The following is a 57671-nucleotide window of genomic DNA, read 5'->3' as shown; positions in this document are numbered from 1 at the left end:
GCTCGGAGGCAAGGCCGCGGTCGCACAGAATCTCAAGCAATCCTGGCGTCATTCGCCACTGGCCGGGGAGCATTCGCGCTACAGAATGCTCGACCTGGTTTGCGACGACCCGATCCCTGCACTGTCGGCGGATTTCTCTCATGTGCGTGATCTGTATGTCCGGGGTCGAAGCGTCACTGACGCCAATGTCGATGCGTTGTTGGCGAATTTTCCCAAGCTCAGAAGGTTGCGGATCAATGGCACAGGCAACGATTTCACCACCGTGCCCCAAGTATTGAGCAGTATGCCGGACCTCACGGGGTTGAGCCTGTATTCAGCTGCGCGCTTCGCCGCAGACATGCCGTCGAGACTGGGTGCGTTGACGACGCTCGAGGAACTCAGCCTGTGTTCAACCTGGGGCGTTCCGGTGGCGTTGGACGTCAGCCGGCTACGCAATCTGCGCCTGCTCGAGGTGATTGCCCCGTCAATGGATCAGTGGCCAATCGGGGTTCTGCAACTGCCCCGTCTTGAGCGCCTGAATCTCACCGGCACAGGCATCAGAACGCTACCTGAAGGTATTTTCGAAGGGCATGAAAAACTCTGGTCCGGATTGTCGCTGGACTGGTCGAACGTCCTGCGTAAAAACTTCAAGCCGGCGTATGAGTATCTCAAGCGTCAGCCGCAGCACCTTGTTGACCTGGAAGAAATGGTCAGGGATTACTGCAAGGGCGAGTTGAAACGTCTGGGTGAAGGCATCAATGACCCTTCCGCGGGAATGTTTGATCAGTTTGTCGAACAGTGGCCAGACGCAGGGGCGAGATTCGACGCCGTCGAAGCATTGAGTGAACAGCATCATCAGCTCAACCAGCACCTCAATGACTGGTCCCAGCGCGCGCTACAAATGCCTGGAGCGGCCCACGAGATCATGGGGCGTACATGGACGGCAAATGCCCTGAGAACCAGCTGGCGCAACGGCGCATTCAAACGCTACGGCTCGACGGCCAATGCCTCTGTACTTGATTTGCCGAATCTGGTTCTGAGTGAGTTTCCCGAATTGCCGGACGGCGCCTTCCCCGAAGTACGAACCTTGTATTTGAAGGGCAATGGAGCTCCCGTCCAACAGATCCGCAGTTTTGTACGCGGGTTCCCTGCGCTGGAAAAACTCGATGTGAGTGGCAGCGATCTGACCGAAGTGCCCTTTGTGCCCGGTGATCTTGGAAAACTGACTGAGCTGGATCTTTCCAATAACCGAATCGTTGGCGATGCCGGGATTCAGCAAGCTTTTGATGGGTTGCAGGCGCTGCAACGCCTGGACTTGAGCAACAACCCGTTGAACACCCTGGATGTCAGTGCAATGACTCGTCTCAAGGCCTTGAATCTGAGCGGCACAGCACTGCATGAATGGCCGACCGGGGCACAAGCGCTGCCAGAGTTGTATTGGCTGGATTTGCGCGACAGCAGGGTCAACGCGTTGCCGGAGTCGCTTGCGGATGAAGCGCTGCTCAAGACCGACCTCACGGGCACACCCTTAACCCCTCAAGCCGTCGCCGCACGCAATGCGGCCCGGCATCGAATGGAAATGGCCAAAGGGCTGCCGGCCGGCGCTCTGGAACGGTTCGACCTGGAACAGGTGCCACTGGATTTCCCGCCGCTCGAGAGCGCAAGTTCGATCGCACGTCACTTACTGCCGCTGCCGGAAGTGCCAGCGGGAGAAGGGAATGCGGTTTTAACAAAGCGCCTGCAACGCCTGAAACCGGCACTCGCCGATGATGACGCCTTGCAAATGATCGAACAGATGCAGGGGGGCGAAGCTGCAAGCGTGAAAATTGCCGAATGGGAGCAAGCCTTTGAAACGCTCACGCGCCAATTGAATGGCTGGCTGTTTACCCGGGGATCTCGTGGTAGCGGCTGGATGACGTCCTCCATCATTCGCAGGCAGGCCGCCTTGCGCATCCTCGAATGCTGGCGCACAGGTCTGAGCGGCAACGGCGCCGTGACGGATGCGGTGCTGGATCTCAACGGTCTGCAACTGGGTGATCTGCCTGAGGTGCCAGCAATGTTCGAGCATGTCGGCACGTTGAAACTGACGAGTGTAAAACTGACCCGGCGAGGTTCCGACGGGTTCCTGAAGGCCTTTACCCGCCTGAAAACCCTGGACCTCAATGGCAATGGGCTGGATGGCATTCCAGAACCGGTCCGTTCCATGGACGGCCTCGAGCGTCTGGAAATGTCCTCGAACCGGATAACCGATGCCGAGCAGCTGTATGCCGCTTTGGACAATCTGGACGGTTTGCGCTGGCTGGACTTGAGCTACAACGAACTGGATGCCTTTGATATTGGCAATTTCGAGCGATTGGAGACGCTGGATCTGCGTAACAACAATTTGACCGAATGGCCGGACGGGGTGTTCGACAGCCCATATCTGGGCACGCTCAATCTCAGTGGCAACGACATCACGTCGATCCCCGTGCAGGCCCTCAATGGCGACCATGAGGTGCTGATGGCCGGTACGGATTTGAGCGACAACTACAACCTTTCCCTTGAGAGCCTTGAACAACTCAGGGATTACCGTGAAGCGGGTTTCCACGACGCGGTGCTGGGAATCTCGCGGAGCGATCTTGACGAGTTGATCGATGACACCCACGCCTATGGCGGCGACAGCAGCGAAGCCATCGATACGGATGAAGATCTGCCTGAGATCGAGCCCGATCCCGAGCAAAAAACACCGTGGTTAACCCATCTTCCTGCCGAGGAAGTGGCCGGCAAAACCGGTATATGGAATCAACTCGCGGCGGAACCGGACAATGCGGCGTTCTTTCATCTGCTTTCGCGATTGCAGGATACGCAGGAGTTCCGGGTGGCGAACGCCGATCTGACGCGGCGGGTCTGGACGGTCATTGAAGCCGCCGCCAGCAATTCCGAACTGCGGGAGATCCTGTTTGCCAGCTCCAGCACCCACGGTACTTGTGTCGATGGTCGAATCCTGACGTTCAGTGGGCTGGAGAGCAAAGTTTTCACCCACAATGCCTTGCTTGATATTCCCGTCGGGCGCCCGGCTGTGAAGGGGCAAGCGCTGCTGAACTTGTCCCGGCAGTTGTTTCGACTGGGCAAGGTCGACGATCTCGCGAGGAAAGTCGCCATTCGAACCGGTCAGGATGAGGCCGAGGTACGTTTGGGCTATCGAATCGGCCTGACGCAAGGCTGGGCGGACGGCCTGGAGTTGCCAGGGCAATCGAAACACATGACCTATGGCTCGGGAGTGACCGCTCAGCAACTGGCGGACGCGCGCATCGAGATCACCAACGCAGAGCAATCCGATGGTTTTTTCGAAGACTTGATCCAGCGCGACTATTGGGTGAGTTATCTCAAGGAAAAATACCCTGACGCGTTCAGGGCGCTCGATGAGCTGGATGTTCAGGAGGAGGTTGATAGCGCTGACGAGGGGGCGTTCCTGAGTCAGCTGTTCGAGCAGACGGCGGCGCGTAACGCGAAGATGATCGAGTTGTCCCGCCAGGAGGTTTCGCAGCTGGCGGCTGCTTCAAACAGGTAAATCACCTGTGGGAGCGAGCAAGCTCGTTCCCACAGGGTTTATTTCAGTTGAACACTCAGTTGTCGTAACCGAGGTTCGGTGCCAGCCACCGTTCAGTCACACTCAGCTCCTGACCTTTACGCGACGTGTAGCTCTGCACCTGGTCCTTGTCGATCTTGCCCACGGCAAAGTACTGCGCTTGCGGGTGGGCAAAGTACCAGCCGCTGACCGCCGCCGCCGGGAACATCGCGTAGTGCTCGGTGAGGAACACACCGCTGCGGCCGGCCTGCATTTCGCGGGCCTCGGGGTCGAGCAGGGCAAACAGCGTGGCTTTCTCGGTGTGATCCGGGCAGGCCGGGTAGCCCGGGGCAGGGCGGATACCGGTGTATTGCTCCTTGATCAACGCCTCGTTGTCGAGGGTTTCGTCCTTGGCATAGCCCCAGTGTTCTTTTCGCACCTGCTGGTGCAGCCATTCGGCACAGGCCTCGGCCAAACGGTCGGCCAGGGCCTTGACCATGATCGAGTTGTAGTCGTCGCCAGCGTCCTGATACGCCTTGGCCACTTCTTCGGCACCGATACCCGCGGTGGTGATGAAACCACCCACGTAGTCGGTGATTTCGCTGTCTTTCGGTGCGACGAAGTCGGCCAGGGAGAAATTCGGCTTGCCGTCGGTCTTGATGATCTGCTGACGCAGGTGATGCAACTTGGCCAGGGGCTTGCCGTCGTCGCCGTAGACTTCGATGTCATCGTCGCGCACCTGATTGGCCGGCCAGAAACCGAACACCGCACGGGCGCTGATCAGTTTCTCGTCGATCAGTTTGGCGAGCATTTCCTGGGCATCGGCGTACAGCGCGGTGGCGGCTTCACCGACCACTTCGTCCTGGAGGATGCGCGGGAACTTCCCGGCCAGGTCCCAGGAGATGAAGAACGGCGTCCAGTCGATGTACTCGGCCAGCACTTTGAGGTCGATGTTATCCAGCACCTTGGTGCCGGTGAACGTTGGCTTGACTGGCTCGTAGGTGCTCCAGTCGAACTGCGGTTTTTTCGCAATCGACGCGGCGTAGCTCAGGCGTTCGGTGCGGGCGCTGCGGTTGGCGGTGCGCTCGCGGACTTCGATGTATTCCTCGCGGGTTTTCTCGACGAAACCGGCCTTCAGTTCCTTGGACAGCAACTGTGTGGCGACGCCGACGGCGCGGGAGGCGTCGGTGACGTACACCACGGCGTCGTTGCTGTATTTGGGCTCGATCTTCACCGCCGTGTGCGCTTTGGAGGTGGTCGCGCCACCGATCATCAATGGCAGATGGAAGTCCTGGCGCTGCATCTCGCGAGCGACATGGACCATTTCATCCAGCGACGGGGTGATCAGGCCGGACAGGCCGATGATGTCGCACTTTTCGTCCTTGGCGACCTGGAGGATCTTCTCCGCCGGCACCATCACGCCGAGGTCGACGATGTCGTAGCCGTTACAGCCCAGTACCACGCCGACGATGTTCTTGCCGATGTCGTGCACGTCGCCTTTCACCGTGGCCATCAGGATCTTGCCCTTGGCTTCCGGTTTGTCGCCCTTTTCCAGCTCGATGAACGGGATCAAGTGGGCCACCGCCTGTTTCATCACACGGGCGGATTTCACCACTTGCGGCAGGAACATTTTGCCGGCGCCGAACAGGTCGCCAACGATGTTCATGCCGGACATCAGCGGACCTTCGATCACTTCGATCGGGCGGGCGAACGATTGACGGGACTCTTCGGTGTCTTCAACGATGTGGGTGGTGATGCCCTTGACCAGTGCATGTTCCAGACGCTTGTTGACGCCCCAGCTGCGCCACTCTTCGGTCTCGGCTTCCTTGACGCTGCCGTCGCCCTTGTACTTGTCGGCGATGGCGAGGAGGGCGTCGGTGCCTTCCGGGGTGCGGTTGAGGATCACGTCTTCAACGGCATCGCGCAGCTCCACCGGGATCTGGTCGTAGATCTCCAGCTGGCCGGCGTTGACGATACCCATGGTCAGGCCGGCGCGGATCGCGTACAGCAGGAACACCGAGTGAATCGCCTCGCGCACCGGGTTGTTGCCACGGAACGAGAACGACACGTTGGACACGCCGCCCGAAGTCAGCGCATACGGCAGCTCGTCGCGGATGTAGGCACAGGCGTTGATGAAGTCCACAGCGTAGTTGTTGTGTTCTTCGATGCCGGTGGCCACGGCGAAGATGTTCGGGTCAAAGATGATGTCTTCCGGCGGGAAGCCGACTTCGTTGACCAGAATGTCATAGGAGCGTTTGCAGATTTCTTTCTTGCGCGCTTCGGTATCGGCCTGACCGGCTTCGTCGAAGGCCATCACGACCACCGCGGCGCCATAGCGCTTGCACAGCTTGGCGTGATGAATGAACTGCTCGACACCTTCCTTCATGCTGATGGAGTTGACGATGCCCTTGCCCTGGATGCACTTGAGGCCGGCTTCGATCACTTCCCACTTGGAGGAGTCGATCATGATCGGTACGCGGGAGATGTCCGGTTCGCCGGCAATCAGATTGAGGAAGGTCACCATGGCCTTCTTCGAATCGAGCATCCCTTCGTCCATGTTGATGTCGATCACCTGGGCGCCGGCCTCGACTTGCTGCAGGGCGACTTCCAGGGCTTCGGTGTAGTTGTCTTCGCGGATCAGGCGGGCGAATTTGGCCGAACCGGTGATGTTGGTGCGCTCGCCGACGTTGACGAACAGCGAGTTGCGATCGATGGTGAACGGCTCCAGGCCCGACAGGCGACAAGCCTTGGGGATTTCCGGAATCTCGCGCGGCGCATAACCGGCCACGGCCTTGGCAATCGCTTCGATGTGGCCCGGCGTGGTGCCGCAGCAGCCGCCAACGATGTTCAGGAAGCCGCTTTGGGCAAACTCTTCGATGACCTTGGCGGTTTGCGCCGGCAATTCATCGTACTCGCCGAATTCGTTTGGCAGACCGGCGTTCGGGTGCGCCGAGACGTGGGTGCTGGCCTTGTTCGACAGCTCCTCCAGGTACGGGCGCAGCTCGCTGGCGCCGAGGGCGCAGTTCAGACCGACCGAAATCGGCTTGGCGTGGGCCACGGAGTTCCAGAAGGCCTCGGTGGTCTGGCCGGACAGGGTACGACCGGAGGCATCGGTGATGGTGCCGGAGATCATGATCGGCAATTCGATGCCCAGTTCTTCGAACACGCCTTGTACGGCAAAGATCGCAGCCTTGGCGTTGAGGGTGTCGAAAATGGTTTCGATCAGGATCAGGTCGGCGCCGCCTTCGATCAGGCCTTTGGTGGACTCGGTGTAGTTCTCCACCAGTTCATCGAAAGTCACGTTGCGGTAGCCGGGGTTGTTCACGTCTGGCGACAGCGAGCACGTGCGGCTGGTCGGGCCGAGCACGCCGGCGACGAAGCGCGGCTTGTCAGGGGTTTCCAGGGTCTTCGCGTCAGCGACCTTGCGCGCCAACCGTGCACCTTCTACGTTTAATTCGTATGCCAGGCCCTGCATGCCGTAGTCGGCCAGAGAAATCTGAGTGGCGTTGAAGGTGTTGGTTTCGAGAATGTCGGCACCGGCATCCAGGTAAGCTTTTTCGATTCCGCCAATCACATCCGGGCGCGTCAGCACCAGAAGGTCGTTGTTGCCTTTGACATCGCTCGGCCAGTCGGCGAAGCGTTTGCCACGGTAATCCTGCTCCTCGAGCTTATAGCTCTGGATCATCGTGCCCATACCACCATCGAGAATCAGAATGCGCTCTTTGAGGGCGTGCTTGAGAGCTTGAAGGCGAACGCTGCGATCGGACATTTGGACTACTCGGTAAGGCCATGACGAAGGGCCGGGATGATAGCAAACCTGTGCGCTATTGGAGCATGTGCGGATTTAACGTGAATATCGCTCATGATGATGTGATGGCCGGACCGGTAGAATCGCGGCGTTTTTTTAAAGATTGGGACCAGGGACATGTCGTATCGCGTCGTCATCAGCATTGCGTTGTTGCTGTTTAGCTGGGGCGCCGTCGCGCAAAGTCCCGCTGTATCTAACGGCATTTCCTACACGCGCGACATTCAACCGATCTTCACTGAAAAATGTGTGGCCTGCCACGCTTGCTACGACTCCGCCTGTCAGCTCAACCTGGGCAGTGGCGAAGGCGCGGCACGCGGCGCCAGCAAAATCCCGGTCTATGACGGTGATCGCAGTCAGGCAGCCGCGCCGACCCGGTTGTTTTATGACGCCTTCGGCAAGCGTGCCTGGCAGCAAAAGGGCTTCTATTCAGTGCTCGACGCCCAGGGCAGTCAGGCCGCGCTGATGGCGCGGATGCTCGAGTTGGGCCATAAGGCGCCAATGCAGCCCAATGCCAAGCTGCCCGAAGACATTGTCCTGGGTCTGAATCGGGAAAACACGTGCGCCATGCCGGCGGAGTTCGATGCCTATGCCGGTTCCCACCCGAAGGAGGGCATGCCGTTGGCGGTGACGGGGCTGACCGATCAGCAATACCAGACGTTGCAGCGCTGGCTGGCCTCTGGCGCGCCCATCGATGAGCAAGGCCTGGCGCCCAGTGCGAAAGAAGCCTTGGAGGTGGTGCAGTGGGAGAACCTGCTGAATGCGCCGGGTGCGCGACAAAGTCTGGTGGGACGCTGGTTGTTCGAGCACTGGTTTCTTGCGCACATCTATTTCAAGGATGGCGAACCCGGGCATTTCTTCCAGTGGGTGCGTTCGCGCACGCCGAGCGGCCAGCCTATCGATCTGATCAACACCCGCCGGCCCAATGACGATCCCGGCACTCAGATCTATTACCGCCTGTGGCCGGTACAAGGCGTGATCGTGCACAAGACCCACATCACCTATCCGCTGAGCGCGGCGAAGATGGCGCGGATCAAAAGCCTGTTCTACAACGGCAACTGGCAGGTCAACGCGCTGCCGGGCTATGGGCCGGAACGCCGGGCCAATCCGTTTACCACCTTCGAAGCCATCCCGGCCCAGGCGCGTTATCAGTTCATGCTCGATAACGCCGAATATTTCGTACGCACCTTTATTCGCGGCCCGGTCTGCCGGGGTCAGATTGCCACAGACGTGATTCGCGATAATTTCTGGGCGCTGTTCCAGGCCCCGGAACATGACCTCTATATCACCGACCCGAACTACCGCGGCCAAGCGACTCCATTGTTGGCAATGCCGGGGCAGAACGATGACGTGGGCAGTGTCCTGAGCCTGTGGCATGACTACCGCGACAAGCGCAACGCGTATGAAGCCCTGCGCCGCGACAGCTACGCGGACTTGCGGCCGCCGAGCTGGTCGAGCCTGTGGGCAGGCAATGACAACGCCTTGTTGAGTATCTTTCGACATTTCGACAGCGCCTCGGTGACCAAGGGCCTGATCGGCGACGTGCCGCAAACCATCTGGCTGTTCGACTTCCCGTTGCTGGAGCGCACTTACTATCAGTTGGCGGTGAATTTCGATGTGTTCGGCAACGTCTCGCATCAAGCCCAGACGCGCTTGTATTTCGACCTGATCCGCAACGGCGCGGAGCAGAACTTCCTGCGCCTGATGCCGGCCAACTCCCGCGACGATTACCTGGACGACTGGTACCAGAGCAGTGGCAAATTCAAGATGTGGCTAGACTACGAATCGATTGACAACGACACGCCGACGGCGCTGAAACTCGATCCGAAGGACCCCAAGCGTGATTTCGCCATGCAGTTGCTGGCGCGCTATGGCGAGCTCGACGCCAATCCGGATCCGATCAATCGCTGCGACGGTGCCTATTGCTCGCGACCCAACATCGATCCGGACCTGCAGGACGCCGAACAAGCCCTGAGTCGTCTGACTTCGCGCCCGGCGGCCGGACTCAAGGTCATCGACCAGTTGCCTGAATCGACCATGCTGCGCGTCGAGACTGCGAGTGGCCAACGTGTGGTCTACAGCCTGTTGCGCAACCGCGCACACAGCAACGTGGCGTTCCTGATTGGCGAGTCGCTGCGGTATGAGCCAGGGCTCGACACGCTCACCATTTATCCGGGGGTCATGAGCAGCTACCCGAACTTCATGTTCAACATTCCCGCCGAACAAGTCCCGGCCTTTGTCGACGCCATGGAAAACGCCAAAGACGCCGGCAGCTTCGAGAGGATTGTCGATCGCTGGGGGGTAAGGCGCAGCCATCCGCAGTTCTGGCAGTACTTCCATGACCTGAGCCGCTATATCCATGAGACCGATCCAGTTGAAGAGGGCGTGCTGGACATGAATCGCTACCAGAATCTTTGATCGATTTTTGCAAGGCGCCTGATGTCCTGATCTGTGTAGCGACCATCGGATCAGGATCGTTGGAAAGCCGCGATTGGGTGGTCAACTGCAGCTATCGGTGGTTTAAAGTCTCGATTGACGGCGAATAGCCGGGTGAGGCTGCTCCTGTTCTTTCCTGACAAAAATACTGGGACTTTGTGCGGCGCGATGATTGGCGTAAACTGCGCCCAAGCCTGCGAGGAGTTTCCATGACCGCTATAACCATCACCGACGCCGCCCACGATTATCTGGCTGATCTGCTCTCCAAGCAGAACACCCCGGGCATTGGCATCCGCGTCTTTATCACCCAGCCTGGCACCCAGTACGCCGAAACCTGCATTGCCTACTGCAAGCCGGGCGAAGAAAAACCCGAAGACACGGCGCTGGGGCTTAAAAGCTTTACCGCTTACATCGATTCGTTCAGCGAAGCTTTCCTGGACGACGCGGTTGTCGACTACGCCACCGACCGTATGGGCGGCCAACTGACCATCAAGGCGCCAAACGCCAAAGTCCCGATGGTCAACGCCGACAGCCCGATCAACGAGCGCATCAACTATTACCTGCAAACCGAAATCAACCCTGGGCTGGCCAGCCATGGTGGTCAGGTCAGCCTGATCGACGTGGTTGAAGACGGCATCGCCGTTCTCCAGTTCGGCGGTGGTTGCCAGGGCTGCGGCCAGGCAGACGTCACCCTGAAGGAAGGCATCGAGCGCACCTTGCTCGAGCGTATCCCCGAGCTCAAGGGTGTTCGTGACGTGACTGACCACACGCAGAAAGAAAACGCCTACTACTAAGGCGTTCGCTGCGAAATTAAAAAACGGCGCCCGTGAGCGCCGTTTTTTATGGGTGTTCGATAACCTGTGGCGATCCGACAAGCCCCCTCGCCACAGGATTCAGCAGGGTTCAAGGTCGATAGAGATGCGCATGCCCCGCGCGATACAGTGATGACTCACTGAAATGGTCACTGCCCAGCACCCGTCCCACCAGGATCAATGCCGTGCGCCGAAACCCCTTGGCCTGAACCTTCCCGGCAATGTCTTCCAGCGTACCCACCACCCAATCCTGATCCGGCCAGGTCGCCCGGTGAATCACCGCGATCGGGCAATCCGCGCCGTAATGCGGCAACAATTCGGCGAGAATCTTTTCCAGATGATTGACCCCCAGGTGAATTGCCATGGTCGCTCCATGCTGCGCCAGGCTGCCTAATTCTTCGCCGGCCGGCATCACGGTTTTGTCGGCGTATCGGGTCAGGATCACACTCTGTGAGACGTCGGGCAGGGTCAGCTCCGCCCCCAAAAGCGCTGCGCAGGCGGCCGTAGCGGTGACCCCGGGAATGATTTCAAAGGCAATGCCGAGTTCGCGCAGGTAGCGAATCTGCTCGCCGATGGCGCCATACAGGCTCGGGTCGCCAGAATGCACGCGAGCCACGTCCTGGCCCTTGGCGTCGGCGGTCTTGATCAGGTCGATAATCTGTTCCAGATGCAGTTCGGCGCTGTTGACCACCTGCTCGGCGCAATGCCCCTGCAGTACTGCGGCGGGCACCAGCGAACCGGCATAGATGATCACCGGGCAGCTGCGAATCAGCCGCTGGCCTTTGACGGTGATCAGCTCGGGGTCGCCAGGACCTGCGCCTATGAAGTAGACGGTCATCGTCGATTCCTGTGGGAAAAAGGGGCTGGGCAAGGCAGCAGATGAAGATTGCTCATGATCGAAAGCGCGGATTATCGAGGATTTTACGTCGAACAGGCCAATGCGAAGGTGGCCTGGGCATATTTTTGCCGCTTAATCAGTAGTTTGGCCGGCGAATGGGTTAACTGTTCGGTCAGGGCCAGGGCGGCACTTTCCGCGATGCCGTAGCAGCCGGTTCGCTCGAAGGCGATCTGCGAATGATGGCTGAGTTGTGGCTCATAGCCGGCCAACTGTTCGCTGCTGAAATACGTCAGTGGCAGCGCGAGTTGCTCGGCCAGTTCGACAAGGGCCGGCTCATCTCGCTTCAAATCGATACTGGCCAGGGCCTTGATCTGATGCAGTTCGATCTGGTGCGCTTGCAACGCCTGATCGATCAACGCCCGTAACGTGGTGACGGGGCAGCCCCGTTGGCAGCCCAGGCCGACCACCAGGGTCGGCGCTGTGCCGGTATCGGTCATGCGTGGTATTGGCCATCGCTCTTGCGGCGGAACAGCCAGGCGCTGATCAGGCCCAGGGCCAGCCAGAACGCGACGTTGGTCAGCTGCGAAGCGATTTTGAATTGGGTTTCCAGTGCTTGCGGTGCCAGCATCGAGTGCACGTCCGGCTGCGGCGCGCCAATCACATGGGGGACGGCAATGATGGCTGCACCGAGGACTTTCATCAGCCAGTGCCGGCTGAACGCGATCAGCGCGATGCCGACTGCGGTTGAAGCGGCGGTGCCAATCCACCAGGTCTGCCGTTGCGCCAGATCGGCAGCGGCGGTGCCTGGCAGTTCCGGTGGCAGGCCAAGGGTCGGCGCGAGCACGAAGGTCGCGTAACCGGCCAGGCCCCAGAGCAATCCCTGAGAGGTTTTGGTCGGCGCGCGCAAGGTGTACAGACCGGCGAGCATCAGGGCGAAACCGACAGCCACCACCAGATTGCCGCCGGTGGTCGACAACACGCGCTGCCAGCCGTTTTCCGGCTCCCAGGCTTCGGCATCGTGGGTGTGAGCGGCGACGCCAGCGGCATGTTCATGGACTTCAACAGCAGCGGGTTCGGATTTTTCGTAGGTTTCGGCCTGCAAAATCAACGGAGCGACCCAGAAGCTTTGCAGCAGGGTCAGCAGCAGGGCGGCCAACAGCCCCGTGAACCCCGCGGTTTGCGCGATACGCTTGATCATGTCGACAGGTCTCAATGGCACGGGAAGGCAGCGCTGTGACGGGTATCGTGAGCAGCGTTGTGAACGGCTTCGATGTGCGAGAAACCGGCGAAATACACCAGGCACGCGCCGAGGATCGACGCACACACGGCGGCGGTCAGGCGTTGAGTCAGGGTTGTGGTGCTGCTGGTAGTGGTGCTGTGGCCGGTGCTGCTGATGATCGACATGGCGCATCCCTCAGTTCTGTCAGCGGGGAATGGGAGCGCATGCAAATCCCTGCACGAGCGAGCGCGCAGAGGTTCGAACAGCGCCCGCCCACCGCGGGTTTGTCATTCAGTGATAGTAAGGTTCACTTTGTGTTGCGGGCCGGTCTCCGGGCTCACGAGGGGTGCTGGCTATCGCCTGACCTGCAAGCATCACCTTCCCATGCCGCACTGGCACAGTGGATCTGACGCTTCGCTCGCTTACCGTTGCGGGGGCAGCACCGGACTGACATGGCTTTAGAGTAAAGCACATGATTCACCGGTTTCCCGTTTCACCCTGTGAAGGGCACCCGTAACAAGGGGTGTAGGAGAGCATGGGCAGAGGTGGGGCGTCAATTGGCAAGTGTTCTCAACACGGGGCCGAGTTGCTTCAATCGCGAGCAAGCTCGCCCCCACATTTGACCGCATTTTTCTCAGAGAGCCCGATCCCTGCGGGAGCGAGCTTGCTCGCGATGACGGCGTTCAGGTGCTGTAGAACTCAGCATGAACATTGACCCGCCCCAAGACGATGCGTAGCCTTGCGCTTTCGAGGTTCTTCGGCGTTTGCCGAAGCTAAGAAGGGAACGCGGTCGATGCCGCGGCTGCCCCCGCAACTGTGAACGGTGATGTTCGCTGCCACGCCACTGCACGCTCAGGTCCTGAGCCCGCGGGAAGGCGCAGCCAACGCCAGTCAAGCGACTGGCACGCCGTCAGCCAGGAGACCTGCCTCGAACAAATTCTCACTACAACCGGGCGGGGTGATCCGGTGGCGAACGCATCCGGCGCACAAGCGTTGCCGGTACTCGTCCCGTATGCCCGCCACCTTGCCAAAGGGCATCCGATGAAAACACTGGCCAAACTCCCCGTCACCATCGTTACCGGCTTCCTCGGCTCGGGCAAAACCACCTTGCTGCGGCACATGCTCGACAACGCTCAAGGGCGTCGCATCGCGGTGATCGTCAACGAGTTCGGCGAGCTGGGCATCGACGGTGAAATCCTCAAGCAGTGCTCCATCGGCTGTACCGAAGAGGAAGCCAATGGTCGCGTCTACGAACTGGCCAACGGCTGCCTGTGTTGCACCGTTCAGGAAGAGTTCTTCCCGGTGATGCGCGAACTGGTGGCCCGTCGCGGCGATCTCGACCATATCCTCATCGAAACCTCCGGCCTGGCGCTGCCAAAGCCGCTGGTCCAGGCCTTCCAGTGGCCGGAAATCCGCAGCGCCTGCACCGTTGACGCGGTGATCACCGTGGTCGATAGCCCGGCCGTGGCCGCCGGCACCTTCGCCGCGTTCCCGGATCAGGTAGACGCCCAGCGCAAACTTGACCCGAACCTGGACCACGAATCGCCGCTGCACGAGCTGTTCGCCGATCAGTTGTCCAGCGCCGACCTGGTGATCCTCAACAAGGCTGACCTGATCAGCCCGGAAGACCTGGCCCGCGTGCGCCTGGAAGTCGCTGAAGAGTTGCCGCCCGCGGTGAAAGTCATTGAAGCCAGCAGCGGTCGCCTGCCACTGGACGTTCTGATCGGCCTGGGCGCCGGTTCCGAAGAACATATCGATAGCCGCCACAGCCATCACGATCATCACCACGACGATGATGATCACGACGACCACGATCACGACGCTTTCGACTCCATCTCCATCGAACTGCCAGCCTCTGACGAGAGCTTGCTGATGGACGCGCTGACGCAACTGGTGGTCGAGCACAGCATCCTGCGGGTCAAGGGCTTCGCGGCAATCCCGAACAAACCGATGCGCCTTTTGATCCAGGGCGTGGGCACTCGTTTTGACAAACACTTCGACCGTCAGTGGGGTAGCGATGAAGCGCGCACCACACGTCTGGTGTTGATCGGCCAGGCGCTGGACGCCGCGCTGCTCGAAACACAATTGCGCGCCGCGCTCAGCGTATAAGTCATGCACCTGCTCAGGACCCAGCCCGGCGGTTTCGTGTCGGACGACAACATTGCCGACCTTGGACAAACTCCCGCCGAGCTGGTGATTCTGTGCAGCGGCGATTCCAGCCTGGCGCTGCTCGCCGAAGCGGCCCAGCAGTTGCCTGACGATTACCCGAGCGTGCGCCTGGCCAACCCGATGCAGGTGCAGAATCACGCTTCGGTCGATTTGTACGTCGACGAAGTGCTGCGCCACGCCAAGGTCATTCTGATCTCGCTGCACGGCGGCATTGCCTATTGGCGTTATGGCGTCGAGCGGCTGGTGGAGCTTTCCCAACGTGGGGTGCAGTTGATTCTGGTGCCGGGCGATGACCGTCCCGACCCGGAGCTGAGCGACCTCAGCACGGTGAATGCGCAAGAACGCGACCGGCTCTGGCACTTCCTGCGTCAGGGTGGCATGGGCAATGCGCTGGACCTGTTTCGCTGCCTGGCCAATCGCTGGCTGGGCCGTGATTACGCCTGGTCCGAGCCGCAAGCCTTGCCACGCACCGCGATCTATCACCCGCACAAAAGTCCCGCGCAACTGAGTGATTGGCAAGCCGAATGGCGGGCCGGTCAACCCGTGGCGGCGGTGCTGTTCTACCGCTCGCACTTGCAGGCGGCGAACACCGCGTTCATCGATGTCTTCTGCCAGCGGTTGCAGGCGGCGGGATTGAACCCGTTGCCCATCGCACTGGCCAGTCTAAAAGAGCCCGGCTGCCTTTCGGTGGTCGAGGACTGGCTGGACGAGGTCTGCGCCTCGGTGATTCTCAATACCACCGGTTTCGCACAATCGAGCCCTGAAGCTCCGCATTTGCGTCCTTTTCGCCGCAACATCCCGGTGATCCAGGCAATTTGCGCCCAGGATAACGAGCCGGGATGGCGAGCAAGCGAGCAAGGGCTCGGCCCGCGTGATCTGGCGATGCATATCGCACTGCCGGAACTGGACGGGCGGATCATCAGCCGACCGATCAGCTTCAAGGATCTGGCCTGGCGCAGTGAGCGCAGTCAGTCCGATGTGGTCTGCTACCGCGCGCAACCGGAACGCATGGACTTTGTCGCCGAACTGGCGCGGCGCTGGATTGATCTGGCGCGGCTGCCGAATGCCGAAAAACGCATAGCGCTGATTCTCGCCAATTACCCGACCCGCGACGGGCGTATCGGCAATGGCGTCGGTCTGGATACGCCGGCCGCGGCACTGAATATCCTCCGTGCATTGCAGGCCGAAGGTTATCCATTGCCGGCGCCGTTGCCGGACAGCGGCACGGCGTTGATCCAGCAACTGCTCGGCGGCGTCAGCAACGATCTCGATACCCTCGACCAGCGCCCGTGCCAGCAAAGCCTGGCCATGGACGACTACCTGCAGATGTTCAACGCGCTGCCCGAAGCCAACCGCCAGGCAGTGCTACAACGCTGGAGTGCACCCGAGAGCGATCCGATGTGCCGCGCCGGGCGGATGATGATTGCCGGGTTGCGTTTCGGCCTGACGTTCGTCGGCATTCAACCGGCGCGGGGCTATCAGGTGGACCCGAGCGCGGTGTATCACGACCCGGACCTGGTGCCGCCCCATGGTTATCTCGCGTTTTACTTCTGGTTGCGCAACACCTACGGCGCCCACGGCGTGATCCACGTCGGCAAGCATGGCAACCTCGAATGGCTGCCGGGCAAGGGTGTCGGGCTCTCCGAACACTGTTGGCCGGACGCGCTGCTCGGGCCGTTGCCGAATGTCTATCCGTTCATCGTCAACGATCCGGGCGAGGGCGCCCAGGCCAAACGACGCACGCAAGCGGTGATCATCGATCACTTGATGCCGCCGCTGACCCGCGCCGAAACCTACGGACCGCTGCGCAATCTCGAACTGTTGGCGGATGAGTACTACGAAGCGCAACTGCTCGATCCTCGGCGTGCCCGCGAGTTGCAGCGCGACATCCTGCAGCTGGTGCGCGACACGCACATCGACCGCGAACTGCAACTGGACGAGCCACTCGACAGCGATGCCGACGCGGCGATCTGGTTGCCGCGTCTGGACACCTACCTGTGCGATTTGAAAGAGTCGCAGATCCGCGATGGCCTGCACGTTTTCGGCGAGTCACCGACCGGGCGCCTGCGCATCGACACCTTGCTCGCACTGCTGCGCATTCCCCGTGGCGATGGGCGTGGCGCGCAATCAAGCCTGCTCAGGGCGCTGGCGAAAGCGTTTGAACTGGGGTTCGATCCGCTGGATTGTGCACTGGCCGAGCCGTGGAACGGGCCGCGTCCGCATGCGTTGTTGTCGATCAGCGATGAACCCTGGCGCATTACCGGCGACACCCGCGAACGCCTGGAACTGTTTGCCACACAACTGATCTTGCAGGCGCTGGATGCCCCTTGTAGGAGCGAGCCTGCTCGCGAGGGTGTGTCAGTTGACATCAAGGTGGCTGACACACCCTCGCGAGCAGGCTCGCTCCTACAGGAGGCCGGTTGGACCGAGGTACAAGCCATTCTCGACAACCTGCGCGAAGTGGTCGCACCACGCCTGGACGCCTGTGGCCCGGCCGAAATGCGCGGCCTGCTCGATGCCCTGAGCGGGCGCTTCGTTCCGGCCGGCCCCAGCGGTGCACCGAGTCGCGGGCGCCTGGATGTGTTGCCGACCGGGCGCAACTTCTATTCAGTGGACGTGCGCAACCTGCCGACCACCACGGCATGGCGCATCGGTTTCCAGTCAGCCAACCTGATCCTTGAGCGTCACCTGCAAGACCATGGCGATCACTTGCGCCAGCTCGGTCTGTCGGTGTGGGGCACCGCGACCATGCGTACCGGTGGCGACGACATCGCCCAGGCCATGGCGCTGATGGGCGTGCGTCCGGTGTGGGCGACCGGTAGCCAGCGGGTCGACGACTTCGAAATCCTGCCGCTGAGTTTGCTCGACCGCCCCCGCGTCGACGTGACGTTGCGCGTCTCGGGTTTCTTCCGCGATGCCTTCGCCAATCTGATCCGCCTGTTCGACGCCGCCGTGCAAGCGGTTGCCGCACTGGACGAGCCGGATGATCTCAATCCGCTGGCGGCCAAGGTTCGCGCCGAGCGTGAAGCATTGTTGCAATCGGGACTGGACGAAGACGCGGCCAGACGCCAGGCGGGTTGGCGCATCTTCGGTGCCAAGCCCGGCGCGTATGGCGCGGGCGTGCAGGGTGCCATTGACGGTCGCCTGTGGCAGAGTCGCGAGGATCTGGCCGAGGTGTATCTGAACTGGGGTGGCTACGCCTACGGCGGTTCCGACGAAGGCACCGCTGCCCGCGAGCAGTTCGCCCAGCGCCTGAGCCAGGTGCAAGCGGTGCTGCAAAACCAGGACAACCGCGAGCACGATCTGCTCGACTCTAACGACTATTACCAGTTCCAGGGTGGCATGTTGGCCGCCGTGGAAAGCCTCAGTGGTGCAACGGCGGCCAGTTATCACGGCGACCATAGCCAGCCGGACCTGCCCAGAATCCGCACGCTCAAGGAAGAACTGAACCGGGTCATCCGCTCCCGGGCGGCCAATCCGAAGTGGCTCGAAGGCGTCAAACGTCACGGCTACAAAGGCGCGTTCGAAATGGCCGCGACGGTCGACAATCTGTTCGCCTTCGACGCCACCACCCAGTTGATCGACGATCATCAATACGCGCTGCTGGCGGATGCGTATTTGCTCGACGCCAATACCCGTGACTTCGTCCGCGAGCACAATCCCCATGCCTTGCGCGACATGACCGAACGCATGCTCGAAGCACAACAGCGGGGCATGTGGAAAGAGCCGGGCGCGTATCGCGAGGCGCTGGAGAATCTGTTGCTGGATATAGAAGAAGACAGTTAATACACCGCCGACCCTGTGGGAGCGAGCTTGCTCGCGATGGCGCGTCAGTCACATCAATAGCCACTGACACAGCGCTTTCGCGAGAAGGCTCGCTCCCACAGGGATCAAGATGTTTGTGAAATCACCGACCATGACCGAGATTGAACAATGACCGATACCCCCCATTTCCCGCTCTCCGCCGTGGTCGGCGCCGACGATTTGAAACTCGCGCTATGCCTGACCGCCATCGACCCGAAGATCGGCGGTGTGTTGATTGAAGGTCCGCGCGGCATGGCCAAGTCGACCCTGGCCCGAGGCCTGGCGGACCTGTTGGCCAGCGGTCAATTCGTCACCTTGCCTTTGGGCGCCACTGAAGAGCGCCTGGTGGGCACGCTCGATCTCGACGCCGCATTGAGCGAAGGTCGCGCGCAATTTTCCCCGGGCGTGCTGGCCAAGGCCGACGGTGGCGTGCTCTACGTCGATGAAGTGAATCTGCTGCCCGATCACCTCGTCGATCTGCTGCTCGACGTGGCCGCCAGCGGCACCAACCTGGTCGAGCGCGACGGGATTTCCCACCGGCATTCGGCGAAGTTCGTGTTGATCGGCACCATGAACCCGGAAGAGGGCGAGCTGCGCCCACAACTGCTCGATCGTTTTGGCTTGAACGTTGCCCTCGGTGGCCATACTGTGCCGGCCGAGCGCGGGCAAATCATCCGGCGGCGCCTGGACTTCGACACCGATCCGCACGGCTTCTGTGCCCAGTGGGAGAGCCGGCAGCAGTCCCTGCGCGAGCGTTGCCAGCAGGCGCGCAGCACATTGGCCAGCATTGCCCTCGACGATGACGCCTTGGCGCAGATTACCGAGCGTTGTTTTGCCGCCGGCGTCGACGGGTTGCGCGCCGACCTGGTCTGGTTGCGGGCGGCGCGGGCCCATGCTGCCTGGCGCGGGGCGCGTGCCATCGCTGTGGAAGATATCGATGCGGTCGCCGAATTCGCGTTGCGCCATCGCCGTCGCGAGCAAGTGCCACCGGCACCCCAACAGCAACAGTCCCACGCCGGTCAACAGCCAAACGCCGGCGAAGGCCAGGGGCAGTGGGGCGAAATGCCCGCTCAGGCGCTGCCGGTCGGGGCTCGTCGTGAAGTGCCGAGCTGGCCAAAAAAGCCCTAGGCATTCGCCCTCGCTCTGACGCGGGGGCGAATGCCAGACCCCTCGCAGGGCGCCTCGATCACGGCAAACAGGGCAAGCGTCACGCCGCGCGCGACGGATCGATCAATTGGCCCGGCACGTTGCTGAACGGCCGGCCACGTCAGCGCGATGACCTGTTGTTCCACCTGCGTACCCGTTCAGCCCATGAGCTGTGGCTGGTGATCGTCGATGCGTCGGCATCCACGCGTCGCCATCACGCCTTGAGTGATGCCAAGGGCTTGCTGGCGCAGCTGTTCGACGATGCTTACCGCCAACGCGCGCGCCTGGCCTTGCTGACCGCCAGCGGAACGCAGCCGAAGTGGCAGGTGCAAGGGTTGAAGGCGTCCAGCGGTTTGCGTCACTGGCTCGATGGGCTCGGTGCCGGCGGAGGCACGCCGTTGCTGGCGGCGTTGAGTGAAGCGGGGCGCTGGCTGGGAGCGCGGCACAAGCGCTTCCCGGCAGAGCAACAACGGTTTCTGGTGGTGACCGATGGCCGCTTGAAGGACTGGCCGACGTTGCCCTCGCTCGATTGTCCGGGACTGGTGATCGACATCGAGCGCGGGCCGATTCGCCTCGGGCGCAGCAGGGTCCTGGCGGCGCAGTTGCAGGCTGATTATCGGCATATCGACGGATTGCTTCCCGGCTGAGATGCGCGGTGCCCAGGCTTCCCTCATCGTCGGACTGCACATTCAAAGACGAATTCGGCAGGCTCACCCTTCCTCACAGGCCTGCACGCCGGGTGTCATTCAAGCACCAAGGCTGAGCGCTGCGCTGGAATCGGCTTGCGCATCAGCGTTCCCACAACCCCTGCGCCCAATAATCCCGCCAGGCCGGCGACCCACAGCAACAGGCTGAAACCGCCCACGAACGCCTGTCGCGCCAGTGGTTCCACCACCGGCCGCGCGGCTTGTGGCAACAGGCTCATCGCCGCCGGCATGTCACCGGCCACCACCCGCGAGGCGACGCCCTGGGTTTGCTCGAGCCACTGGCCGCCCTGTGCCGAGAGGCTGTCGTGCAGCAGCCGTTCGCTATGCCCGGAAAGCAGCGCACCATACACGCCGATGGCCAGCATCACCGCACTGAAACGCATGGTGGTGCTCATGCCCGAGGCCATGCCGGTGCGCTCGCGCGGCACGCAGGCCATGATGTTTTTCTGCGTATCGCCATTGAGCAACCCGGCGCCGGCACCGGTCACGGCGATCGCCAGGGCGAAGGGCAGGTAGCCGCCGCTGTTGACCGCCCAGGCGCTGAGCAGGTTGCCGCTGCCCACCAGCGTCAGACCGATGGCCATCATGTTCGCCGGGGTCACACGTCCGGCCAGGCGCGCGCCGAGGCGCGGGAAGATCAACATGGTCACGGCAAACGGCAACATGCCCAGCCCCGCGGAAATGGCGCTGAAGCCCAAGCCGTTCTGCAGGTAAAACGGCAGCAGGGTCATCATCACTTGGGCGCACGCGGCGTAGGCGAACATGCCGAGCAGGGCGCCGATGAAGCGCGGATGCCTGAACAGTTGCAGGTCGATCATCGGCCGCTGTTGCAGGCGCTCGATCAGCACAAACAGGCCCATTAACAGTGCACCGCCCAACAGGCGGGTGTAGGTGAGGGGGCTGTTCCAGCCGATCCGGCTGGCTTCGATCAGGCCCCAGATCAGGCACAGCAAGCTTGCGCTGAAGGCGAGGCTGCCCCATGGGTCGAGGCGCGCAGCCTGAGCGTCACGGGATTCCGGGACTGCACGCCAGACCATGAACATCAGGAACAGGCCGACGGGCAGGTTGAGGTAGAAAATCCAGCGCCAACCGACATATTCGGTAATCAACCCGCCCAGGGTCGGCGCCGCAGTCATGGCCACGCCCATGCAGCCACCCCAGAACGCCCAGGCTTTGGCCCGTTCCACTTCATCGTGGAAGGTGTGGCCGATCGAGGCGAGCGCCGAGGTCAGCAATAACGCGGCGCCGACGCCTTTGATGGCCCGGGCGATGTCGAGGAACAACGCGTTTGGCGCCGCGCCGCAACCGAGGGACGCGAGAATGAAAATGCCCAGGCCCCAGATCAGGGTTTTCTGCCGGCCAAAGCGGTCGGCCAAGCTGCCAGCGGGTAGCAGCAAGGCGGCGAAGGCCAGCATGTAGGCGCTGACCACCCATTCGATGTCTGCGAAATTGGCCCCCAGATCCCGGGCGATGCTGGGCAAGGTAACGGCGACGATGTTGGTGTCGAGCACGATCAGCGAACACACGGCCGACGCGGTAAGTAAGGTCAGTTGCTTGCTCGCCCTGGGTTTGACGGACATGGCATGGGTTCTCTACTGTGAGGTTTCGTGCAGCTTATCGCCGGTATACGGAACCTTTGTTAGGCGTACCTCGTCACTTCATTACCTTTGAGCTAATGCACCGATGGACATTCGTCATTTCCGCTATTTCCTCGCGGTCGCCCGGCACCGCAACTTCACCCGAGCCGCCGAGCAATTGGGGATCGCGCCGCCGACCTTGACCCGGCAGATCCAGGACATGGAAGCCGAACTGGGCGCGCGTCTGTTTTTGCGCCAGGCACGGGACGTCAGCCTGACCGAAGCGGGCGCAGCGCTGGTGATCGAGGCCGAAGCCACGGTGCGGCAATTTGAGGCGGCCCAGCGCAATGCCCAGCGTGCCGGCCGTGGCGACATCGGGCACATCGAACTCGGTTATGTTGCTTCGGCGGTGTATTCGGGGCTGCTGCAAAAGCAGGTGCAGGGTTTTGCCGGCCAATACCCGGATGTCAGCCTCAATGTGCGTGAAAGCCCCATGGCCAGCTTGCCGAACATGATTCTTGAGGGGCGCTTCGACCTGGGCTACATCCGCTGTCCACTGTCCTTGCCCGATGGCATCGAAGGCGTACGCCTGAGCGACGAAGGTTTTGTGCTGGCGTTGCCGGCGGACTCGTGGCTCAACCGCCTGACGGTCATCAATTCGGCGCACTTGCAGAATGAAAACTTTATCCTCCCCGAACAAGTCGTTGGCACCTTGCAGGTGGCCGCTCAGGGCGATTTTGTGCCGAAGCTGGGGGCGCAGCCGGGTGGGCTGGTGGCGGTGATCGCGCTGGTGTCCCTGGGGCAGGGGGTGGCGGTGGTACCGGAGTCGGTGGTCGGCCATGTCAGCTTGCCAAACGTGGTGTATCGGCCCATCAAGGATTGCAGTGCATCGTCGTGGCTGGCGTTGATCCATCGGCGGTTTGAGAAATCACCGGCGGTGGTTCGCTACATTGAGCGGGTGAAGAACGGCTGACTCGCAGGAAACTTCGCGGGCAACTTGCTGCCAGAGGTTTTCGCGCATTTTGTGGGCGCGAGCTTGCTCGCGATGGCGTCCCCGCACAGCCTGCTGTCCTATCTTCTACAGATTTTGAAATGATTTTCGGCTGTAGGAATTATCCCGATCAACTGTACGATCCAAGTCCTTTTTTCCATTCAGGACTTACATGAACACCCTCACGGAGCCTCCCGGTTACCCTTTCCCTTCGCACCAACGCGCGTTCTTGACGCACGCCAAGCCCCCGTTATTCCGGCACCCAAACGTCCTTGTCCTTGCAGTTTCCCGGCCTCTGCGCCGCGCCTTGCCGTGCCCGGCAATCTGAATTCACTGACGAGATCGAGACGTTTATATGGAATGGATAGCTGACCCCACCGCATGGCTGGGCTTGTTGACGCTGATTGTGCTGGAGCTGGTGCTGGGCATCGACAACCTGGTGTTTATCGCGATTCTCGCCGACAAGTTGCCGCCTGAGCAGCGCGACCGTGCGCGAATCATTGGTCTGTCCCTGGCGTTGTTGATGCGTCTGGGCCTGCTCGCCAGCATTTCCTGGCTGGTCACCCTGACCCAACCGCTGTTCGAGGTGTTCGACAAGAGCTTCTCCGGCCGTGACCTGATCATGTTGTTTGGCGGTGTGTTCCTGTTGTTCAAGGCCACCATGGAGTTGCACGAACGCCTCGAAGGGCATGTCGGCCAGCGCTCGTCCAACACGGCCTACGCCTTGTTCTGGCCGATCGTGGCGCAAATCGTGGTGCTCGATGCCGTTTTCTCCCTCGATGCGGTGATTACCGCAGTGGGCATGGTCGATGAGCTGGCGGTGATGATGATCGCGGTGATCATTTCCATCGGCCTGATGATCGTCGCGAGCAAGCCGCTGACCCGTTTCGTCAATGCGCATCCGACGGTGATCATGCTGTGTCTGGGCTTCTTGATGATGATCGGTTTTGCGCTGACCGCCGAAGGCCTGGGCTTCCACATTCCCAAGGGCTACCTGTACGCGGCCATCGGTTTCTCGATCCTGATCGAGGTGTTCAACCAGATTGCCCGGGCTCGCCGCAAGCGTTCGATGCAGGGCCTGCGACCGATGCGCGAACGCACGGCTCACGCGGTGATGCGCTTGCTGGGCGGTCGCAAGTTGGCCGTGGAGGAGGTCGGCGAAGACATTGCCGACCTGTTGGACAACGGCGAAGCGCCGACTGAAGAACTGTTCGACCGTCGCGAGCGGGTGATGATCAGTGGCGTGTTGCAACTGGCTGAACGGCCGATTCGTACCCTGATGACCGTGCGCGCCGACGTCGATCATATCGACCTGGACGATGATGCCGAGGCCATTCGTACAAGGTTGATGCATTCGTCCTACTCGCGTCTGCCGTTGATTCGTGACGGTGCAGTGGATGAGCCGTTGGGCTTCGTGCACAAAAAGGAACTGCTGAAGGAGTACCTGGCCGGTAACGAGCCTGATCTTGCGCACCTGGCGCGCCAGACCATCAATGTGCTCGACAGCTATTCGATCCTCAATGCCCTGGAGCAGATGCGCAAGGCATCGACCCACATCGCTTTTGTGGTCAATGAATTCGGGGATTTCGTCGGCGTGCTGACCATGACCGACATTCTGGAATCGATTGCCGGCGAGTTGCCCGATGCGAGTGAGATCGAAGGCCCGGATGTGATCGAGGACAACGGCGGGTTTGTGGTCAGTGGCGCCTTGAACCTGGCGCGGGTGCGGCAACGCACCGGATTTGCCGCGCAACCGACCGACGACTATCAAACCCTGGCCGGGTTGGTGGTGAGCTTGTTGGATCGCCTGCCGATGATCGGTGACAGCCATGAGTGGCAGGGCTGGCGCATGACTGTCCTCAAGGTCGAAGAGCGGCGGGTGACGCGGGTGTTTCTGGCGTGTGTCGACGGCTGACGTTACGGCGGGCCCGAGGGCCCTTTTTCTGACAAGCCAGCGTTTACAGATACGGTGGAACTGTAGGCGTTGCCTGGCCGGCTGAGCATTTCGGAAAATCTTCCGGCGAAAAATCCCACACAACAAAAACACCATTCCCACATCAGAAGCGGAGTTGCCCTGCATCAATCCCGCATTCACTCATTCACAGTCCCGCCCTTCAAAATCAGCACAAGGGATGTGTGATGTTCAGCCCTGCCGACCAAGCCTCTTTTATCCTTGATATCGAGGGGCTCAACCACGATCTGCAAGTCCTTGAGTTCACCGGCAAGGAAGCCATCAGCCAACCCTTCCGCTTTGATCTGAAACTGGTCAGCGAAAATCCCGACCTGGATCTGGAAAGCCTTCTGCATCGCATGGCGTTCCTTGGCTTTGACCGCCACGGCGCGGGTATTCATGGCCAGGTTTACAGCGTCGGCCAGGGCGACGCAGGCAAGCGCCTGACCCAGTACCAGCTCTGCCTGATGCCCAGTCTTGCCTATCTGGGCCACCGTTTCGACCATAAGATATTCCAGAAACTGAGCGTGCCGCAGATCATCGCCCGGGTACTGGAAAACCACGGCATCCTCAGTACTGCCTATCGCTTTACCCTCGGCACGGATTACCAACCACGGGACTACTGCGTCCAATATGGCGAGAGCTGCCTGCATTTCCTGCAGCGCCTCTGTGAAGAAGAAGGCCTGCATTACCACTTCGAGCACTGCCGCGAGGGACATGTAGTGGTGTTCGGGGATGACCAGACAGTGTTCCCCAGGCTCCAACACCCCACCGTGTACCTGCAAGACAGCGCAATGGTCGCCGATGAGCCGGTGATCAAGGTCTTCACCCTTGCAATGGAGACCCGACCCACGGCCGTGACCCGACGCGACTACGACTTCGAAAAGCCTTTGTTGCAACTGGAAAGCGGCGCGAAGGATGCTTCGTCGTTGCAACTCGAAGACTACGGCTTTCCCGGCCGTTTCACCGACCGCGAACTCGGCAATCACCGCGCTCAACGAGCACTTGAACGACACCGCAGCGATTATCGGCAAGCCACAGGACGCAGCGATCAACCGATGCTGTTGAGTGGTCATTTCCTGACGCTGACCGGCCACCCTCGCCAGCAGTGGAATGATCTGTGGTTACTGACCGAAGTCATCCACACCGGCCAGCAACCGCAATCGCTCGAAGCGTCGATCATAAGTGCCCCGAACGACGAACTGTCTCAAGGCTATCGCAACACCTTTCTCGCCACACCGTGGGACGCGCCTTACAGACCTCCGCTTGCCCACCCCAAAGCCACGATCAACGGTTATCAGCATGCCGTTGTCTGCGGCCCGCCTGGCGAAGAAATTCATTGCGACGAATACGGCCGTGTTCGTGTCCAGTTTCCCTGGGACCGCGACGGCGCTAAAAACGATCATTCAAGTTGCTGGGTGAGAGTCGCCAGCAAGTGGGCTCACGACCGGCATGGCAGCGTGTTGATTCCCCGCGTCGGCATGGAGGTGGTCGTCGGTTTCTATCAGGGCGACCCGGACAAACCGCTAATCGTCGCCTGCTTGAGCAATGGCGCCAATCGTCCTGCGCTCGACCTCCCGGCCGAGAAAACCCGCAGCACCTTCAAGACCCAAACCAGCCCCGGTGGCAGAGGTTTCAACGAACTGCGCATCGAAGATCGCAAGGGCGCAGAGGAAATATCCATCCGTGCCCAGCGCGACTACCGGCAATACGTGCTGAACGACGAGCGGATTCAAGTCGACAACCAACGCAGCATCGTGGTCGCCGGCAACGCCCGTCATGAACTGCGCGCCGAAGAACAGCACATCACCCAGGGTCACCGACGCACGGAAATCAGGCTGGACGATTATCTGACGGTACAGGGCAGCCGCCACATTCGCGCGTCCAACCATCGGTTGAGCGCTCAGCAGCAGATCAGCGTCAGTGCCAGCCAGAACATCGTCATCGATGGTGGCGCCAGCACCACGATTCAGGCCGGCGGCGTGTGGATCACGATCAATTCGGCCGGGATTTTCAGCAGTGTGCCCGTTGAAGTGGGCGGCGCGCCGAAGTCGATCATCGCGGCGACCCCGGTGATGCTCGACGCGATCGAACCACCACTGCCGGAAGCGGTTTCAACCGCATTACTCAAACGACTGCTCGGCGACGCAGCACTGGTTGAACTCTGCCAGATGCCGGCGGGGGGGACGCCCATGGACTGCCCGCTGAGTGATTGCCAATGCCGTAAAGCCCTGGGCTATGGAGACCGGACATGAATACCTGGATTCTGCTGGAGCGCCCGACGGCGCAACTGAAAACGCTGTATCGCCTGGCGACGCACCCCGACACTCACATGCTGTACGCCGGCACCTCCTTAGACAGTTTCGCCGAGCAAGGCCCCTTGCTCGTTAGGCTGAACAACCAACCGACATTCAATCAGTCGATCGAGCGTTCCCCGGCTGAATGGCCCGGTCTGCTGATCGAAAGTAACTTCGACACACCCTCGATACTCGCGCATCTGCGGCAGATTCTGATCGTCAACTTCGACCAGCAACGTAAAGGCGTCCTGCGCTACAGCGACCCCACCGTCGCCAGCTATTTCTTTGTGGCCTGCCCGGCGCAAGACCTCGGCCGGTGGCTGGGACCGATCAGCCGCCTGCGCTGGTTCGGTGGGACATGGGCGACTAAAGCTGCCGGTGAAGCCGACTGGCAGCAACTGGATAACCCGCATGCGACCCACTGGACCATTGAAAACACGCGTCGGGTCGTGTCCCTGAGCGCCGCCCAGGAAGAGGCCCTGACGCGCCTGGGTAATGAGCAATTTCTCCATGACTGGTGGCTGCGACACCCGCAGCATTCATTTGTGCAGGCCAATCAATTGATGGAGCAAGCGCTGGCCAAAGGCATCGACGACAGCAACGCCATCAGCGAATACCTGAGCACCCACTGCACGCAGGTTAAGTCATGAAGCGCCTGGGAAGATTGTCCGACGGCCCTTGCTGCGAGCCCGACAGGCTGATCGTCCAGGTGATCGGCACGGACCATTCCAAAGACCAGCGCCTGGTGCTCTTCGACCGGTCCGGCCTCGAACCGCTGCCGGCCCTGACCGATGAGGTGGAGCGCGAAACGGAGCGTTTATTCAGCGTCCACTGCGAGCTGTTCGTGTGGAACTGGTACGCCCGGTACGAGCATCAGTTGTGGCTGGAAATTGCCACGACCCATGGAGCGCCCATTCGCCTGCCGTTGCTGGAGGACGTGCGGATTACTCCGCGTCAACTGGACGCGCAGTGGAATCAGATCGTCCCCGTCGTGCCTTTCGTCGCGCTGCCCGGTACGCGCAGCCGCCACGACCTCGGCACGCCGGTCCTGTGTCGCAGCGGCTTTGTCTATGTGTTTTACCGCGGGCGCCTGTGGCGTGAACTGGAAGTGCGGCAGGACGGCGAGCGCACGACTTACCACGACATTGACGTGCCGATGTTTCGCGAAGGCCAGGATCTGTGCGACGACTATCGCCTGGCCAGGGGTGTCGCACTCAGCGACATCTGGCTGCCCGCCACCTGGAACCGGCAACCGATCGACGCGGTGCAGCTGTGTTTCAGCGAGATCCAGCTCAGTGCTGCCCGCGTCAAACGCCTCGAGGAGGACCCGGAGTTACGCGCCCGGCGTTGCCAGAGCCCCGCGTTGCCGTGCGACAGTCAGACGTTCGAACGGCTTTTCGACCCGCAGCCCGACGGGCAGGCGATGCTCGAGGCTTTCGGTCGCTTCAATGCGTGGGATGCCCAGGCGTCCGACACTGCGACGAAAGCCAGCGTGACCTGGCGCAACCTGGCCGAACGCGCCTTTCCGCTCAGCCTGATCGCCCCGCAACGGGCCCGCCAGAGCGGTTTCGAATATGGGCTGGAGCATCCGGGGCGCTACGTATGCGACCTGTCGGGGCAATTTGCCGAGCAACGTAAATTCGAAGCCAGGCGCTGCCTGTCTCAGTGGGAGCAGGGCGCCACGCCTGATGTGCCTGCCACGTTCGAAAGCAGCGCCTGGGCCGACTGCCTCGCCACGCTGTTGCAGCGCTTGCAAGGAAAGACCCCGCCAGACGATGAAGCGGATCTGTGGCAACCCCAGCCCAGCGTCGTCGACGTGCTGGAGACCGCCCGCCAACGGCGCGTGTGCGGCGTGCTGCTGGAGGACCCGCGCTACCGTTTGCGGCACCTGCTTTCGCAGATCCGGCAGCAACAGCAATTGCTGGCGCTGTATGCCGAGCGCGCCAGCCTTTATCCCCACCACGCCAGCGCGGTGATGGTCCAGCAACTGATCGTGCCGGCCACCCTCGGCGGCCAGAAGAATCCGCTGCACGCCTGTTTCGACAAAGTGAAGGAGGCCGGGCGCCGCGACATCAACCGTTTCACCGCCAGCGCCGAGCGCGCCTTGATCTGGCAACAACTGAACATGGCGCAGGCGCTGCTGGCCGAGTGCCTGCAGCAACCGGTCACGCAGCAAACCCTGGCCGATCATTTGAGCCAGGACGGCTTTGACTACCTCGCCGCGCTGTTTGCCGTGAGCCAGACGTTCGCGGCCCTGGCCACGGTGCCCGCGCAACTTGATCCGCTGGCCAGCAACGGCGACGTCACCAACGCGCTGACCGGTGCGAGTCTCTACAGTCCACGGGCCAGCGTCGGCCAGACCCTGCTCAACGACATCGCCCACGACCCGGCGCACCCGCTGCACCTGATGCTCTGGCCCGCCGTCGATGAAGCGGCGCTGGCCGCGCCCTATGTGCCGCCCACCCAGACAACCCTCAACGAGGGCGATGGTCATTTACGCGCCGATGACCTCGCCGCATTCGAAAGCCACCCGGGGCCCTATTACCCGCAGGTCGACCACCTCGACGGCCACTTGCTCAAAGACCTGCTGGCCAGCGGCAGCCTGAACAGCACCCTCACCGGCCAATCGAAAGCGGCCGCCGGTAGCTTGATCGGCATCTACGAAAACCTCGCGGGGGCCCTGGAAACCGCCAGCAGCGCGGTGAACAAACCGTCCGGGCCACACACCGGCCAGGCCATGCCCACCAGCACCTATCTCCACGGCCTCGGCGTGGGGCTGTTGCGCAGCCTGATGCCCAAGACCTTTGGCGACGCGCACTTCATCCAGCGGCGTGACGCCGACCCGCAGCATTACTACGTTTTTGGCCTGACCGATGTGCCGTCCGGCGATCAGCGGCCACACCGGGTGATGGGTCAGTACCTGGATGCCCAGGGCCGACCGCTGAAGGTGCGCGACGACGTGCTCGACACCCCGTACGCCCTTCGCGAAACCCATCACACACTGCTGGCGATCCCGCTCAAGCATCCGACGGCGAACAATCTCAGCGTGCTGAATCAGCGGATTAACGCGGTTTACAAAGCCGATGTGGAGGCGCGGGCGACGGACAACGCCAAAGCGAAAAGTCCGTTGCAGCGGGGCGTGGATGAGCATGTCGAGTCGGCTAACAGCCGGGTTCATCGCGTGCTGGGCTCGTTGCCGTTTGCGGCGGGGGTTTTGATGTTGGAGGTTTGGAATGTGAGGGTGGAGTGGGAGGGGCAAGAAAAAGCTATACGAGAAAAAGGATCACTTCGCGTAAATATTGGCGTACTCGGAGCCGGGTTGGATTTAGCTATCGCCTTGGAAATGTTGACAGTAAAACTTGCTGGAACTCAGTCTGTTTTAGCGGCTAATCGCAAGATTCTCTTTACTGTACCCGATGAAACTGCAAAAAAAATCTTCCGTTCTTATGCCTCGCGTTTTGTCAAAACATATACTGGACGACTTATCTTACAAATAATATCCGGATTTGTTTTTACATCCATTAGCGTGTACGACGCTTGGTACGCCAGGCGGTGGGGCGACGATGCAATGTGGGGATATCTGATGATGGCTGCGGGCGGCTCCATCAGCGCTCTCAGTAGCATGGTTGTCACCACCATCACCTTTCTCGGTCTGGGTCCAGGTGGTTGGGCCGCGCTGATATTGATCCTGATCGGTGCCGGATTGGCCTGGTGGCTGAGCGACAAGCCCATCGAAGAATGGCTGGTCAATGGCCCGTTCGGCACGCAAGTTCATTCAGATAATGCGCACCTGCTGGATCCGCAACGTAGTTTTTATTACCTGATCAGTTTGTTTGCCGACATTCGCATCAACATAGGCCCCAACCCTCAATTCGTCCCTAATGCCAAACTCGACTTTCGCGCCAGGACACCTTTTCAAGTGATCTCGTCCAATACCTACATTCGCATTGAAAGTAACTTGCCGGGCTTAATTGCAAACCTCGGCACCCTGAACATCAATGCCCACTGTCGACTTAATACCTTCGAACTCAAAGGTGGTCGCCTCAAAAGTGAAACGGTGCCGTTCACAAAACTGATCGATAGCCGCCTCGTTCCCCCCAATGCCCAACGGCTGCTACCGCAGGGGCTGGAACTGTTTTTCAAAACCCCAGCGAGCTACGCGTTCGACCCGGTAACAGGTTCCTCCGGTATCGCCCATCAATGGCAAGTCCGGGCTCGGTGTGTACTGGAACAACACAACCAACGCTGGCATTTTCCTGCGCCACCACCGAAGGATGGTACGCCGTTTGTTGCCACCCATATAAAGCCCGATTTCGGCAGCGTGGGTGCACTCTACTGGGCAGACGAAGTGACAAACAGATCGCGGAATACTGATTCATGAGCAATAAATCGTATTACGCCAAGACTGCTTACGGGTTGACCGAGGTGCCCCAGCAAGAGCCATCCAATGAACGACCATGGATCATGCGGTTTGCTAAGGTCAGATTGCCTTGGGGTAATGCCGATGAAGTAACACCCGTCAGCTTTGTGGAGGATTACCCGCCACGAGACCTTCGAAATCAAGAGCATTCAAAGATAGAACGCGAAGAGCAAATCGCCAAAGGCACTTATACTCCAAGCCCGTTCGAGCATATTGATTTTCATATGAGGGATAACCATGAAAGCCTTAGGTATGCACTTCTTCCTGCAAGCTCGCACTTCTGGTTGTATATGAGGCTTTTTGGTAAGTGGTTTTTCTTTGTATTTTTTGTATTTAGCATTCCCGGATATTTTTCCATTTTTTCGTTTGTAAATGAATCTTGGTGGGAGTACACAAAAAATTCATTTATTGATTACTACTCTTGGTTTCTCGGCCTACCACTTCTCTCCTGGGCCATCGGTTCATTCGTCATCAAGCACTTCCCCAACCTCTGGATAAAACCCTCCCGAGGCCCTATATGGGAACTCAACCGCCGCACCGGTCTGGTCACGGTCTTCGACTACAAAAACAACGGTGAATACAAAAAGAACGGTACCATCGGTGAACTCTCCGCGCCGTTCTACGAGTTTGATGCCTACATCGCCACGTCCCCGGACAGTCAGGGCATGCCGTTAAACGTGCTTTACCTTGCCCATCGTTACCGCAACATCATGATCAACTTCGGCGCGCTGCTGTGCCCCGGTCCCGACTTCCAACCGCCTTGCGCCCTGTGGGATTTCATCCAGAACTACATGGACGTCAGCCGCCCGTTGCCGGACCTGCCGCAATACGAGGAATACCGCCACCTCGATCCCACCACCGCCGAATACGACCGCCTCATCGGCCGCAATCCGCGTTACTGGATCGACATGGATGATGCGACGTTCAAGCAGATCGTCAGCGAAATGCACCAACGCGTCGAGGATATCGATACGTTCGAGCGGCCGAACTTGATGGCGGGATATGTGACCTATGTCGATTGAGCGACAAAAAATGTGCGTGTGCTGGCGGAAGGCACCAACCCTCAATTCATCCCTGATGCCAAACATGGCTTCGGCGCCAGGACGCCTTTTACGCTGGCATTTTCCTGCGCCACCACCGAAGGACGGTACGCCGTTTGATGTCACCCACATAAAACCCAACGTCGGCAGTGAGGGTGAGCTTTATTGGGCAGATCAAGTGACATATACATCACGAGACACTAACAAATGACCCAGGAATCTTATTACGCCCAGACGGCCTATGGGGCGACCGAAGTGCCCCAGCAAGAGCAATCAACTGAACGTCCTTGGATCATGCGTTTTGCCAAGGTCAGGCTACCTTGGGGTAACGCCGATGAAGTAACGCCCGTCAGTTTTGTGGAAGATTACTCGCCACGAGACCTTCGAAATCAAGAGCAATTAAAGATAGAACGCGAAGAGCAAATGGCCAAAGGCACTTATACTTCAAGCCCATTCGAGCATATTGATTTTCATATGAGGGATAATCACGAAAGCTTTAGGTATGCACTTCTTCCTGCGAGCTCCAACTTTTGGATTTATATGGCGGGAGTAGGGCACATTTTATTTCTAATTTTTCTTACGCTTTCATTTTTTATATTGACGGCCGAGTTTATAGATACCAAAAAAACATTGAGCGATATCATTGCTGATTACAGTGTAACTCTTGTTGTTTTACTCGGGCTTCCTTTACTGTGTTGGATGGCTGGGGCTGTGGTAATTAAATTTTTCCAAAACCTCTGGATAAAACCCTCCCGAGGCCCCATCTGGGAACTCAACCGCCGCACCGGTCTGGTCACGGTCTTCGACTACAAAAACAACGGTGAATACAAAAAGAACGGCACCATCGGTGAACTCTCCGCGCCGTTCTACGAGTTTGATGCCTACATCGCCACGTCCCCGGACAGTCAGGGCATGCCGTTAAACGTGCTTTACCTTGCCCATCGTTACCGCAACATCATGATCAACTTCGGCGCGCTGCTGTGCCCCGGTCCCGACGTTCAACCGCCTTGCGCCCTGTGGGATTTCATCCAGAACTACATGGACGTCAGCCGCCCGTTGCCGGACTTGCCGCAGTACGAAGAATACCGCCACCTCGACCCCACCACCGCCGAGTACGACCGCCTCACCGGCCGCAACCCGCGTTACTGGATCGACATGGATGATGCGACGTTCAAGCAGATCGTCAGCGAAATGCATCAGCGCGTCGAGGATATTGATACGTTCGAGCGGCCGAACTTGATGGCGGGATACGTGACCTATGTCGATTGACGGGGGCGGCGTGCGGGCGAAGGGAAGGTGCTACCGTGCCCGCTCAACTTGAACCGCTGGGCAGTGGTGCTGGCTTTACCCACGCGCTGGCGGGATTGGCCTCTGTAGTTCGTCGGCCAGACGTTGCTCAACGATGCGTTTCTTTTCAGGAGCAGAAGCGCACCAATTGTGAACCTGCTACACGTCCTTCGTAGCCAACGGTAGCGTTCGAAAATTGTTCCTTTCGTAACACGCTTTCCCGGTTTTTACGCATCCTTCTGATTCGGAACACTTTTCAATCTCCCCAGCATTCTGCGCACAACCTGTGGCACACTTTCTGCTGTCTATTCCGTTGTTACATACCATGTTCCGGTATAGCGGAATACACATCATCCTGGAGTGCTTGCCATGCATCGCCGTCCTTCCTTGTTCAAAGCGTGTGTTTTTCTTTTCGCAGCGTCTGCTGCTGCCGTGGGCGTGGCCCAGGCAGCTGACAGCAAGCTCGATAGCGTTCTGGCCCGCGGCAAACTGATTGTGGGCACCGGCAGCACCAATGCGCCGTGGCACTTCCAGGGGGCGGACGGCAAGTTGCAGGGTTTCGATATCGATATCGGGCACATGATCGCCAAGGGCTTGTTCAACGACCCGAGCAAGGTTGAGTACGTGGTGCAGTCGTCCGATGCGCGGATTCCCAACCTGCTGACCGACAAGGTCGATATCAGTTGCCAGTTCATCACCGTGACCGCCAGCCGTGCGCAGCAAGTGGCGTTCACGCTGCCGTACTACCGCGAAGGTGTTGGCCTGTTGTTACCGGCGAACAGCAAGTACAAGGAAATTGATGACATGAAAGCCGCCGGTGACAGCCTCACCGTAGCGGTGCTGCAAAACGTCTATGCCGAAGAGTTGGTGCATCAGGCATTGCCCAAGGCCAAGGTCGATCAGTACGACAGCGTGGACCTGATGTATCAGGCCGTGAACTCGGGCCGTGCCGACGCGGCGGCCACCGACCAGTCCTCGGTGAAATACCTGATGGTGCAAAACCCTGGCCGCTACCGCAGCCCGGCTTACGCCTGGAGCCCACAGACTTACGCTTGCGCCGTTAAACGCGGCGATCAGGATTGGCTGAACTTCGTCAACACCACGCTGCATGAAGCCATGACTGGCGTTGAGTTCCCGGCTTACGCGGCGTCGTTCAAGCAGTGGTTCGGCGTCGATCTGCCGACGCCTGCCATCGGTTTCCCCGTCGAATTCAAATGACCCCGTGAGAGCGGGGCGCTGATAAATCGCCCCGCTCAAGGTACTGCCAACCATGAACTATCAGTTGAACTTTGCCGCCGTGTGGCGCGATTTCGACACCTTGCTGGCGGGGCTCGGTCTGGGCCTCGAACTGGCGCTGGTGTCGATCGCCATCGGCTGCGTGATCGGCCTGATGATGGCGTTTGCTTTGCTGTCGAAGCATCGCGCATTGCGGGTGCTGGCTTCGGTGTATGTGACGGTGATCCGTAACACGCCGATTCTGGTGTTGATTCTGTTGATCTACTTTGCGCTGCCGAGTCTGGGCATCCGGCTGGACAAGATTCCTTCCTTCATCATCACCCTGTCGCTGTATGCCGGGGCGTACCTGACCGAAGTGTTCCGTGGCGGTTTGCTGAGCATCCCCAAGGGGCAACGTGAGGCGGGGCTGGCGATCGGCCTCGGCGAGTGGCAAGTCAAAGCTTACGTCACCGTGCCGGTGATGTTGCGCAATGTACTGCCGGCCTTGTCGAACAACTTCATTTCGCTGTTCAAGGACACCTCGCTGGCCGCAGCGATTGCCGTGCCGGAGCTGACCTATTACGCGCGCAAGATCAATGTCGAGAGCTACCGGGTGATCGAAACCTGGCTGGTGACCACGGCGCTGTATGTCGCGGCCTGTTACCTCATTGCCATGCTGCTGCGTTACCTCGAGCAGCGTCTGGCGATCCGCCGATAGGATGCCCCATGTACGAATCCCCCAGTTGGTTGCATGAGTTGTGGGTCGCCCGGGAAGTGCTATGGCAAGGCTTTCTGACCAGTGTTCAGGTGTCGGCCCTGGCGATTTTGCTCGGCACCGTGGTCGGCGTATTCGCCGGTCTGGTGTTGACCTACGGCAAGTTCTGGATGCGCGCGCCGTTTCGTTTCTACGTGGACGTGATTCGCGGCACCCCGGTGTTTGTGCTGGTGCTGGCCTGCTTCTACATGGCGCCGGCGCTGGGCTGGCAGATCAGCGCGTTTCAGGCGGGTGCATTGGGCCTGACGCTGTTTTGCGGTTCCCACGTCGCCGAGATCGTGCGCGGTGCGTTGCAGGCATTACCCCGTGGGCAGATGGAAGCGAGCAAGGCCATCGGCCTGACGTTCTATCAGGCCCTCGGTTACGTGCTATTGCCCCAGGCACTGCGGCAGATCCTGCCGACCTGGGTCAACTCGTCCACCGAGATCGTCAAGGCTTCGACACTGCTGTCGGTGATTGGCGTGGCCGAGCTGCTGCTCAGCACCCAGCAGATCATCGCCCGGACCTTCATGACCCTGGAGTTTTACCTGTTCGCCGGTTTTCTGTTTTTTGTCATCAACTACGGCATCGAATTACTCGGCCGGCACATTGAAAAGCGGGTGGCCCTGCCATGACTCAAGTACATCAATCCAACGTCCCGAGCGGACAGTCTCTGTTGGACATTCGCGGCCTGCATAAGCAATACGGGCCGCTGGAAGTGCTCAAGGGCGTCGACCTGACCCTGCAGCGCGGCAACGTAGTCACGCTGATCGGCTCCAGCGGCTCGGGCAAGACCACGCTGCTGCGTTGCGTGAACATGCTCGAAGAGTTCCAGGGCGGGCAGATCATGCTCGACGGTGAATCCATCGGGTACGACGAAGTCAACGGCAAACGCATCCGCCACCCGGAAAAGGTCATTGCCTGCCATCGCGCCATGACCGGCATGGCGTTCCAGCAGTTCAACCTGTTCCCGCACCTCACTGCATTGCAGAACGTCACCCTGGGTTTGCTCAAGGTGAAAAAACTGCACAAGGACGAGGCCGTGGCGCTGGCGGAAAAATGGCTGGAGCGCGTCGGTTTGCTGGAACGTCGCGATCACTATCCTGGCCAGTTGTCCGGCGGTCAGCAGCAGCGCGTGGCGATTGCCCGGGCGATTGCAATGAACCCGAGCCTGATGCTGTTCGACGAAGTGACCTCGGCACTGGACCCGGAACTGGTCGGCGAAGTGCTCAACGTCATCAAGGGCCTGGCTGAAGATGGCATGACCATGCTCCTGGTGACCCACGAAATGCGATTTGCTTTCGAAGTCTCGGACAAAATCGTGTTCATGAATCAGGGGCGCATCGAGGAGCAGGGGCCGCCCAAGGAACTGTTCGAACGCCCGCAATCGCCACGACTGGCGGAGTTCCTCAAGAACACGCGGTTTTAAACACTCAATTTTCAATCAGGAGAAACATCCATGAGCATTACTCGTTACGGCACTGGCAGCACCGCCGCTGGCGGTCAGCCTCGCCCTTTCGCCCGAGCCGTTGAAGCCGATGGCTGGCTGCACGTTTCCGGGCAGGTGCCGGCGGTGGATGGCGAGATCATCACGGGCGGCATCGTCGAACAGACCCACCAGACCATGAAGAACCTGATCGCGATTCTGCAAGAGGCCGGTTATGGCCTGGAAGATGTGGTGCGTGCTGGCGTGTGGCTGGAGGATCCGCGGGATTTCACCAGTTTCAACAAGGTCTTCTCCGAGTACTTCAAACCCGAACACGCCCCGGCCCGGGCCTGCGTACAGGCGAACATGATGGTCGACTGCAAGGTCGAGATCGACTGCATCGCGTACAAGAAAAAGGCCTGAACCGAGGTGGCTTCATCGCTAGCAGGCTAGCTCCCACAGGAACGCCTTCCAAATGTGGGAGCTAGCCTGCTAGCGATGACGGCCTTACGATCGCCGCCGCACTCTAGGTAAACTCCCGGCACTTTTATGGGAACCACTGACATGACCGAAGACACCATCAAACGCCGGGCGCGCGGTCTGGACCGGGCGTTCGACATCCTCGATTTCCTCAAGGAGATCGGCCAGCCCTTGCGCCCGAACGAAATCGCCAGCGGCATCGGCAGCCCGAAATCCACGGTCTACGAACTGGTGGCCTCGTTGCTGGAGCGACGGATTCTGGAGCCGGTGGGCAAGGACGGTCACGTTTACCTCGGGCGTCAGCTGTACTTTCTCGGGCAGGCGCATCTGCGCCATTTCGATCTGTCCCGCGAGGCCGATCACGCCTTGCAGGAGATCGTCAGCCAGACCCACGAAACCGCGCAGATGTGCCTGCTCAACGGGCGCAAGTACACCGTGGCGCTGATGAAGGAGGGCGAGCGGCATTTCCGCATTTCCTCGGACATCGGCGAAAACGCCCCGATCCCCTGGACCGCATCCGGGCGCTTGCTGCTGGCGCACCTGAGCGACCAGGCCATCATCGACCTGATCGACCATGACGACTTCATCCTGCCCGATGGTGAACGCCTGCCGCTGGAGCAGTTTCTCAAGGAAATCCGTCAGGCCGGTATCGATGGCTTTTTCTCCTTCGATAGCGTCGCCGACACCTTTACCCATTGCTTCGCCGCCCCGGTCAAAGACCCCAGCGGCGTGGCCATCGCGACACTGTGCATCGTCGCCCCCCGGGCCGATGCCAAGAAAAATTACAACGACTACCGCCGGGTGCTGATCGACAGCGCCAACAGCCTGGCCCGTCGCATCAACGAATAACAGCGGCTGCCTGCGGCCGCGAATGTGAGGAGTTCGACCATGACTACTGCCGAAAATACTGCTGCCGTGGAAAAGGGTTTTGCCCGGACGGGCGCCAGTCTAGTCCGTGATGTCAGCCTGCCCGCGCTGGTGCTGCATCGCCAGGCGCTGGAGCACAACATTCGCTGGATGCAGGATTTCGTCAGCAACAGCGGCGCCGAACTCGCGCCCCACGGCAAGACCAGCATGACCCCGGCGTTGTTTCGCCGGCAGCTGGACGCCGGTGCCTGGGGCATTACCCTGGCCAGCGCGACGCAAACCCGCGCGGCCTATGCCCATGGCGTGCGTCGGGTGTTGATGGCCAACCAACTGGTCGGCACGCCGAACATGGCGCTGATCGCCGATCTGCTGGCCGATTCGACGTTCGACTTCTACTGCATGGTCGATCACCCGGACAACGTTGCCGACCTCGGCGCGTATTTCGCCTCGCGCGGTGTGCGCCTGAACGTGATGATCGAGTACGGCGTGGTCGGCGGGCGTTGTGGCTGTCGCAGCGAACAGGAAGTGCTCGACCTGGCCAGAGCCATCGCCGCGCAACCGGCGCTGGCCCTGACCGGGATCGAAGGCTATGAAGGGGTGATTCATGGTGATCACGCCATCAGTGGCATTCGCGCATTTGCCGGCTCCCTGGTGCGCCTGGCGGTGCAACTGCAGGACAGCGCTGCGTTCGCGATTGCCAAGCCGATCATCACTGCTTCGGGCTCGGCCTGGTATGACCTGATTGCCGAAGAGTTCGAAGCGCAGAATGCTGCAGGACGGTTCCTCAGCGTATTGCGTCCAGGCAGCTATGTCGCACACGACCATGGCATCTACAAGGAGGCGCAATGTTGCGTGCTCGACCGCCGCAGCGACCTGCACGAAGGTTTGCGCCCGGCGCTGGAAGTCTGGGCGCACGTGCAGTCGTTGCCGGAGCCGGGCTTCGCGGTGATAGCCCTGGGCAAGCGTGACGTGGCGTACGACGCCGGTTTGCCGGTGCCGTTGCTGCGTTACAAGGCCGGCGTGGTGCCCGCCAAGGGCGACGACGTGAGTGCCTGCAAGGTGACGGCGGTGATGGACCAGCACGCGTTCATGACCGTGGCGCCGGGTGTCGAGTTGCGTGTGGGCGACATCATTTCGTTCGGCACCTCGCACCCGTGCCTGACGTTCGACAAGTGGCGTACGGGGTGCCTGGTGGATGAGCAATTGAACGTCATCGAAACCATGGAAACCTGTTTCTAAGTTCAGAACCGAGTCGCGGCCATCGCGAGCAAGCTTGCTCCCACCCCGGAAGGACTTCTCCTGTGGGGGCGAGCGCGTCCGCCCAGACAACAAAGAACACCAGAGCCCCCACAACCATGAACACCCTAAACACCCTGGGTCCCCACACCCCGCGCATCGCCTTGATCGGCGAATGCATGATCGAGCTGCAGCACCGTGCCGACGGCAGCCTGCGACAGAGCTTCGGTGGCGATACCTTGAACACCGCGGTGTACCTGTCCCGAGAGCTGGGCGGTGCTGGCGCGGTGGACTATGTCACGGCCCTGGGCGATGACAGTTTCAGCGATGCCATGTGCCAGGGCTGGGCCGAGGAAAACATCGGCCTGGGCATGGTGCAGCGCCTGCCCGGACGTTTGCCGGGGCTGTATTGCATCCAGACCGACGCCGCTGGCGAGCGTCGTTTCCTCTACTGGCGCAATGAAGCAGCGGTGCGCGATTGCTTCACTACGCCGGCCGCCGCGCCGATTCTGGCGGCGCTGCCGGACTACGACGTGCTCTATTTCAGCGGCATTACCCTGGCGGTACTGGGCGTGAAGGGCCGGGAAAAGTTGCTGGAAACCTTGATCGAGGCCCGCCAGCGCGATGCGCGAATCGTCTTTGACAATAACTACCGGCCACGGCTGTGGGCCTCGGTCGAGGAGGCGCGGGCGGCCTACCGCAGCGTGCTGCCTTATGTCGACCTGGCGTTGTTGACCGTCGATGACGAACAGGCGCTGTTCCATTTCTCCGATTGCGCGGCGGTGTTCGGTGCGTACGAGCAGATCGGCACGCCCGAAGTGGTGCTCAAGCGTGGCGCCGAGGCTTGCCTGATTCGGTGTGAGGGTGAGTCGTTCGAAGTGCCGGCACAGAAAGTCGAGCGTGTGGTGGACACCACGGCGGCGGGGGATTCGTTCAGTGCGGCGTACCTGGCTGCGCGGCTCAAGGGCGCAAGCCCGGTCGAGGCGGCGGAGGCGGGGCACCGGTTGGCGAGTCGGGTGATTCAGGTGCCGGGGGCGCTCATTCCCAGAGCTTGAAAGGCATGCCCTGTGGCGAGGGAGCAAAATCCCTCGCCACAGGGGGCTTTAATCCCGGTAAAACACCTGCACCAGGTGATAGCCGAACTTGCTCTTGATCGGTCCATGCACCACCCGCAGCGGTTTCTTGAAAATCACCGCATCGATGGCGCCGACCATCTGCCCCGGCCGCACTTCGCCCAGGTCTCCACCGCGCTTGCCGGACGGGCAGGTGGAGTACTTCTTGGCCAGCACATCGAAGGCTTCGCCCTTGGCGATGCGTTGTTTGAGCTGCTCGGCTTCTTCCGAGGTTTTCACCAGAATATGGCGGGCTTGAGCTTTCATGGAGCGGGTACCTGGCAACGGTGGTGGCATGGAGGGTGATGCGGGGCGCGCGATTATGCCCTAACTCACTGCGGTTGGCCGATCATCGTGCGAATCTTGTTGGCCAACAGATCAATGGAAAACGGTTTGGCCACCATGTCCATGCCTTCCTCGAGAAAACCCTGACGCTCGGCGGCTTTTTCCGCGTAACCGGTCATGAACAGCACTTTGAGTTGAGGCCGGTGCTGACGGGCAATTTCTGCCAGTTGCCGGCCATTCATGCCGGGCAACCCGACATCCGTCACCAGCAGATCGACCCGCAGTCCGGATTCGAGCAGGGGCAGGGCGCTCTTCGCGTCTTCGGCTTGGTAGGCGTGATAGCCCAGCTCCTTGAGCAGGTCGAACACCAGCATGCGTACGGCCGGGTCGTCTTCCACCAGGACCACGGTTTCACCGGCAATGGCCGAGGGCGCCTCGCCGATGACCGGCGATAACACGTCTTGCGGTTCAACACCGTGCAGGCGCGGCAGGTACAAGCGCACGTTGGTGCCCTGGCCAGGCATGCTGAACAGGGTCACATGGCCACCGGACTGCTGGGCGAAACCATAAATCATCGACAGACCCAGGCCGGTGCCCTGGCCGATGGGTTTGGTGGTGAAGAACGGATCGAAGGCCTTGGCCAGGATCTTCGGTGTCATGCCCGTGCCGTTGTCGCTGACGGCGATCATCAGGTAATCCCCGGCCTTGACCGGTTCCAGGGTGTTGATTTCGCTGTCGTCGAGGTAGACGTTGGCGGTTTCAATGCATAACTCGCCACCATCGGGCATGGCGTCCCGGGCGTTGATCACCAGATTGAGCAGGGCGTTTTCCAGTTGGCTGACGTCCGTGCTGACCGTCCAGACGTCTTTGACCAGGCGCAGTTTGAGCTCGATATGGTCGCCCTTGGTGCGGCGGAACAGGTCTTCCAGGGAGCGAATCAGGTCGTTGGGGTTCAGCGGTTTGCGATCCAGCGACTGACGCCTTGAGAACGCCAGCAGACGATGGGTCAGGGCGGCGGCGCGGTTGGCCGAGGACACCGCTGCCTCGGTGAAACGGGCGATCTCGGCGGTGCGGCCGTCGGCGATGTAGCGTTGCATCAGGTCGAGGCTGCCGATAATCCCCGTGAGCATGTTGTTGAAGTCATGGGCAATGCCACCGGTGAGTTGGCCCACCGCTTCCATTTTCTGTGCATGGCGCAGGGCTTCTTCGGCGCGCTCGCGTTCGAACATCTCGTTCAGCAGCTTTTCGTTGGCTTCGGCCAGTTGCCGGGTTCGGGCGCTAACCCGTTCTTCGAGGGTTTCATTGAGGTTGCGCAGCGCTTCTTCGGTCTGTTTACGCTCGGTTTCGTCGATCACGAAGATGTAGAAACCGTTCACCGCGCCGTCTGCACCGTGGCGCGGCAAATAGTTCATCAGTGCATGACGGATGCTGCCGTCACGGTGCGGCGTCTTGATGCTGAAACAGCAGGGCCTGCCGGACAGGGCTTCGGCGATGTGCTCGGCGCGCAAGGCGTAGGCCTCGTCGCCCAACACCTCTCGAACGGTCCGGCCGTAGAGCTCCTGGGGTGTCAGGCCGTACCAGTCCAGATACGCGGCGTTGTTCAGGCGAAAACGCTCCTCGCGGTCGACATAGCTGATCAGGATCGGCATGGCGTTGATGATCAGTTGCAGCTCGGTCTGGCTCTGGCGCAGGGCCTGCTCGGTGTTTTTGCGCTCGGTGATGTCCAGGGCGGCGCCCAGGAAGCGGATTGGCCGACCATGGTGGTCCTTGTAGCAACGACCGCGGGCAAACACCCAGCGTAACTCGCCATCGGGTTGCAGCAAGCGCTATTCCTCGGCGTATTCGGTGCCATGGGCGATGCAATGCTTGATGCTGCGGGCGATCAGGGCGCGGTCTTCCGGGTGCACGCCGTGAAGGTACTCGGTGATCGGCAGCTGGCTGGCCATGGCCGGGTCGATGCCATGCAATTGGGCGAAATAGGCATCAGCCAGGAAGCGGTCCTCGCTGATGTCCCAGTCCCAGGTGCCGACCGTGTCGGTGGCGGCGAGGGCCAGTTGCAGGCGTTCCTCGGTATCTTGTTGAGCCTTGAGGCTGGCGGCGGAACGCTGTTCCAGTTCGAGGGCGATTCGACGGCGTTCATTGGTTTCGATGGCGGTGACCAGAATCCCGGCCACCTCGGCGCTTTCGTCGCGAATGGGGCTATAGGTCAGGTCGAGCCAGAGGTCGGAATCCTTGCCGTCGCGCTGCAGGGTGAAGCGTTGTTCGCTGTAGGTTCGCACTTGCCCTTGCAGGACGGCTTTGTAAATCGGATCGGTAAAGTCCTTTAACTCTGGCCAGATAAGGTGTGTCGGCTGTCCGAAAGCGTACGGATGCTTGCTGCCGGCGAGCAGAGCGAAACCGTCGTTGTAGATCTGTGTCAGCTGCTCGCCCCAGAGCAACAGCATCGGCATCGGTGAATGAATCACAATGTCCATGGCGGTTCGCAGGCTCTGCGGCCAGGTGCTGGCCGAGCCCAGAGGGCTGCTTTCCCAGTCCAGCCTGGCAATCAAGGCCTGGGCATCGCTGCCGGTCGGTGAGGCGTTCATCTAGGTGTCCTGCATCAAGTCGGTATGACGGCGTCTACTCAGCTGGCTGAGCGGCAAACGCTGGATGCCCCGGCATTTCGGTGGTCCGGGCCATTTTATTCATTGAATGCTTCGCAGGTGTTTTTTGCTATGGGCATCAACGCGTATTAAGACAACTGGCCAATCTGTACGCGAATTTTGCATCTGACAAGCAAACCCTGTGGGAGCGGGCTTGCCCGCGATGAGGGTGGCACCGTCAACATTGACGTACCGTCATCGCGATCAGGCTCGCTCCTGCAGTGGAATACTTTAATCCCGCAGCTCCGGGCGGTCGCGAAATTGCTCCAATGCCTCGGGATTGGCCAGCGCATCGGTATTCTTCACTGTTTGCCCATGCACGACATTGCGCACTGCCAATTCGACGATTTTGCCGCTGATGGTCCGGGGGATGTCCGTGACCGCGACGATCTTTGCCGGCACATGGCGCGGCGTGGTGTTGGCGCGAATGGTCTGGCGAATCTGTTGTTGCAGTGTTTCATCCAGTTCAACGCCTTCACGCAGCCGCACGAACAGCACCACCCGCACGTCATCCAGCCATTGCTGCCCGATGGCCACGCAGTCGAGCACTGGCGGGACTTTTTCCACCTGACGGTAGATTTCCGCCGTGCCAATACGCACGCCGCCGGGGTTGAGCACCGCGTCGGAGCGGCCATGGATCATCATCGCGCCGTGGGGCAGTTGTTCAGCGTAGTCACCCTGGGCCCAGACCCCGGGGAACTGACTGAAATACGACGCCCGCAGCTTTTCGCCGTCGGGGTCGTTCCACAAGCCGATGGGCATCGCCGGGAAGTGCCGGGTACACACCAGCTCGCCTTTTTCGCCAATGACCGGTTGGCCGTCGTCGTTCCACACTTCAACCGCCATGCCCAGGCTCTTGCCTTGCATTTCACCGCGACGCACCGGTTGCAACGGGTTGCCATTGACAAAGCAGGAGACGATATCGGTGCCGCCCGACATCGAGGCCAGGCACACGTCAGCCTTGAGGTCGCGATAGACGTAGTCGTAACTCTGCGGTGAAAGCGCGGAGCCGGTGCAAAGCAGGGTTTTCAGGCTGCTCAAGTCATGGCTTTGCCGGGGTTTGACGCCGTTGGCTTCCAGGGTGGCGAGGTACTTGGGGCTGGTGCCGAACACGCTGATGCGCTCGTCGTCGATCAGGTCGATCAAGCGTTCGGGATCGGGATGAAACGGTGAGCCGTCGTACAGCACCACGGCACTGCCCACCGCCAGCGCCGAGACCAGCCAGTTCCACATCATCCAGCCGCAGGTGGTGTAGTAGAACAGGCGTTCGCCGGGGCCGAGATCGCTGTGCAAGCCGTGCTCTTTCACGTGTTGCAGCAACACGCCCCCGGTGCTGTGGATGATGCATTTGGGCACGCCGGTGGTGCCGCTTGAATAGAGGATGTAGAGCGGATGGGCGAAGGGCACGGGGACGAAATCCGGCTCGCCGCCGGGGTCGTAGAACTCGTCCCACAGCGTCACATTGGCCGCTGTGCGGAAGTCTTCGATGCGAACCTGCGGCCGCGCGTAGGGCACGACGATCAACTGTTGCAGCGATGGCAGGCGTTCGAGGATTTCGTTGACCTTGACGGTCTGGTCGATCTCCTTGCCGGCGTAGCGGTAACCGGCACAGGTGAGCAGCACTTTCGGCTCGATCTGGCCGAAACGGTCGATCACGCCTTGGGTGCCGAAGTCCGGCGAAGAACAGGACCAGATCGCCCCGAGGCTGGTGGTGGCGAGCATGGCCACCAATGTTTGCCAGGTGTTGGGCATGCACGCGGCCACCCGGTCGCCGAGGCCGACACCGGCGGCGATCAGGCCGTTTTGAAAACCGGCGACATGCTCGGCCAGTTCGCCCCAGGTCAAGTGTTCACGCTGCCCGTTTTCGCCCACGGCCACGACAGCCACGGCATCGTCGCGGCGGCGCAGCAGGTGTTCGGCGAAGTTCAGGGTGGCGCCGGGGAACCACTGGGCGCTGGGCATTTGCGGGCCTTCCATCAGCACCGCGTCAGGTTGTTGATGGAAGCGGATATTGAAGAAGTCGACGATGGCCTGCCAGAAATCCACACGTTGATCGATGGACCACTGGTGCAGGGCAGGGTAGTCATCGATGTGCAGGTGGTGTCGTTGATTGATGAAGCGCCGAAAGGCCTCCATGCGGGTCTTGCCGATGCGTTCGGCACTGGGTTGCCAGAGGATGTCGGACATGGTTTGCCTCTTCTTATTCGTAAGTTCAAGCGAGCATTTGTGGCTCGGGGGGCAAGCTCCCTCGCCACAAGGGTTCAGCGGTGCTTACTGCGCCAGCCAACCACCATCTATGTTCCACGCCGCGCCGCGCACCTGGCTGCCGCCTTCGCTGCACAGGAACAGTACCAGTTCCCCCAGTTGCGGCGGCGTCACGAATTCCAGCGACGGTTGCTTCTCGGCCAGCAGATCATGTTGCGCCTGCTGCGGGTCGATCCCGGTGGCGGCACGGTCATCGATCTGCTTCTGCACCAGCGGTGTCAGCACCCAGCCGGGGCAAATGGCGTTGCAGGTGATTTGGGTGGTTGCGGTTTCCAGCGCGACCACTTTGGTCAAACCGATCACTCCGTGCTTGGCCGCGACATAAGCCGCCTTGCCCACCGAGCCGACCAGGCCATGCACCGAAGCAATGTTGATCACCCGACCCCAGCCCTTGGCGCGCATGCCCGGAAGGCTCAGGCGAGTGCTGTGGAACACCGACGACAGGTTAATCGCGATGATCGAATCCCAGCGCTCCACCGAGAACTCCTCCACCGGCGCTACGTACTGGATGCCGGCGTTGTTGACCAGAATGTCGATGCCACCGAATTCGCCCTCGGCATAGGCGATCATCTCGGCGATCTGTGCCGGGTCGCTGACATCGGCCGGGTGATGACCGACCTTGCCACCGTACTGCGCCACTTCGGCAATCACCGTGGAGGCATCGCCGAAGCCGTTGAGGATCAGATTGGCGCCGGCCTTGGCCAGGCTGAGGGCGATGCCCAGGCCAATGCCGCTGGTGGAGCCGGTAACCAGTGCGGTCTTGCCCGAAAGAGTCGTCATGAATACCTCACACAATGCCAGTGGCGTAGAAAGTGCCGATCACCACGAAAACCGCCAGGGTCTTGATCAGCGTAATACAGAAAATGTCTTTGTAAGCCTCGCGGTGGGTCAGGCCGGTGACCGCGAGCAGGGTGATCACCGCACCGTTGTGCGGCAGGGTGTCCATGCCGCCACTGGCCATCGCGGCTACACGGTGCAGCACTTCCAGCGGGATATTGGCCGCATGGGCCGCGGCGATGAATTGTTCGGACATGGCCGCCAACGCGATGCTCATGCCACCCGAAGCAGAACCGGTGATGCCGGCCAGCAGGGTCACGGTGATCGCTTCGTTGACCAACGGGTTGGGGATGCTCTTGAGCCAGTCGGCCAGGACCAGGAAGCCGGGCAGGGACGCGATGACCGCACCGAAGCCGTATTCCGACGCGGTGTTCATCGCCGCCAGCAACGCACCGCTGACCGCGCTTTTGCTGCCTTCGGCGAGTTTGCTGCGAATCGCCTGGAACCCGAACGCGATCACCATGATGATGCCCACCAGCAGCGCCGCCTGTACCGCCCAGATCGCCGTGAGTTTGGCGATGTCGGTGGTCACAGGCGCGGCCATGCCCGGCAGCGCGAGGCTGTGGGTCTTGCCGTACCACTGTGGAATCCACTGGGTGAACAGCAGGTTCATGATGCCCACGGCCAGCAGCGGCGACAGGGCGATCCACGGGTTGGGCAGCTTGATGTCGGCGGCGGTTTCCGGCTCGTTGCGCAGTTCGGTGCCATAACCTTCACCCGCGCGTTGGGCCTTGTTGCGCTGGCGCTGCAGGAACAGCATGCCGGCGCAGAACACGAAGATCGTGCCGATCACGCCCAGCCATGGCGCGGCCCAGGCGGTGGTGTTGAAAAAGGTACTGGGAATGATGTTTTGGATCTGCGGGGTGCCGGGCAAGGCGTCCATCGTGAAGGAGAACGCGCCGAGGGCAATCGTCGCCGGAATCAGGCGCTTGGGAATGTTGCTCTGGCGAAACATTTCAGCGGCAAACGGATATACCGCAAACACCACCACAAACAGCGAGACGCCGCCGTAAGTGAGCAAGGCGCAAACCAGCACGATCACCAGCATCGCCTGGCGGGTGCCCAGTAAACGAATGGCGGCGGCGACGATCGAGCGCGAGAAACCCGACAACTCGATCAGCTTGCCGAACACTGCTCCAAGCAGGAACACCGGGAAATACAGTTTGATGAAGCCGACCATTTTCTCCATGAACACGCCGGTGAAAGCAGGCGCAACAGCAGAGGGATCGGTGAGCAGAACGGCGCCGAGGGCGGCGATCGGGGCAAAAAGGATAACGCTGTAGCCACGGTAAGCAGCCAGCATCAACAGCGCGAGGGCTGCCAAGGCAATGATCACACTCATGGTGTGTCTCCTGGGTTGTTATTTTTGTAGGGTGGATCTTTTGTAGGAGAGCGCTATAGCGAATTGTGTGCCAGATGGTTAAGTGCCTGAAATATAAGGGAATATTTATATTTTCTTGGGGTGGGCCTAGGCTTTTGTCTCTATATTGAGACTTTTGGTTGCTGGGCCGGCCTCATCGCGAGCAGGCTCGCTCCTACAGTTGATTGTTTTTTTTGCAATCAATCCAATAAACCTGTGGGAGCGAGCTTGCTCGCGATGGTCTGTCTATCAATGGAGATCAATGTCTCTTTATGGAGACTCTGCAATTCCCAACGCCAGCATCTTCTTGTACAGCGTCGACCGACCCAGCCCCAGCCGCGCCGCCGCTTCAACCACCTTGCCCCCGCATTGCGCCAGGGTGGTTTCAATCAATTGCCGATCAAAGCGTGCCCGGGCAGCACTGAAGGTCTCGTGCTCCAGCGGTTCGACGGGCAGCGGTGCCATGCGCTCCACTGGCGTAAAGGTCCCGATGGCTGCGCGGATATCCGCCACCGTGAGCCGCAGGTCATCACTGAGCAACGCCGCCCGTTCCAGCACGTTGCGCAGTTCGCGAATATTCCCCGGCCAGGCATGCTGCCCCAGCAGCGCCAGTGCCTCGCCGTTGAGTTCGTGCTGGCTGCGCAGCTCTTCAAGGATCGCTTCGCTGAGGGCGGGCAGGTCGTCGAGGCGGTCGCGCAGTGGCGGAACCTGAATGGGCAGGACGTTGAGGCGGTAGTACAAGTCGGCGCGAAATTCGCCGCGTTTGATCGCGGCCTCCAGATCAGTTGAAGTCGCGGCGATCACCCGCACATCGCTCTGGATCACGTCGTTGGAACCCACCGGTTCGAATTCCTTTTCCTGCAACACCCGCAGCAATTTGCTTTGCAGCGGCAGGGGCATGTCACCGATCTCGTCGAGAAACAGTGTCCCGCCCTGGGCGATCTGCAATTTGCCGGCGCGGGCCTTGCGGTCGGCACCGGTAAAGGCGCCGGGTGCGGTGCCGAAGAATTCGGCTTCCAGCAGCGATTCGGGGATCGCTGCACTGTTGACGCTGACAAACGCCTTGAGCGCGCGCGGCGAAGCATTGTGGATCGCCTGGGCCAGCAGTTCCTTGCCGGTGCCGGTTTCACCCAGCAGCAACACTGGCGAATCGGTACTGGCGCTGCGGCGGGCGCGGCGTTTGACTTCCAGGCTGGCGGCGCTGGTGCCGATGAAATGGGCGAAGTTGTATTTGGTCTGCCGCGCCCGCAACAGCGAGCGGGTCGATGCCAATTCTTCCTGCATGCTCATGTAGCGTTTGAGCATCGGCGACAGGCTGCGCAATTCGTCGAACAGGGCAAAGCCAATGGCGCCGATCACTTCGCCGGCATCGTCATGAATCGGCAGGCGCATGACCACCAGCGGTTCCTTGGGGGTGTCCTGCATGTCGAGCAAAATCGGGCGCCCGGTGCGCACCACTTCGCGCAACAGGCTGCCGGGGATCACGCTTTCGCAGGCCTTGCCGATCGCGCTTTGCGCCGATTGCAGGCCGAAACGCTTGGCGTAGCGCTCGTTCATCCACACGATATTGGCGTCGCGGTCGACAATCACCGTGCCCTCGCTCGACTGCTCGATGATCTCGAACAATGAGCGGATTGCCAGCAGGCGTACGCGCTGGTAGTCCTTGAGGCTTTCGGTGGTGTTCATGAGGGTTGATCCTGATTAAGTGTTGCCTGTGCCGGCCCTATCGCGGGCAAGCCCGCTCCCACATTGAAATGCATTCTCCTGTGGGAGCGAGCCTGCTCGCGATGGCCGTGACGCGGTTCAGCGGCATGCGCCGGATTATGACGCCCCCGGATGCGCCGCGGCCAACAGCTCCTTGGTGTACGGGTGCTGCGGCGAATCGAAGACGTCGTGGCTGGCGCCGCTCTCGACCACCTTGCCGTCCTTGACCACGATCATGTCGTGCGCCAGGGCGCGGACCACGGCCAGGTCATGGCTGATGAACAGATAAGTCAGGCCATGTTTTTCCTGAAGCTGGCGCAGCAGGGCGACCACTTGCTTTTGCACGGTGCGGTCAAGGGCCGAGGTCGGTTCGTCGAGCAGGATCAACGCCGGTTTCAGCACCAACGCCCGGGCGATGGCAATGCGTTGGCGTTGGCCTCCGGAAAACTCATGGGGATAGCGGTGGCGGCTCTGCGGGTCGAGGCCGACTTCTTGCAGTGCCCGTATCACTTCGGCGTCGCACTCGTCGGGGCTCAACTGGCTATGGACTTCCAGGCCTTCACTGATGATCTGTGCCACGGACATTCGTGGGCTGAGACTGCCGAAGGGGTCCTGGAACACCACCTGCATTTTTTTGCGCCACGGCCGTAGCTGTTTCTGCGTCAGGCCATTCAACGCGTGGCCCTGGAAGCGAATACTGCCCTCGGAATCAAGCAGGCGCAGGATGGCCTGGCCGAGGGTGGACTTGCCGGAGCCGGATTCGCCAACGATGCCCAGGGTCTTGCCCCGCTGCACATTCAGGCTGATGCCATCCACGGCCTTCAGGTAAGTCTTGCGCTGAAACAGGCCGCCACCGACGGCAAACTGCACCCGCAGATCCTCCACCTCCAGGACTTTCTCCCGTTCGTCCCGGGGCAGGGCTTCGCCTTCGGGTTCGGCATTGAGCAGGACGCAGCTGTAAGGGTGCTTCGGTTCGGTGAACAGCGTTTCGCAGGGCGCCTGCTCGACGATTTCGCCGGCCTTCATCACGCACACCCGCTGGGCGATGCTGCGCACCAGGTTGAGGTCGTGACTGATCAGCAGCAACGACATGCCCAGGCGTTGTTGCAGGGATTTGAGCAGCAGCAGGATCTTGCGCTGCACGGTCACATCCAGGGCCGTGGTGGGTTCGTCGGCAATCAGCAATTCCGGTTCGCAGGCCAGGGCCATGGCGATCATCACCCGCTGGCGCTGGCCGCCGGACAGTTGATGGGGATAAGCCTTGAGCCGCTCCTTGGGTTTCTGGATGCCGACCAGATGCAGCAACTCCAGAATCCGCGCTTGCGCCACCTTGCCCGCCAGGCCCTTGTGCACCAGCAAGGTCTCGCCGATCTGCTTTTCGATGCTGTGCAGCGGATTGAGCGAGGTCATCGGCTCCTGGAAAATCATCGCGATCCGGTTGCCGCGCAGTTCGCGCAATACGCTGGACGGAGCGCCGAGCAGTTCGCGGCCGCGATAGCGAATGCTGCCATGGCTTTCGGTGCCGACGTCGGGCAGCAGTTGCAGGATCGAGTGGGCGGTCACCGATTTGCCAGAGCCGGACTCGCCCACCAGTGCCAGGCATTCGCCGGGGCGGATGTCCAGGCACAGATTGCGCACCACGGTCTCGCCACTGAAGGCCACGCTGAGGTCACGGATTTCGATCAGGTTAGTCATATCAATATCCGCATCAGGATCGGGGATCGAAGGCGTCGCGCAACGCTTCGCCAATGAACACCAGTAACGAAAGAATCAGCGCCAGGGTGAAAAACGCCGTCAGCCCCAGCCAGGGCGCTTGCAGGTTCTGTTTGCCCTGAGCGATCAGCTCGCCCAGGGATGCGCTGCCGGCGGGCATGCCGAACCCGAGGAAGTCCAGCGCGGTAAGGGTGGAAATGGCCCCGGTCAGAATGAACGGCAGGTAGCTCAACGTTGCGTTCATGGCGTTGGGCAGGATATGCCGCACGATCACCTTGCGATCGCTCAGCCCCAACGCCCGGGCAGCCTTGACGTATTCAAGGTTGCGTCCGCGCAGGAACTCGGCGCGCACCACATCCACCAGGGCCAGCCAGGAAAACAGCGCCATGATCCCCAGCAGCCACCAGAAATTCGGTTCGACGAAACCCGACAGAATGATCAGCAGGTACAGCACCGGCAGCCCGGACCAGACCTCCAGCAGCCGCTGACCGATGAGGTCGACCCAGCCGCCGTAATAGCCTTGCAGGGCGCCGGCAGCGATGCCGATCAGCGCGCTGACGAAGGTCAGCATCAAGGCAAACAGAATCGACACCCGTGCGCCGAAAATCACCCTTGCCAACACGTCCCGCGCCTGGTCGTCGGTGCCCAGCCAGTTCACGCTAGAAGGCGGGCTCGGGGACGGTTTGTTCAGGTCATAGTTCGGCGTGTCGTCACTGAACGGAATGGGCGGGAACAGCAGCCAGCCACCGTCCTTCTTGATCAGGTTTTGTACGTAGTCGCTGCGGTAGTCGGCCTGGAACGGCAGTTGCCCGCCGAACGCCTGCTCGGTGTAGCGCTTGAGGGCAGGGAAATACAACGAGCCCTGGTAGCTGACGATCAGTGGCTTGTCATTGGCGATCAGTTCGCCGCCTAGGGTCAGCATGAACAGACCGACAAACAGCCACAGCGACCACCAGCCACGGCGGTTTTTCTTGAAGCGTTCGAAGCGGCGACGGCCCAACGGCGAAAGCTTGAACATCAGGCGTTCCTCGCGGCGAAGTCGATACGCGGGTCGACCAGTGTGTAGCACAGGTCACCCACCAGTTTTATCAGCAGTCCGAACAAGGTGAAGATGAACAGCGATCCGAACACCACCGGATAGTCCCGCGACACCGCCGCTTCGTAACTCATGCGGCCCAGGCCGTCGAGGGAGAAAATCACCTCGATCAACAGCGAACCGGCAAAAAACACGCTGATAAATGCCTGGGGAATCCCCGACACCACCAGCAGCATTGCATTGCTGAACACGTGGCCATACAGCACGCGGCGTTCGCTCAAGCCCTTGGCGCGGGCGGTGACCACGTACTGGCGGGTGATTTCATTGAGGAACGAGTTCTTCGTCAGGATCGTCAAGGTCGCGAACCCGCCAATCACCAGCGCCGTCACCGGCAGCACGAGGTGCCAGAAGTAGTCGACGACCTTGCCCAGGGTCGACAGTGACTCGAAGTTGTCCGAGACCAGCCCGCGCACCGGGAACCAGTTCAGCGACGTACCCCCGGCGAACACCACGATCAGGAACATCGCGAACAGGAACGCCGGCATCGCATAGCCGATGATGATCGCGGTGCTGCTCCAGATATCGAAATGGCTGCCGTGGTGCACGGCCTTGCGGATGCCCAGCGGGATCGACACCAGATAAGTGATCAGCGTCGCCCAGAGCCCGAGGGAAATGGTCACTGGCATTTTTTCCAGGATCAGGTCGGTGACGGTGGCGCCACGGAAGAAACTCTTGCCGAAGTCCAGGCGCGCGTAGCTGGTGAGCATCAGCCAAAGGCGTTCGTGGGCCGGCTTGTCGAACCCGTATTGTTTTTCGATGTCCTTGATCAGTTGCGGGTCGAGGCCGCGGCTGGCCCGGGAGCTGCCGCTCACGGCTTCGCTGGCGCCACCGCCGACACTCACCCCGCCGATGCCTTGCAAGTGGGCGATGGCCTGTTCCACCGGCCCGCCCGGTGCGGCTTGGACGATCACGAAGTTGACGAGGAGGATGATCACCAGCGTCGGAATGATCAGCAGCAGGCGCCGCAGAATGTAAGTCCACATCAGTGCGGTCCTCCGGGTCTGCCACGGCGGATGCGCTCGGCGGTCATTTCCTGGTTGGTCAAGGGCGTGGTGCTCATTTCCCACCAGCTTTCGATGGCTTCGTCATTGCTCGCTTGCACATCGGGCATGCCGAAGCGATTCCACCACACGGTGGAGGTGCCCGGCGGGTAGTAGTTGGGAATCCAGTAGTAGTTCCACTGCAACACCCGGTCCAGGGCATGGGCGTAGCGCAACATGTCGGCCTGGGTGTTGGCGCGCACCAGTCCCTTGATCAGGGTATCGACGGCTGGATTCTTCAGGACCATGTAATTGTTGGAGCCTGGGTCAGTGGCCGCCTCCGAACCGAAATAGTTGAGCAGTTCGCCCCCCGGAGACGTGGTGACCGGGTAGCCGGTGACGATCATGTCGTAGTCGCGGCTCATCAGACGATTGACGTACTGCGAGGAATCGATGCGGCGGATGTTCATGTCGATGCCGATCTGTTTCAGGGTGCGCTTGTAGGGCAGCAGCAATCGGTCCAGGCCGTTCTGGCTGACCAGGAAAGTGAAGCTCAGCGGATCTCCGTCGGCGTTGACCAACTGATCGCCATCCGGTTTCCAGCCGGCCTGTTCCAACAGGTCCAGGGCCTGCAACTGCTTGTCGCGGATCACGCCACTGCCATCGGTTTTGGGGGCTTCGAACACAGTGGTGAATACTTCGTCGGGAATCTGCCCGCGAAGCGGTTCAAGAATCGCTCGCTCGCCGGCATCCGGCAGTTGCCGGGCAGCGAGGTCGGTGTTGGAAAAGAAACTTTGCTGGCGGATGTACATGTTGCGCATCATCTGCCGGTTGCTCCATTCGAAATCCCAGAGCATGGCCAGCGCCTGACGTACCCGGCGATCCTGGAACATGGGCTTTTGCAGGTTGAACACAAAACCCTGGCTCGGTTGCGGCGCTTCGGTCGCCAGATGCGCTTTTTGCAGTCGACCGTCGCTCAGGGCCGGGCTTTCATAACCGATGGAGTAACCGGTGGCGGAAAACTCGCGGTTGTAATCATAGGCACCCCCGCGCAGCACCTGGCGTGCCACGTCGGTATCGCCGAAGTACTCGATGCTGAAATGATCGAAGTTGTATAGGCCGCGGCTGACCGGCAGGTCCTTGCCCCACCAGTCGGGATTGCGCTCGAAGGTGATGCTGCGCCCGGAATCGACCTTGCTGACCTTGTAGGGCCCGCTGCCCAGTGGGGGCTCGTAACCGCCGCCACCTGCGAAGTCGCGGGTCTTCCACCAGTGTTCGGGAAACACCGGCAGCGTCGCGATGTCCAGCGGCAGGGTGCGGTTTTCGTTGGTCTTGAAGTCGAAGCGAATGGTCAATGGCGCCTCGACTTCGACGCCTTTGACGTCAGCGAATTGAGTGCGATAGCGCAGACTGCCCTGGGTCATCAATAGATCGAAGGTGTAGCGCACGTCTTCGGCGGTGATCGGCTTGCCGTCGGCGAAACGCGCCTTGGGGTTCAGGTAGAAGCGCAGTGACAGGCCGTCATCGGAGCGTTCCATCTGCCGCGCCACCAGGCCGTACACGGTATAGGGCTCATCCAGCGAGCGCTGGGCCAGCGGCGAGTAGATCAGGCCGTCAATCTGCGAGACGCCAATGCCTTTGTCGATATACGGCAATACATGATCGAAGTGCCCGATTTCGATCGCCGAACGGCGCATGGTGCCGCCTTTGGGGGCTTGCGGGTTGGTGTAGGCGAAATGGCTGAAACCGGCAGGGTATTTGGCCGGTTCGCCATAGACGGTCAACGCGTGTTGTGGTGCGGCATTCACACCGGCGGCACCTAACAGCAGGGCCACGGCAGTGAATAATAAAGTCGGGAAAGCCAGTCGCATTGTCAGCCTTAGAGCCGGGTGGTCGTTAACGACAATTTGTACGCTAGCGGCGCGTCCCTCGCCAGCCTATTGCGTATCTGAAACGCAACGGCCCACCAAAAGGCGGGCCGTTGCGCGCAAAACACAGGCGTCGATCAGTCCTGACGGCTGGTCACTTCCAGCAGGTGGTAACCGAACTGGGTCTTGACCGGACCTTGCACCACGTTGATCGGTGCGCTGAACACTACGGTGTCGAATTCCTTGACCATCTGGCCCGGACCGAACGAACCCAGGTCACCGCCCTGGCGGCTGGAAGGGCAGGTGGAGTTGGCTTTGGCGATTTCGGCGAAATCTGCGCCAGCCTCGATCTGGGCCTTGAGTTCGTTGCACTTGGCTTCGCTGGCAACAAGGATGTGGCGGGCAGTGGCTTTAGCCATGGGAAATACTCCTTTCAATATTCGGCAAAGTGCTGAGCCTACCGGATTCGGTGGGCTATTTCTCCTCAAAGTTCCGTTCCATATGGCCTGAACAGTGAGAGTCTTATCAAAGACCGGCTTTCTTCAGGCGTTCGGCATGCCGCACATACAGGTCGATCGGGTCGACTTTTTTGGCAAATTGAACGGCTGGCGCCTGGAGTGTGCCGAGATGATCGAGTGCATAGTCGGACCGGATGACGGTGCCCAGATGGGAACTGTATCGACCGACCATGCCATCGTTCTGCTGCGCTTCAGTGGTGAAATATTGGGAAAATGCACGCAAAAAGCCATGCAGCGGATCCAGTGCCTCCAGCCCTTCGTCCAGAATGCTGGCCTGCAGGATGCCGCTCCAGGAGTAATAACGAACGCCGTTGACCAGTTCCCGCCCTTTGCCACCCCAGGTTTCCGGTAGCCCTTGAGGGTACTTGTCGTTGAAGAGGCTAACGCCCTCGGTGCTCAGGGCGTTCAGCGCGGCGATGGCATTTTGTGGCAGATGACGATGACCGCTGAGTAACGAGAGGAAGTCTGCGAACAGGGTCGCCACCGTTTCCGCCACGTGTTCCGGCAGACCTCCGGGCGTCAGCGCCTTGCGCAGGAAGTCAGCCAGTTCCGAGCCATGGTTCGGCCCGCTGACAGACGTCACTGAGGCCACGCACTGTGGAGCAACCGCTCCCGCATACCGGGCGGCGAGTGCACCCTGGCTATGACCGATCAGGTTGACTTTATTCGCGCCGGTCCCTTCCAGAACCCGTTCGATCTGAGCCAGTAGCTGCTCGCCCCGGGTTTCGTTGCTGTGGGTCGCCGACAGGTGTGGCACGAACACCCTGGCACCCGCACTGCGCAGCGCCTGTTTGATGTCGTGGAAGAGCTCGAAGGTGCCGATCCGGTCAAAACCGAAAAGCCCGTGGACCAGCAGGATTGGATATTGAGTGTTTGCATTCCGTTGCATGTTCATACCTTTCAGCCGTTCAGGGAGGTGTGTCGTGCCTCACTCTAAAGCACTCCGACGGCCGCGCGATGTATGAAAAAGCCGCTGTATCCCGATAAAACGGACTAGAAACAGTGAGAGAACTCGGATGTGAATGAAGTCTCGATCGGACTGTCCGGACAGCCTTTTAGCGTGTGCTGAGTGTAAATCAACAAATGGCCTACTTCGTGTAGGCCATTTTTCCGCGAAATCTGAAGGGTTCCAACCGCCGACCAGTCTCCGGATGAAGACGGGTCGGTGAGTCGGGGTCATACCGGTTGTGGAATGCTGCGTTGTACGCGCAGACGCTCTGCGGCCTGACGCAGCAACGCTTGCGTGCCGGCCCAGCCCAGGCAGCCGTCGGTGATCGACACGCCGTAT

40 protein-coding genes, 1 pseudogene and 2 riboswitches (2 of these 43 only partly in view) are annotated in these 57671 nt (G+C 60.6%); of the genes and pseudogenes, 22 read left to right on the top strand and 19 right to left on the bottom strand.

Going from position 1 to position 57671, the window contains the following annotated elements:
* Nucleotides 1-3529, top strand: partial view of an NEL-type E3 ubiquitin ligase domain-containing protein gene (locus GQ39_RS11205; protein ID WP_052193553.1) — the 3' portion only. 3050 nt of this gene lie to the left of the window's left edge; 3529 of the gene's 6579 nt are visible here — the last part of the coding sequence; its start codon lies beyond the left edge, outside the window; its stop codon occupies nt 3527-3529.
* A 55-nt stretch (nt 3530-3584) separates the two neighbouring features.
* On the opposite strand, the gene metH is transcribed toward GQ39_RS11205, so the two are convergent.
* Entirely contained in the window at nt 3585-7295 is a 3711-nt protein-coding gene (gene metH / locus GQ39_RS11200) for a methionine synthase (RefSeq protein WP_047529777.1), read from the bottom strand.
* A gap of 156 nt (nt 7296-7451) precedes the next feature.
* Here metH and GQ39_RS11195 point away from each other — a divergent pair, with 156 nt between their 5' ends.
* Together GQ39_RS11195 and nfuA are read left to right on the top strand one after the other, a co-directional pair.
* Nucleotides 7452-9749, top strand: a complete 2298-nt coding sequence (locus tag GQ39_RS11195) for a fatty acid cis/trans isomerase (protein ID WP_047529775.1) — start codon at nt 7452-7454, stop codon at nt 9747-9749.
* 227 nt (nt 9750-9976) lie between these two features.
* Nucleotides 9977-10561 (top strand): Fe-S biogenesis protein NfuA, encoded by a 585-nt coding sequence (gene nfuA / locus GQ39_RS11190; protein WP_007959519.1) that lies wholly within the window; start codon nt 9977-9979, stop codon nt 10559-10561.
* 109 nt (nt 10562-10670) lie between these two features.
* Here the strand turns inward: nfuA and cobM are convergent, their stop codons facing one another.
* The 4 genes from cobM to GQ39_RS11170 all read right to left on the bottom strand — a co-directional run bounded on the left by cobM (nt 10671) and on the right by GQ39_RS11170 (nt 12821).
* Entirely contained in the window at nt 10671-11417 is a 747-nt protein-coding gene (gene cobM / locus GQ39_RS11185) for a precorrin-4 C(11)-methyltransferase (RefSeq protein WP_047529769.1), read from the bottom strand.
* Between the two features lie 83 nt (nt 11418-11500).
* A complete protein-coding gene (locus GQ39_RS11180; RefSeq protein WP_047529767.1) occupies nt 11501-11914 on the bottom strand; it encodes a cobalamin biosynthesis protein in 414 nt (137 codons plus the stop codon).
* Nucleotides 11911-12615: a CbtA family protein gene (locus GQ39_RS11175; protein WP_047529765.1), complete on the bottom strand. Its 705-nt coding sequence runs from the start codon at nt 12613-12615 to the stop codon at nt 11911-11913. The genes GQ39_RS11180 and GQ39_RS11175 overlap by 4 nt, the downstream gene beginning before the upstream one ends.
* An 11-nt stretch (nt 12616-12626) precedes the next feature.
* Nucleotides 12627-12821 carry a CbtB domain-containing protein gene (locus tag GQ39_RS11170; RefSeq protein ID WP_047529763.1) on the bottom strand — a complete coding sequence of 65 codons (195 nt, stop codon included), beginning with the start codon at nt 12819-12821 and terminating at the stop codon, nt 12627-12629.
* Between the two features lie 120 nt (nt 12822-12941).
* Nucleotides 12942-13166: riboswitch (cobalamin riboswitch) on the bottom strand.
* Nucleotides 13167-13369: 203 nt separating this feature from the next.
* Nucleotides 13370-13581, top strand: a riboswitch (cobalamin riboswitch).
* 96 nt (nt 13582-13677) lie between these two features.
* Between GQ39_RS11170 and cobW the strand changes: the two genes are divergently transcribed.
* The 4 genes from cobW to GQ39_RS11150 all read left to right on the top strand — a co-directional run bounded on the left by cobW (nt 13678) and on the right by GQ39_RS11150 (nt 20402).
* The gene (cobW, locus tag GQ39_RS11165; protein ID WP_047529762.1) at nt 13678-14745 is read left to right on the top strand and encodes a cobalamin biosynthesis protein CobW; all 1068 of its coding nucleotides are present in this window, start codon (nt 13678-13680) and stop codon (nt 14743-14745) included.
* A 3-nt stretch (nt 14746-14748) separates the two neighbouring features.
* Nucleotides 14749-18591: a cobaltochelatase subunit CobN gene (gene cobN, locus GQ39_RS11160; RefSeq protein WP_047529760.1), complete on the top strand. Its 3843-nt coding sequence runs from the start codon at nt 14749-14751 to the stop codon at nt 18589-18591.
* Nucleotides 18592-18738: 147 nt separating this feature from the next.
* A complete protein-coding gene (locus tag GQ39_RS11155; protein ID WP_047529758.1) occupies nt 18739-19737 on the top strand; it encodes an ATP-binding protein in 999 nt (332 codons plus the stop codon).
* 2 nt (nt 19738-19739) lie between these two features.
* A complete protein-coding gene (locus GQ39_RS11150; protein WP_442961746.1) occupies nt 19740-20402 on the top strand; it encodes a vWA domain-containing protein in 663 nt (220 codons plus the stop codon).
* A gap of 95 nt (nt 20403-20497) precedes the next feature.
* On the opposite strand, the gene GQ39_RS11145 is transcribed toward GQ39_RS11150, so the two are convergent.
* The gene (locus tag GQ39_RS11145) at nt 20498-22042 is read right to left on the bottom strand and encodes an MFS transporter (protein ID WP_047529755.1); all 1545 of its coding nucleotides are present in this window, start codon (nt 22040-22042) and stop codon (nt 20498-20500) included.
* A gap of 103 nt (nt 22043-22145) precedes the next feature.
* Here GQ39_RS11145 and GQ39_RS11140 point away from each other — a divergent pair, with 103 nt between their 5' ends.
* The 15 genes from GQ39_RS11140 to GQ39_RS11070 all read left to right on the top strand — a co-directional run bounded on the left by GQ39_RS11140 (nt 22146) and on the right by GQ39_RS11070 (nt 41058).
* The gene (locus tag GQ39_RS11140) at nt 22146-23012 is read left to right on the top strand and encodes a LysR family transcriptional regulator (RefSeq protein ID WP_047529752.1); all 867 of its coding nucleotides are present in this window, start codon (nt 22146-22148) and stop codon (nt 23010-23012) included.
* Between the two features lie 373 nt (nt 23013-23385).
* Nucleotides 23386-24945 carry a TerC family protein gene (locus tag GQ39_RS11135; protein ID WP_047529750.1) on the top strand — a complete coding sequence of 520 codons (1560 nt, stop codon included), beginning with the start codon at nt 23386-23388 and terminating at the stop codon, nt 24943-24945.
* 224 nt (nt 24946-25169) lie between these two features.
* Nucleotides 25170-27236: a type VI secretion system Vgr family protein gene (locus tag GQ39_RS11130; protein ID WP_081997892.1), complete on the top strand. Its 2067-nt coding sequence runs from the start codon at nt 25170-25172 to the stop codon at nt 27234-27236.
* A complete protein-coding gene (locus tag GQ39_RS11125; protein ID WP_052193551.1) occupies nt 27233-27928 on the top strand; it encodes a DUF4123 domain-containing protein in 696 nt (231 codons plus the stop codon). Before GQ39_RS11130 ends, GQ39_RS11125 begins: the two co-directional genes overlap by 4 nt.
* Entirely contained in the window at nt 27925-31659 is a 3735-nt protein-coding gene (locus GQ39_RS11120) for a hypothetical protein (RefSeq protein WP_047529748.1), read from the top strand. Before GQ39_RS11125 ends, GQ39_RS11120 begins: the two co-directional genes overlap by 4 nt.
* Nucleotides 31656-32720, top strand: coding sequence for a hypothetical protein (locus GQ39_RS11115; protein WP_236693099.1), 1065 nt, complete (start codon nt 31656-31658; stop codon nt 32718-32720). The genes GQ39_RS11120 and GQ39_RS11115 overlap by 4 nt, the downstream gene beginning before the upstream one ends.
* A 225-nt stretch (nt 32721-32945) precedes the next feature.
* On the top strand, nt 32946-34007 hold the full coding sequence (locus GQ39_RS31410; RefSeq protein ID WP_236693098.1) for a hypothetical protein: 1062 nt from the start codon (nt 32946-32948) through the stop codon (nt 34005-34007).
* 387 nt (nt 34008-34394) lie between these two features.
* Nucleotides 34395-35243, top strand: coding sequence for a transporter substrate-binding domain-containing protein (locus GQ39_RS11105; protein WP_047529745.1), 849 nt, complete (start codon nt 34395-34397; stop codon nt 35241-35243).
* Between the two features lie 52 nt (nt 35244-35295).
* Nucleotides 35296-35958 (top strand): amino acid ABC transporter permease, encoded by a 663-nt coding sequence (locus GQ39_RS11100; protein ID WP_047529744.1) that lies wholly within the window; start codon nt 35296-35298, stop codon nt 35956-35958.
* Between the two features lie 8 nt (nt 35959-35966).
* Nucleotides 35967-36629 (top strand): amino acid ABC transporter permease, encoded by a 663-nt coding sequence (locus tag GQ39_RS11095; RefSeq protein ID WP_047529742.1) that lies wholly within the window; start codon nt 35967-35969, stop codon nt 36627-36629.
* Nucleotides 36626-37423, top strand: a complete 798-nt coding sequence (locus tag GQ39_RS11090) for an amino acid ABC transporter ATP-binding protein (RefSeq protein WP_047529740.1) — start codon at nt 36626-36628, stop codon at nt 37421-37423. The genes GQ39_RS11095 and GQ39_RS11090 overlap by 4 nt, the downstream gene beginning before the upstream one ends.
* Nucleotides 37424-37453: 30 nt before the next feature.
* Complete coding sequence (locus tag GQ39_RS11085) at nt 37454-37843, top strand: RidA family protein (RefSeq protein WP_047529738.1); 390 nt, start codon at nt 37454-37456, stop codon at nt 37841-37843.
* A gap of 141 nt (nt 37844-37984) precedes the next feature.
* Nucleotides 37985-38749 (top strand): IclR family transcriptional regulator, encoded by a 765-nt coding sequence (locus GQ39_RS11080; RefSeq protein WP_047529736.1) that lies wholly within the window; start codon nt 37985-37987, stop codon nt 38747-38749.
* Between the two features lie 39 nt (nt 38750-38788).
* Complete coding sequence (locus GQ39_RS11075; protein ID WP_047529734.1) at nt 38789-40006, top strand: amino acid deaminase; 1218 nt, start codon at nt 38789-38791, stop codon at nt 40004-40006.
* A gap of 116 nt (nt 40007-40122) precedes the next feature.
* Nucleotides 40123-41058: a sugar kinase gene (locus tag GQ39_RS11070; RefSeq protein WP_047529732.1), complete on the top strand. Its 936-nt coding sequence runs from the start codon at nt 40123-40125 to the stop codon at nt 41056-41058.
* 48 nt (nt 41059-41106) lie between these two features.
* Here GQ39_RS11070 and GQ39_RS11065 read toward each other — a convergent pair whose 3' ends face one another.
* The 13 genes and pseudogenes from GQ39_RS11065 to GQ39_RS11005 form a co-directional block, all read right to left on the bottom strand.
* Entirely contained in the window at nt 41107-41382 is a 276-nt protein-coding gene (locus GQ39_RS11065; protein ID WP_007933743.1) for a peptidylprolyl isomerase, read from the bottom strand.
* 65 nt (nt 41383-41447) lie between these two features.
* A pseudogene (locus tag GQ39_RS11060) lies at nt 41448-43985 on the bottom strand (PAS domain-containing protein).
* Nucleotides 43986-44273: 288 nt separating this feature from the next.
* Nucleotides 44274-46229: an acetoacetate--CoA ligase gene (locus tag GQ39_RS11055; protein ID WP_047529727.1), complete on the bottom strand. Its 1956-nt coding sequence runs from the start codon at nt 46227-46229 to the stop codon at nt 44274-44276.
* A gap of 84 nt (nt 46230-46313) precedes the next feature.
* On the bottom strand, nt 46314-47087 hold the full coding sequence (locus GQ39_RS11050) for a 3-hydroxybutyrate dehydrogenase (protein WP_047529725.1): 774 nt from the start codon (nt 47085-47087) through the stop codon (nt 46314-46316).
* A gap of 7 nt (nt 47088-47094) precedes the next feature.
* Nucleotides 47095-48486 carry a GntP family permease gene (locus GQ39_RS11045; protein ID WP_047529723.1) on the bottom strand — a complete coding sequence of 464 codons (1392 nt, stop codon included), beginning with the start codon at nt 48484-48486 and terminating at the stop codon, nt 47095-47097.
* Nucleotides 48487-48774: 288 nt separating this feature from the next.
* Nucleotides 48775-50190 carry a sigma-54 interaction domain-containing protein gene (locus tag GQ39_RS11040; RefSeq protein WP_047529721.1) on the bottom strand — a complete coding sequence of 472 codons (1416 nt, stop codon included), beginning with the start codon at nt 50188-50190 and terminating at the stop codon, nt 48775-48777.
* Nucleotides 50191-50325: 135 nt separating this feature from the next.
* Nucleotides 50326-51903, bottom strand: coding sequence for an ABC transporter ATP-binding protein (locus GQ39_RS11035; RefSeq protein ID WP_047529719.1), 1578 nt, complete (start codon nt 51901-51903; stop codon nt 50326-50328).
* A 13-nt stretch (nt 51904-51916) separates the two neighbouring features.
* Nucleotides 51917-52939 carry an ABC transporter permease gene (locus GQ39_RS11030; protein WP_047529717.1) on the bottom strand — a complete coding sequence of 341 codons (1023 nt, stop codon included), beginning with the start codon at nt 52937-52939 and terminating at the stop codon, nt 51917-51919.
* Nucleotides 52939-54000 (bottom strand): microcin C ABC transporter permease YejB, encoded by a 1062-nt coding sequence (locus GQ39_RS11025; protein WP_047529715.1) that lies wholly within the window; start codon nt 53998-54000, stop codon nt 52939-52941. The genes GQ39_RS11030 and GQ39_RS11025 overlap by 1 nt, the downstream gene beginning before the upstream one ends.
* Nucleotides 54000-55868 (bottom strand): extracellular solute-binding protein, encoded by a 1869-nt coding sequence (locus GQ39_RS11020; RefSeq protein WP_047529713.1) that lies wholly within the window; start codon nt 55866-55868, stop codon nt 54000-54002. Before GQ39_RS11020 ends, GQ39_RS11025 begins: the two co-directional genes overlap by 1 nt.
* A 134-nt stretch (nt 55869-56002) precedes the next feature.
* Entirely contained in the window at nt 56003-56284 is a 282-nt protein-coding gene (locus GQ39_RS11015) for a peptidylprolyl isomerase (protein WP_047529711.1), read from the bottom strand.
* Nucleotides 56285-56390: 106 nt separating this feature from the next.
* Nucleotides 56391-57272 (bottom strand): esterase/lipase family protein, encoded by an 882-nt coding sequence (locus GQ39_RS11010; protein ID WP_047538744.1) that lies wholly within the window; start codon nt 57270-57272, stop codon nt 56391-56393.
* A gap of 287 nt (nt 57273-57559) precedes the next feature.
* Nucleotides 57560-57671: the 3' portion of a 3-deoxy-7-phosphoheptulonate synthase gene (locus GQ39_RS11005; RefSeq protein WP_047529709.1), read on the bottom strand. It continues 977 nt past the right edge of the window; only the last 112 of its 1089 coding nucleotides appear in the window; the start codon falls outside the window, past its right edge — the gene reads right to left on this strand; its stop codon occupies nt 57560-57562.

The sequence above is a fragment of the Pseudomonas sp. 11/12A genome (assembly GCF_000800055.1).
GTDB lineage: Bacteria > Pseudomonadota > Gammaproteobacteria > Pseudomonadales > Pseudomonadaceae > Aquipseudomonas > Aquipseudomonas mohnii.
This window is presented reverse-complemented; position numbering and strand designations above follow the sequence as displayed.

Bases quoted from the DNA above. Each gene is read 5' to 3' on its own strand.
- GQ39_RS11105 (WP_047529745.1), top strand. From the start codon at position 34,395: ATGCATCGCCGTCCTTCCTTGTTCAAAGCGTGTGTTTTTCTTTTCGCA.
- GQ39_RS11125 (WP_052193551.1), top strand. From the start codon at position 27,233: ATGAATACCTGGATTCTGCTGGAGCGCCCGACGGCGCAACTGAAAACG.
- GQ39_RS11065 (WP_007933743.1), bottom strand. From the start codon at position 41,382: ATGAAAGCTCAAGCCCGCCATATTCTGGTGAAAACCTCGGAAGAAGCC.
- GQ39_RS11050 (WP_047529725.1), bottom strand. From the start codon at position 47,087: ATGACGACTCTTTCGGGCAAGACCGCACTGGTTACCGGCTCCACCAGC.
- GQ39_RS11175 (WP_047529765.1), bottom strand. From the start codon at position 12,615: ATGATCAAGCGTATCGCGCAAACCGCGGGGTTCACGGGGCTGTTGGCC.
- GQ39_RS11030 (WP_047529717.1), bottom strand. From the start codon at position 52,939: ATGTTCAAGCTTTCGCCGTTGGGCCGTCGCCGCTTCGAACGCTTCAAG.
- GQ39_RS11040 (WP_047529721.1), bottom strand. From the start codon at position 50,190: ATGAACACCACCGAAAGCCTCAAGGACTACCAGCGCGTACGCCTGCTG.
- GQ39_RS11180 (WP_047529767.1), bottom strand. From the start codon at position 11,914: ATGACCGATACCGGCACAGCGCCGACCCTGGTGGTCGGCCTGGGCTGC.
- cobM (WP_047529769.1), bottom strand. From the start codon at position 11,417: ATGACCGTCTACTTCATAGGCGCAGGTCCTGGCGACCCCGAGCTGATC.
- GQ39_RS11080 (WP_047529736.1), top strand. From the start codon at position 37,985: ATGACCGAAGACACCATCAAACGCCGGGCGCGCGGTCTGGACCGGGCG.
- GQ39_RS11085 (WP_047529738.1), top strand. From the start codon at position 37,454: ATGAGCATTACTCGTTACGGCACTGGCAGCACCGCCGCTGGCGGTCAG.
- nfuA (WP_007959519.1), top strand. From the start codon at position 9,977: ATGACCGCTATAACCATCACCGACGCCGCCCACGATTATCTGGCTGAT.
- GQ39_RS11035 (WP_047529719.1), bottom strand. From the start codon at position 51,903: ATGACTAACCTGATCGAAATCCGTGACCTCAGCGTGGCCTTCAGTGGC.
- GQ39_RS11070 (WP_047529732.1), top strand. From the start codon at position 40,123: ATGAACACCCTAAACACCCTGGGTCCCCACACCCCGCGCATCGCCTTG.
- GQ39_RS11140 (WP_047529752.1), top strand. From the start codon at position 22,146: ATGGACATTCGTCATTTCCGCTATTTCCTCGCGGTCGCCCGGCACCGC.
- GQ39_RS11195 (WP_047529775.1), top strand. From the start codon at position 7,452: ATGTCGTATCGCGTCGTCATCAGCATTGCGTTGTTGCTGTTTAGCTGG.
- GQ39_RS11130 (WP_081997892.1), top strand. From the start codon at position 25,170: ATGTTCAGCCCTGCCGACCAAGCCTCTTTTATCCTTGATATCGAGGGG.
- cobW (WP_047529762.1), top strand. From the start codon at position 13,678: ATGAAAACACTGGCCAAACTCCCCGTCACCATCGTTACCGGCTTCCTC.
- GQ39_RS11170 (WP_047529763.1), bottom strand. From the start codon at position 12,821: ATGTCGATCATCAGCAGCACCGGCCACAGCACCACTACCAGCAGCACC.
- GQ39_RS11145 (WP_047529755.1), bottom strand. From the start codon at position 22,042: ATGTCCGTCAAACCCAGGGCGAGCAAGCAACTGACCTTACTTACCGCG.
- GQ39_RS11100 (WP_047529744.1), top strand. From the start codon at position 35,296: ATGAACTATCAGTTGAACTTTGCCGCCGTGTGGCGCGATTTCGACACC.
- GQ39_RS11055 (WP_047529727.1), bottom strand. From the start codon at position 46,229: ATGTCCGACATCCTCTGGCAACCCAGTGCCGAACGCATCGGCAAGACC.
- GQ39_RS31410 (WP_236693098.1), top strand. From the start codon at position 32,946: ATGACCCAGGAATCTTATTACGCCCAGACGGCCTATGGGGCGACCGAA.
- GQ39_RS11010 (WP_047538744.1), bottom strand. From the start codon at position 57,272: ATGCAACGGAATGCAAACACTCAATATCCAATCCTGCTGGTCCACGGG.
- GQ39_RS11025 (WP_047529715.1), bottom strand. From the start codon at position 54,000: ATGTGGACTTACATTCTGCGGCGCCTGCTGCTGATCATTCCGACGCTG.
- GQ39_RS11015 (WP_047529711.1), bottom strand. From the start codon at position 56,284: ATGGCTAAAGCCACTGCCCGCCACATCCTTGTTGCCAGCGAAGCCAAG.
- GQ39_RS11090 (WP_047529740.1), top strand. From the start codon at position 36,626: ATGACTCAAGTACATCAATCCAACGTCCCGAGCGGACAGTCTCTGTTG.
- GQ39_RS11115 (WP_236693099.1), top strand. From the start codon at position 31,656: ATGAGCAATAAATCGTATTACGCCAAGACTGCTTACGGGTTGACCGAG.
- GQ39_RS11120 (WP_047529748.1), top strand. From the start codon at position 27,925: ATGAAGCGCCTGGGAAGATTGTCCGACGGCCCTTGCTGCGAGCCCGAC.
- cobN (WP_047529760.1), top strand. From the start codon at position 14,749: ATGCACCTGCTCAGGACCCAGCCCGGCGGTTTCGTGTCGGACGACAAC.
- metH (WP_047529777.1), bottom strand. From the start codon at position 7,295: ATGTCCGATCGCAGCGTTCGCCTTCAAGCTCTCAAGCACGCCCTCAAA.
- GQ39_RS11095 (WP_047529742.1), top strand. From the start codon at position 35,967: ATGTACGAATCCCCCAGTTGGTTGCATGAGTTGTGGGTCGCCCGGGAA.
- GQ39_RS11020 (WP_047529713.1), bottom strand. From the start codon at position 55,868: ATGCGACTGGCTTTCCCGACTTTATTATTCACTGCCGTGGCCCTGCTG.
- GQ39_RS11155 (WP_047529758.1), top strand. From the start codon at position 18,739: ATGACCGATACCCCCCATTTCCCGCTCTCCGCCGTGGTCGGCGCCGAC.
- GQ39_RS11075 (WP_047529734.1), top strand. From the start codon at position 38,789: ATGACTACTGCCGAAAATACTGCTGCCGTGGAAAAGGGTTTTGCCCGG.
- GQ39_RS11045 (WP_047529723.1), bottom strand. From the start codon at position 48,486: ATGAGTGTGATCATTGCCTTGGCAGCCCTCGCGCTGTTGATGCTGGCT.
- GQ39_RS11135 (WP_047529750.1), top strand. From the start codon at position 23,386: ATGGAATGGATAGCTGACCCCACCGCATGGCTGGGCTTGTTGACGCTG.